The organism is Mesorhizobium sp. Cs1321R2N1, assembly GCF_037179725.1.
Classification (GTDB): Bacteria; Pseudomonadota; Alphaproteobacteria; order Rhizobiales; family Rhizobiaceae; genus Mesorhizobium; species Mesorhizobium salmacidum.
This window is the reverse complement of sequence record NZ_JAPYKP010000034.1, coordinates 1-47,086: the sequence shown is the minus strand read 5'-3', so window position 1 is coordinate 47,086 and position 47,086 is coordinate 1. Positions and strand designations below refer to the sequence as shown.

Here is a 47,086-nt window from a genome sequence, read left to right as displayed (position 1 = left end):
TCATGATGCGGACATCGGGCATGGCGGCAAGCTCACTGAGCGTTCGCGCAATCCATTCGGCGGCAGGCAATCCATCGATCATGCCGCCATCGGCAAGCAGGCGGCCGCCGAGGACAAAATCCTCTTCGCACAGGATGACGCGGGCGCCGCTGCGGCCGGCTGCGAGGGCGGCCGCGAGGCCAGTCGGGCCGGAGCCGGCGATCAGCACGTCGCAATGCGCCCAGGCCTTGTCGTAATGGTCGGGATCGGCGATGCCAGCAGCGCGGCCGAGGCCGGCGGCGCGGCGGATCGCCGGTTCGTAGATCGCTTCCCAGAATTTCGCCGGCCACATGAAGGTCTTGTAGTAGAAGCCGGCGACGAAGATCGGCGCGAACAGCTGGTTGACCGACATCACGTCGAAGTCGAGTGACGGCCAGCGGTTCTGGCTGGCGGCGTCGAGCCCTTCATAGAGCTCCGCCGTCGTCGCCTTGGTGTTCGGCTCGCGCCGTGCACCGCTGCGCAATTCGACCAGCGCGTTGGGCTCTTCCGACCCAGCGGTCAGGATGCCGCGCGGGCGGTGATACTTGAACGAGCGGCCAACCAGCTTGACGCCGTTGGCAACCAATGCCGAGGCAAGCGTGTCGCCTTTGAAACCGGAGAAGCTCTTGCCGTCGAAACTGAAATTCAGCGGCGCCGAACGCTCGACGAGACCGCCGTCGGCGAGGCGATTGGATTGAAAGGAAGTCACGATGCAAGCCTCACAATCGGAAAGTCGGCGCCGCCCCTCATCGCCCTGCCGGGCACTTCGCCCCGTATAATGACGGGGAGAAGGGGGCTGGCCGCGATGCTGGCTCTCTTCCTGCAACGCTGGCGATTGGCGAAACCGGCGACGGCAGCGCCCCTCTCCCCGTCGCTATACGGGGAGAGGATGCCGGCCGGCAGGTGAGGGGCAGCGCCGAGTTCGATAGGAAACCTCATTTCGCGACCTGCCTAGCGCCGGCGCCTGCCGCTGGTTCGACCGCCGAAATCTCGTGCGTCAGCGTGTTGCGGGTGACTTTCAGCCAGGCCCGGCAACCGCCGCCGTGATACCAGTTCTCGTCCATCACGCCGGCGATGTTGTCGCGCAGATAGACGTAATCGTAGACCTCATCTTCCGATGCTCCAGGTGCCGGCCGCATCGGCTTGGCATCGCCGAGATAGGTGAATTCGCCGAGTTCGCGTTCGCCGCAGAAGGGACAGGGGATGCGCATGGTTCCAGCCGCCTTCAGTGCAGGTTCGGTTGGGCGCCCTGGCCCTTTTCGTCGATGACAGCGCCAGACCGGAACCGGTCGAGACGGAAGCGGGCGGCCTCCTCATGCGACTCATCGCGGGCAAGCAGATGGGCGAAGACGAAGCCTGAGCCAGGTGTCGCCTTGAAGCCGCCATAGCACCAGCCGGCGTTGAGGTAGAGCCCGTCGACCGGTGTCTTGTCGATGATCGGCGAACCATCCATCGACATGTCCATGATGCCGCCCCATTGGCGCAGCAGGCGCACGCGGCCGATCATCGGCATCAGCGCCATGCCGCCCTCGCAGACATCTTCCATGACAGGCATGTTGCCGCGCTGGGCGTAGGAATTGTAGCCGTCGATGTCGCCGCCGAAGACCAGCCCGCCCTTGTCGGACTGGCTGACATAGAAATGGCCGGCGCCGAAGGTCATGACACCGGGAATGAGAGGCTTGATCGCCTCCGAGACGAAGGCCTGCAGCACATGGCTTTCGATCGGCAGCCGCAGGCCGGTCATTGCAGCGACCCGCGACGAAGAGCCGGCCACCGCCATGCCGACCTTGCCGGCGCCGATCCTGCCGCGCGACGTCTCGACGCCGGTCACCTTGCCGTTGGCGTCCCTGACAAAGCCGGTGACTTCGCAGTTCTGGATGATGTCGACGCCGAGTTCGCTGGCAGCGTGGGCGTAGCCCCAGGCCACGGCGTCGTGCCGCGCCGTGCCGCCGCGCCGTTGCAGCAGCCCGCCCTGCACGGGAAAGCGCGCATTGTCGAAATTCAGGAACGGGATCATCTTCCTGACCGCCGCCAGGTCGAGCAGTTCGGCGTCGATACCGTTGATGCGCATGGTGTTGCCGCGCCGCGCATAGGCGTCGCGCTGCGCGTCGGAATGATAGAGGTTGATGACGCCGCGCTGGCTGACCATCGCGTTGTAGTTGAGGTCCTGCTCCATCCGCTCCCACAGCTTCATCGACAATTCGTAGAAGCCGGTATTGCCGGGCAGGCCGTAATTGGAGCGAATGATGGTGGTGTTGCGGCCGGCATTGCCGGAGCCGATCCAGCCCTTTTCCAGCACCGCGACATTTTTGATGCCGAACTCGCTGGCCAGGAACCAGGCGGTGGCCAGCCCATGGCCGCCACCGCCGATGATCACGACGTCATAGCGATCCTTCGGCGCGGCGTCGCGCCAGGTGCGTTGCCAGTTCTTGTGGCCGGAAAGAGCGGCGCTGGCGAGCGAGAAGATCGAGTATTTCATAAAATCATTCCAAGGCCGCTCGCCCTACGCGTTGGAGGTCAGATATCCAGCGTGTGGTCGCGCTCCCACTGCGTGAAGTGCGAAGCATAGGAATTCCATTCCTGGTGCTTGAGCTTTAGGTATGCCGACGAAAATTCCTCACCCAGCGCCGCCTTGAGCGATTTGTCGTGGTCGAACTCGCGCAGCGCGTCGAGCAGGTTGAGCGGCAGTTTCGGCGCATCCGTGACGGTATGGCCGAGCTGGTACATGTCGATGTCGTAGCGCTTGCCGGGATCGGCCTTGGAGCGGATGCCGTCGAGCCCGGCGGCGATGATGACCGCCTGCAGAAGATAGGGGTTGGCGGCACCATCGGGCAGGCGCAGCTCGAAGCGGCCCGGCCCCGGCACGCGCACCATGTGGGTGCGGTTGTTGCCGGTCCAGGTCACCGTGTTCGGCGCCCAGGTCGCGCCCGAAATGGTGCGCGGCGCGTTGATGCGCTTATAGGAATTGACCGTCGGATTGGTGATCGCGGCCAGCGCCGAAGCATGCTTCATGATGCCGCCGAGGAAGTTCTTGCCCTTGGCCGAGAGGCCGAGTTCCATCGAGTTGTCGGCAAACACATTGGTTTTGCCGGTCTCGTCCCACACCGAGATATGGGCATGGCAGCCATTGCCGGTCAGGCCCTGGAACGGCTTGGGCATGAAGGTGGCGCGCAGCCCATGCTTTTCAGCGATCGACTTGACCATGAACTTGAAGAAGGAGTGCTTGTCGGCGGTGGGCAGCGCATCGTCGAAGGCCCAGTTCATCTCGAACTGGCCGTTGGCGTCCTCGTGGTCGTTCTGGTAGGCGCCCCAGCCGAGCGCCAGCATGTGGTCGCAGATCTCGGCGATGACATCGTAACGGCGCATCACCGCCTGCTGGTCGTAGCAAGGCTTCGAAGCCGTGTCGTATTCGTCGGAGATCGCCTTGCCGTCGGGCGAGATCAGGAAGAACTCGGCCTCGACGCCGGTCTTGACATGCATGCCGTCGGCGGCTGCCTCGGCGATCAGCCGCTTCAGCGTGTTGCGCGGCGCCTGGCCGACCTCCTTGTCGTCCATGATGCAGTTGGCGGCGACCCAGGCGACTTCCGGTTTCCATGGCAGCTGGATCACCGAGTCCGGATCCGGCACCGCCAGCATGTCGGGATGCGCCGGCGTCAGATCGAGCCAGGTGGCAAATCCGGCGAAGCCGGCACCGTCCTTCTGCATGTCGGCGATCGCCTGCGCCGGCACCAGCTTGGCGCGCTGGCCACTGAACAGGTCAGTGTAGGAAATCATGAAATATTTGACGCCGTTCTCTTTGGCGAATGCGGCGAGATCGTTCCCCATTATAGTTCCTCGCTTATGTCTTTGGATGTGTTCTAGAAGCCGTTCTTTCCCGGTATCCAGTTGGTGCCGGCCAGCGGCACGCCGGCCATGGCGGCGGCCTCGATCGTCAATGCGACGAGGTCCTCGGGTTCGAGATTGTGCAGGCTGTTCTTGCCGCAGGCGCGGGCGATGGTCTGCGCCTCGAGCGTCATCACCTTCAAATAGTTCGCCAGCCGGCGCCCGGCGGCCACGGGGTCGACCCGCTTCATCAGTTCCGGATCCTGCGTGGTGATGCCGGCAGGGTCTTTGCCCTCATGCCAGTCGTCATAGGCGCCTGAGGTGGTGCCGAGTTCGTTGTACTCCGCCTCCCAGCGGGGATCATTGTCGCCGAGCGCCACGAGTGCCGCCGTGCCGATCGACACCGCGTCGACGCCGAGCGCCAGCGCCTTGGCGACATCGGCGCCGTTGCGGATGCCGCCGGAGACGATCAGCTGCACCTTGCGGTGCATGCCGAGATCCTGCAGCGCCTGCACGGCCGGCCTGATACAGGCGAGCGTCGGCTGGCCGACATTTTCGATGAACACTTCCTGCGTCGCCGCCGTGCCGCCCTGCATGCCGTCGACCACCACGACATCGGCGCCGGCCTTCACCGCGAGTGCCGTATCATAGTAGGGGCGGGCGCCACCGACCTTGACGTAGATCGGCTTTTCCCAGTCGGTGATTTCACGCAATTCGAGGATCTTGATCTCAAGGTCGTCCGGGCCGGTCCAGTCGGGGTGGCGCGAGGCCGAGCGCTGGTCGATGCCTTTCGGCAGCGTCCGCATCTCGGCGACGCGATCGGAAATTTTCTGGCCAAGCAGCATGCCGCCGCCGCCAGGCTTGGCGCCCTGGCCGACGACGACTTCGATGGCATCGGCGCGGCGCAGGTCGCGCAGGTTCATGCCATAGCGCGACGGCAGGTATTGATAGACCAGTTGCTTGGAATGACCGCGCTCTTCCTCGGTCATGCCGCCATCGCCGGTCGTGGTCGATGTGCCCGACAGCGTCGCGCCGCGCCCGAGCGCTTCCTTGGCCGGGCCGGATAGCGAGCCGAAGCTCATGCCGGCGATGGTGATCGGGATATTTAGTTCGATCGGCTTCTTCGCATGCCGCGACCCCAGCACCACTGAGGTGTCGCAGCGCTCGCGGTAGCCTTCCAGCGGATAGCGCGAGATCGAGGCGCCGAGAAACAGAAGATCGTCGAAATGCGGCAGCTTGCGTTTGGCGCCGGCACCTCTGATATCGTAGATGCCGGTCGCCGCGGCGCGGCGGATTTCGGAAAGCGTGTAGTCGTCGAAGGTCGCGGATTTGCGCGGCGTCGTCGGCGGGTTGCGATAGGTCATGCTGCCTCAATACGCGTCGGCGTTGTCGATATTGAAATTGTAGAGCGTGCGCGCCGAGCCGTAGCGCTTGAACTCCGACGGCTTGACGCCGGTCACGCCGGCGCGATCGAGCAGACCCTGCAGCAACTCCAGATGCTCGGGCCGTAACTCCTTGGCAATGCAGTCAGCGCCCAGACTGTCGACCTTGCCGCGCACGAAGAGCCGCGCCTCGTAGATGGAATCGCCCAGCGCGTCGCCGGCATCGCCCAGAACCACGAGATTGCCGGACTGCGCCATGAAGGCCGACATGTGGCCGATATTGCCGTGCACGACGATGTCGATGCCCTTCATTGAGATGCCGCAGCGCGACGAGGCATTGCCTTCGATGACCAGCAGCCCGCCCTTGCCGGTGGCGCCGGCATATTGGCTGGCGTCGCCCTTGATGACGATGGAACCCGACATCATGTTCTCGCCAACGCCCGGGCCGGCCGAACCATGCACGGTGATCGTGCTGCCCGAATTCATGCCGCCGCAGTAATAGCCGACGCTGCCGCGCACATCGATGCTGACGGGCTGGTCGACGCCGACGGCGACCGAATGGCTGCCTTTCGGGTTGAGCACTTCCCACGCCGTCTCGTTCGAGCCGGGAGCCAGATTGTGCAGCGCCTGGTTGAGTTCGCGCAGCGACAGGACGTCGAGGTCGAAGACGCGCGCATGGCTGTCGCGCATTGCCTTGGAGGTTGCCGGCATGAACTCAATGCTCCCAGAAATAGACGGTTGCGGGCTCCGGTTCCCAGACCTTCGCATTGTCTATGCCGGGCAGTTTGGTCAGCGCGCGATATTCCGAGCCGAAGGCGACATACTGGTCGGTCTCGGCCATCACGGCGGGCTTGCAGGCGATCGGATCGCGCACCACGCCAAAACCGTTCTTGGTGCCGACGACGAAGGTGAAGAAGCCGTCGAGGTCGGAGAGCGTGCCTTCCAGTGCCTCGCCGAGGTTCTTGCCATGGGCCATTTGCGAGGAAAGGTAGGCGGCCGCCACCTCGGTATCGTTCTCTGTCTCGAATTTCATGCCTTCGCGCACCAGTTCGCGGCGGACATTGTTGTGGTTGGACAAAGAACCATTGTGCACCAGGCACTGGTCGGCACCCGTCGAGAAGGGATGCGCGCCCATCGTCGTCACCGCCGATTCCGTCGCCATGCGGGTGTGGCCGATGCCATGCGTGCCGGTCATCTTGCGGACATCGAAGCGATCGACGACAGCTTCGGGCAGGCCGACTTCCTTGTAGATCTCCACCGCTTCGCCGGCGCCCATGATGCGGATGTCGGGCCTGAGCGACTGGAGGGCTTCACGCGCCGCGTCGACCTTGTCGGGCGTGGTCCTGACCACCGCGTGTGTCGATTTGACCGCAATGCTCACCGGCGCTCCGAGAGCCTTGGCGAGTTCGGCGTCCAGGCCGCGGAAATCGCGTTCCGGCTTCGGCGACTGGATGGTGATCTTGGCCTCGTTGCCTGATGTCGCGCCATAGATGGCGATGCCGGCGCTGTCAGGGCCGCGATCGCTGAGCGATACCAGCATCTCCGACAGCATAGCGCCGAGCTTCGGCTCCAGCGCCTTGTCCTTCAGGAAAAGTCCAACGATTCCGCACATGTCAGCCTCCCGACGTTTGTGACTAGAGATGATGTACCGAATGAAATCCTGGAATTCAATGGGATGAAAAAAATTTTCCTCTGATTACGTATGCGGCTCAATGCCACTCTGCGTATCGCCCTGCGGTCGGGCATTATGAGCCCACTTGGCGGTACGGATGCGGGCGATTTTGTAGGCGTCGAGGATCGACAGCGCATAGATCAGAAAGCCGCCCGCATGACGGCCGACGAAGCTCGCATCCGGCGGCGAAATCTTGGCGGTCACCCAGGCCAGGATGACCATGAAGAAAAGGAACTGCAGTCCGCGCACGGGTACGCCAAGAATGACATGACCGCTTGCCGGCAGCACGATTGCGGCGCCCAGGACGAGATAAGGGCTCACGGGTGCCGGCGATGTGTTTGAAGTGCTCATGCCACCTGCCGTTCGCTTTGGTTGATGGCGTCCCGCAGCTTCGAGAGAGAGACGAGCAGCCGCTCGATCAGCGTCGCATCGATCCGCGTGTCACTGAACGCTGCTTGCCGGAAGACGCCGTAGCGTGCCCGCTCGGCCTCGGCCAGCAGCCACACGATGCGCACTCCGTTTGGCGTGATCAGCAGCTCCTTGGCGCGGCCATCCGCAAAGGTTTCAAGATGACCGGCGATGATGCCTTGCGGAAAACGCGTGCCTCTGCGGTCCGTCCGCAGCACCGCTTCGGCTGGAAATCCCGGAGCTTTCGGCAGCGTATGGTCCAGATGATCGAAATTGGAGAAGGTCGTCGGTGAGCCCGGCCGCATCATCATATCGAAAATGGCTGACACCGCGACCTTCTCGGTGATCGAAACACTGAGCCAGCGCGCCGGCAGTTTCCGCGTCGCCAGCGTGTCGACGATGGTGCGCAACTGGACGCGTTGGCCGTTCCACGATCCTTCCCAGGTGATGACGCCGGCGGTGCCGTCCGAGACATTGGCCGCGTCCGCGACGACGGTGCGAATGCTGGCCTCGCCGGTGGCGAGCGCTGCCGAGGCCTTGTCGCGGCTGCGGCGTGCCAGCCACGCAAAATGAAGGACGAGAGCCAGGACAATTGCCCCGGCAAGCAGTGCTGATGTCACTTCGGACATTTTTTTCGTGCAAGGCCCGTCCAGATCCTGGGCGGGCCTACTCCCATCAATAGCCCTGCGGCTTCGGCCACGGCATGGTGAACTGGTCGCCCCGCCGCACGAATTTGTAGCGGTAGAAATGGAACCACAGCGAGATCAGGAAATAGAAGGCGACCATGGCGATCAACTGCGAGCCGAAGCCGAGGAAGATGGCGAAGAAGGTCACCACGCACAGGCAGAACAGGACGATTGCCGGCAGCGGATGGAAGGGGTGCGTGTAGCCGCGGCGGATCGAGCCCAGCGGCCACTTCTTCCTGAACATCATGATGTTGATGCTCATGAAAGTGTATTGCAGCACGCCCGACAGGATCGAGAAGGTGATCGCCTGGTTGAGATCGGCGATGAAGGCGAAGGCCAGTGCGATCGGCAGCAGGAACAGGATCGACCGGTAGGGCGTGCGGTATTTCGGATGGACCGCCGAAAACCAGCTCGGCAGATAGCGGTCGCGGCCGAGCGAGAACCAAGCGCGCGCCGCGTCGTTGATGCAGCCATTGGCGGAGGCAAGCGCGGCGAGCAGCGTCGCGATGAACAGAAGGTTCTCCAGCAGCGGGCTTCCGGTCAGCTTGCCGGCGTCCCACAGCGGATAATAGGTGATGCCGAGATATTCCCAAGGCATCAGCGAGGCGCAGACATACCAGGTCATGGCGGCGGCGATCAGAAGCGTGATCATGCCGGCCATGGTGCCGTAGGGCAGGGAACGTGCCGGCGAGCGCACTTCCTCGGCCGCCTGCGTGGTGCCTTCGATGCCGAGATAATACCAGATGCCGAACTGGAAGGCGGCAATGACGCCGATCCAGCCATAGGGCAGCGCGTTGCCTGGAGTGACCAGTTCGTTGAGCTTCAGCACCGTGCCTTGCGTCCAAGGGCTGACCGAGAAGAACAGGACGACGATCGAGACATAGGCGATGGCCGTGATGACGAAGTTGACGTTGAGCGTCATCAGCACGCCGCGATAGTTGAGCCAGGCCAGAACCACGATGGTGGCGGCGATGAAGGAATTGTGGGTTAGCCCTTCGACTCCCGCCTTGGCGACGATGGTGTCGCCGAGCAGGATGGCGTCGGACACTTCCAGCATCGTATAGGCAAAAACCAGGAACAGCGCGACGTTGAAGGCCATCAGCGGGCCGACGATGTGCTTGGCCTGCGCATATTGGCCGCCGGCGGCGGCCACCGTCGACGTCACCTCGGAATCGATCATGGCCACCGAGGTGTAGAGCAGCCCGACGACCCAGCACACGATCAGGGCCGCCAGCGCGCCGCCCTTGTCGGCCGAGAAATTCCAGCCGGTGAACTCGCCGACCAGAACGATGCCGACACCGAGCGCCCAGACATGGGCCGGGCCAAGCACCCGAAGCAGCGATACCCGGTCGCCGTGAATTGTGGTGGTGGTGTTTTCAAGCGCGACCGTCATCGATCAATCCCCACTCAGATCCGGTGTTTTTCGGAAACGGCTTCAAGCTCGCCTTCGCGCGACGAGGTCAGAACGTCCTCGGAGTAGTTCGTATCAACCTTGAACCAGTCGTAGAGCATCCAAAGCGCGAGCACGATCGAGATGCCCCAGCATGCGTAAGAGAGTGCCACCCACATGACCGTGTCTCCAAATTCTTCGTCGTCAAACTCTATTTGTCGTCGAACTTTTCGTTGATGACATCGCGATATTCGCGGTCGGATGCCCGGAACAGGAACACGAAATAACCGATCAGCACGGCCGCCATGATGATCAGCGTCGGCCAGTCGATGATGTAGTGGAACCGGTTCTGGATGATGTCGTGCGCGGTTTCCGGCGTATAGCCGAGCTTTTCCCAGATCGACGCCATGGTCGGATTCTGTCCGAGCGCTTCCCAGGTCTTGGCATCGAGCGCATCGATGGATTTCGCGGCACCGGCAAGACCAAGCTTCAGCGGGAGCCACAGCGCCACGAAGATGGCGACCACCACAACGGCGATGTCGAAGACTTGCCCGGCCTTGCTCTGTTCCGGCGGCATATAGCGGGACATTGTTTCTCCCCTCAGGACTTGCGGTTGCGGGACGCGTCGGCGTTCTTGATGTCGAGCCCGTAGATGAACTCCTTGTCTTCCTTGTAGTGTTTGACCATCGCCAGGATGGCTGCCGTGTTGAAGATGAGCACCGCGGCGGCGGCCAGGGCGACGACGGCCTTGATGCCGCTCTGCGGAATGTATGGCCATGTCATGAAGAGGACGAAGAGGATCGTCGCCCACAGGCAGACGATCAGGAGCGCGGATCCGCGCAAGTCGGAGCGGTACAGCGCCTCGATGCGCTGCTGCAGGTCTGACATCGGTTTTCCCCTTCTTTGCCGACGTCCGGTTCCGAATCCACCGCCCGCCGCTCTCTTTCAAGAGAGTGAAATTTTTTTCATAAGTTCCGCCGGAATCTCCGACTTGTCAAGACGAATTTACGCGGCGTTAACCGCTCGTTTCGAGTGAACAATTTTGCCTGACAATGAAATTATTTGCTTCAAGGGGATTGCAGGCTTCCCGCGTTTGCGGTCAATATTCCATCCAAAGCTCCGGCCTCGGGCAATGGAGCAGGGAACAGCAGGATTTTCGAACGGAGGACGAGCGGATGACGGCATCCTGGAGATTTTCAACCCTGGCGGATCGCCATCGCGCTCTGGGGTCGAAACTCGAAGACTGGAGCGGTATGGGCACCGCCTGGACCTACGACAAGGATGCCGATGAGGAATATATCGCCATCCGCACCAAGGCCGGGCTCATGGATGTTTCCGGCCTGAAGAAGGTGCACATCACAGGGCCGCACGCCTCGCATCTCATCGACCTCGCCACAACGCGTGACGTCGATAAAATCTATCCCGGCAAGTCGGCCTATGCCTGCATGCTGAACGAAGCGGGAAAGTTCACCGACGACTGCATCCTCTACCGCACGGGACCGAATTCCTGGATGGTCGTGCACGGCTCGGGCACCGGCCACGAGGAACTGCAGCGGGCGGCGATGGGCCGCGACGTGTCGCTGCGCTTCGACGACAATCTGCATGATTTGTCGCTGCAGGGGCCGGCGGCGGTCGACTATCTGGCCAAGCACGTGCCCGGCATCCGCGACCTCAACTATTTCCATCACATGCAGACGCAGCTGTTCGGCTTCCCCGTCATGATCTCGCGCACCGGCTATACCGGCGAGCGGGGCTACGAGATCTTCTGCCGTGGCCAGGATGCCGGCACGATCTGGGACAGGATCCTCGACGAGGGCAAGGGCGCCGGCATTATTCCGTGCCGCTTCACCACCCTCGATATGCTGCGCGTCGAGAGCTACCTCTTGTTCTACCCCTATGACAATTCGCAGAAGTACCCGTTCCAGAACGAAGGCCCCGGCGACACGCTTTGGGAACTCGGCCTCGACTTCACCGTCAGCCCCGGCAAGACCGGGTTCCGCGGCGCCGAAGAGCACTATCGCCTGAAAGGCAAGGAGCGCTTCAAGATCTACGGCGTCCTGCTCGACGGCAAGGAACCGGCCGATGAAGGCGCTCCGATCTATCGCGACGGCAAAAAGGTCGGCGTGGTCACCTGCGCCATGTATTCGCCGCTGGTCGAGAAATCGATGGGCATCGCCCGGCTCGACGTCGACTGCGCGGTCAAGGACACCAAGCTCGAAATCCGTAACAAGAGCGGTTCCATCAAGGCGACGGCGCAGCCCTTGCCGTTCGACGATCCCAAGAAGACCAAGCGCACGGCGAAAGGCTGAGGCATAATCGACGAGGGGTTTCGAGGCACAAAGACAGAATGGCAGCCAAGACCATCATCAGCCGGCCGATTTACGGGACCCTGTCTCCGCAGCCCGGCACGCATCATCTTTTCCTAGCGGATGCGAAAGGCGCGCTCGCGATAACGGACATGGCCGCCAGGGCTCCGGGCGGGTTCTTCGACGGGGCCGAAATCGTCTTCATTCCCGGTCCTGACGGCCAATACGTTGCCGCTCTCGAAGCGTTGAAGCCGGCGCAACTGCACATCGCGCCGTCCTTCGCCAGTCTGCTGCCGCGTCTGAAGCAGACGCTGACCAACGCGCATATGGGTCTGCGCCTCTATCTCGCCGGCACCGAAGGGCTGATCGGCCAGGCCATGCAGGTGGCGCTCGAAGCCGGCATCGATCATACCTCCATGCAGACCGAGCATCGCGGCTCGCTGGCAAGGCGCATGCAGTGCGTGCACTGCAAGGGCATCACCGAGAATGTCACGACGCAGCCGGCGACCTGTTCGCATTGTGGCCTGCTTCTGTTGGTACGCGATCACTATTCAAGGCGCCTCGCCGCGTTCCAGGGCGTCTGCATCAATGCCGAAGATCGCAGTGAAATTCCTCCCATGGAGGAGATCTTTCGATGAGCACCGGAACCACCAAGCTCGACGTCGTCGTCAGCGATGTCGTCCCGGTCAACGACCTGGTCACCCGTTTCCATTTTCGCCGGCGTGATGGTGAGCTGTTGCCGACCTTTTCCGGCGGCGCCCATGTCGTGGTCGAGATGCGCGATGGCGAGCGCACAAGGCTCAATCCCTATTCGCTGATGGGCTCGCCGCTCGACACGCGCGAATACACCATCTCGGTGCGCCGCGACGATGTCGGTCGTGGCGGCTCGCTGTTCATGCACAGGTCGGTCAAGCCGGGCCTGGAGATGGTGATCAGCTATCCCGTCAATCTGTTCTCACTCGATCTCAGGGCCAAAAAGCACCTGATGCTGGCCGGCGGCATCGGCATCACGCCGTTCATGGCCCAGACCGCGCAACTGGCGGGCGAAGGCGGCAATTTCGAACTGCACTACACCTGCCGCACCGCCTCGCTCGGCACCTATGCCGACGTGCTGCGGGAGCGCTACGGCCGTCGAGTCAGGCTCTATCACGATGACCGCGAGGAACGCATAGAGCTCGACCGGATGCTGTCCTCGCAGCCGCTCGGCACGCATCTCTATGTCTGCGGCCCCGCCGGCATGATCAACTGGGTGCGCGACCGTGCTGCCGCGCTCGGCTGGCCGCCGGAGACCGTGCACTACGAGCACTTCGCGGCGCCCCAGCCCGGTCTGCCGTTCGACGTGACCCTTGCCGTCAGCGGCAAGACCATCCGCGTCGGCGAGCAGCAGAGCCTGCTCGAAGCCATCGAAGCCGCCGGTGTCGATCCGCCCTATCTTTGCCGTGGCGGCGTCTGCGGCCAATGCGAGACCAATGTCATCTCGTGTGACGGCAAGTTCATCCACAACGACCATTGGCTGAGCGAGGAAGACCACCGTTCCGGCAGGAAGATCATGCCGTGCGTGTCGCGCTTCGAAGGCCGGTCGCTGGTGCTGGAGCGATAGAGCATTTGCAGCCAAGCTAATACACTTGGCGTCGCAGAAATGCGGCTAAAACAAAGAGATAGAGCCGGCATCCCGCTCTAGGAGGAAAACATGGGCATCACCTTTCGCAAGGAAACGTTCCGCGACGACTTCACCTTCAGGAACAGCCCGGAGCACATCAGGCGGTTTCCGTTCCCGTTCCACGAGGACAGCTACATGTACGCGGTCAACATCGAGCCGCATGTCGTCGGCCCGAAAGGCTCGGTGCTGGAGAACCTGATCGACGTCGACGAGCACTATGTCGCCGAGATGCAGGACCGCGCGCTGGTGCTGGCCGAGGATCCGTTGCGCTGCCAGTCGCTGCCGCACATGACGCTCGCCGGCTGGGACCTGCTGGAACTTTTGATGGAGCAGCATGCGCTGGGCTATCCCGAGCATTTCACGCTGACGCGCGATGGCGACCGCTGGCGCTGGATCAACCGGCCGCTCGGCATCGACGACACCTTCACCTTCGGCGACACCTCGACCTTGCCTTACGGGCCGATGGAATACATCACCCGCCAGAGCCAGGGCGATTTCTGCATACTCGACCAGCGCGACGGCAATCTGTGGATGGATGCCGGCATGGTCACCACCCAGGCCGACTGGTCGCTCGATTTCGACATCGGCATGAATTTCTTCGAGTGGCACGCGCCGGTGCCGCTGGCGCATGAGAAGGGGATTTTCGTCAGGGCGCTAAAATTCCTCACCAACATCCAGCAAGGCAAACCGGCCAGGCGTCTGAACTGGACGATGACCATCAATCCGCGCCTCGATACCAGCCCCGAAAATTATCACAAATGGGGACCGGACCGCACGACCGTGACGCCCGAAAATGTCGGCGACAAGGTGCATCTGCGGGTCGAATTGCAAAGCTTCTGGCGGCTGCCGCGCTCCAACGGCATCGTCTTCCCGATCCGCTGCTACCTGATCAAGATGGACGAGCTGGTCACGCAGCCGAAATGGGCACGGCGCCTGCACCGCGTGATCCGCGATCTGCCCGAGGAACTGGCCAATTACAAAGGCCTGACCCGGTATCGGTCGACGCTGGTCGAGTGGCTGTCGAAGCTGGATGACGGCAGCCCGACGAGCCCGGGTTTTGGGCCGGATTAAAGGGGAGATCGGCCACTTACCCCGCACTATTCTGCGGATAGCAGATAATCGACAAATAGCGCATCGGCAGTTTCGTCAGTTGTTCGGGTCCGTGCGGTGCGTCGGCGTCGAAGAACAGGCTGTCGCCGGGCTTCATCGGGTAGAGATTGCTGCCGTGCCGGTAAACGACCTCGCCCTCGAGCATGTAGAGGAACTCCATGCCCTCGTGCTGGAAGGTCGGGAACACGTCGGAATCCTCGGTCAGCGTGATCAGATAGGGTTCGACGACGACGCCGCTGGTGTTCGAGCCGATATGGCCGAGCAGATTGTATTGGTGGCCGGCGCGCGTGCCTCGGCGCTCGACATCCAGGCCTTGTCCGGCCTTGACGAAGACAGCACTTCGCTCCTCCTCGAAGCGGCGGAAGAAGGCGGTGACGGGAACGCCGAGCGCCCGCGACAGCGCCTGCAAGGTGGTGAGCGACGGCGAGGTGATGCCATTCTCGATCTTCGACAGCATGCCCAGCGAAATGTCGGTGGCGACCGCGAGATCCGCGACGGTGATGCCGAGCTTCTTGCGGAACGCCCGCACCTCGCGGCCGATCGCGACCTCCAGCACTTTTTCGCGGGTGTCGCGAATGGCGTGCGGGTTTTGCGTCAGCGGCGCGCGGATGGTCCTGCCGTCCGCCGACACTTTCGGTGACGGTTTTGCCTTTGCGCTCGCGGGAGCCTTGGTATCCGAAATTGCCTTTGCCATGTCGCCCCCGATCATAAGGATTTATTTCACTCAAGGTGAACATGTCAGGTGCCGATACAGAGCGCAACCGCAACGGCAAGTCATCTTATGTCGCACACGGCAGTGCGGCCATCGCGGCTGCCGCAGGTTTTTCGCCAGGAATTCGCTGTGCTCAAATGCCGTTCCCGCAGATGTCTGTTGACAGCACCAAGCGGCCAATTACTGTCACTGCCAGTGAAATTTGTTTCGCTGGGGAAATCAAAAAGAGGAGGCCCGGAATGAACACTCGCGTTGCCGTTATCGGAGCCGGACCGTCCGGTCTGGCCCAGCTCAGGGCCTTCAAGTCGGCCGCAGACAAGGGCGCCGACATTCCCGAGATCGTCTGCTTTGAAAAGCAGTCCGACTGGGGCGGCCTGTGGAACTACACCTGGCGCACCGGCCTCGACGAACATGGCGACCCCGTCCACGGCTCGATGTACCGCTACCTCTGGTCGAACGGTCCGAAGGAATGCCTGGAATTCGCCGATTACACGTTCGAGGAGCATTTCGGCCGGCCGATCGGCTCCTATCCGCCGCGCGCCGTGCTGTGGGATTACATCAAGGGCCGCGTCGAGAAGTCGGGCCTGCGCAAATGGGTGCGCTTCAACAGCCCGGTGCGCATGGTCACCTTCTCCGACGAGACGAAGAAATTCACGGTCACCGCGCATGACCGCACCAATGACGTGACTTACTCCGAGGAGTTCGACAATGTCGTCGTCGCTTCGGGGCATTTCTCCGTGCCCAACGTGCCCTATTTCGAAGGCTTCTCGACCTTCAACGGCCGCATCCTGCACAGCCACGATTTCCGCGACGCGATGGAGTTCAAGGGCAAGGACATCCTGATCATCGGCCGTTCCTATTCGGCCGAGGACATCGGCTCGCAATGCTACAAATATGGCGCGAAATCGATCACCTCCAGCTACCGCTCGAAGCCGATGGGCTTCAAATGGCCCGAGAATTGGAAAGAGGTGCCGCTGCTGCAGAAGGTCGTCGGCAAGACAGCGCATTTCAAGGACGGCACCACCAAGGATGTCGACGCCATCATCCTGTGCACCGGCTACCTCCATTCCTTCCCCTTCCTCACCGACGACCTCAAGCTCAAGACCGCCAACCGCATGTGGCCGCTGGACCTCTATGAGGGTGTCGTCTGGGAGAAGAACCCGAAGCTTTCGTACATCGGCATGCAGGACCAGTTCTATACCTTCAACATGTTTGACGCGCAGGCCTGGTTCGCGCGCGACGTCATTATGGGCCGCATTAAGTTGCCCTCGGCGGAGGCGATGGCGGCGCATGGCGCGAAATGGCGCGCCCGCGAGGAAATGCTCGAGGACGCCGAGCAGATGATCTGGTTCCAGGGTGACTACACCAGGGAGTTGATGGACCAGACCGACTATCCCGGCTTCGACGTCGAGGCGGTCAACCAGACCTTCATGGAGTGGGAGCACCACAAGGCGGAAGACATTATGAGCTTCCGCGACCACGCCTACCGCTCGCTGATGACCGGGACCATGGCGCCGCTGCACCACACGCCCTGGCTGCAGGCGCTGGACGATTCCATGGAGAGTTACCTTGAGGTGAAGGGCGTCGCGGCGGAGTAGCCGCGGCGCATCTTCCTGACTATCCGAGCCTTGCCCGCGCCTTCGCCGTCCAGGCATTGAACAGCCGGTCGGCGACGATGCCGATGAAGGCGATGGCCAGGCCCGCGACGATGCCGCGGCCGGAATCGGCCTTCGACAATGCGATGAACACTTCCTGGCCGAGGTCACGCGTGCCGACCATGGCGCAGATGATGATCATCGCCAGCGCCATCAGGATGGTCTGGTTGACGCCGAGCATGATCTCCGGCAGCGCCAGCGGCAGTTGCACCCGAAAGAAGGTCTGGCGCGGCGTGCAGCCCGAAACTTTCGCGGCCTCGATCAGCGCCGGCGGCACCTGCCTGATGCCGTGGTTGGTGTAGCGGATTGCCGGCACCACGGCGAAGGCAACCGTGGCGATCATCGCGGTGACGTCGCCGACACGGAACAGCATCACCACCGGAATGATGAAGCAGAAGGACGGCAGCACCTGCAGCGTGTCGATGATGGGCGTGACGATCTTTTCGAAACGGTCGCTGCGCGCCGCCGCAAGCCCGATTGGAATGCCGATCAGGCAGGCGATGAAGGCCGATATGCCGCAGAGATAGACCGTCGCCATGGTTTTTTCCCAAAGGCCTGTGATGGCGCAGAAGGCGGTGAGTGCCGCGACAAGTGCGGCCAGCCGCAAACCTGAGAGCTGGTAGCCGGCAAGGCCGAGCAGGAACACCGCACCCAGCCACGGGAACCCTTCGCAGAAGGCGCGCAGCGGATTGAGCACATTGAGGATCAGCGCCACCCGAAACGCTTCGATGACGTCGAAGAAGTTGATCGTCACCCAGTTCACAGCCGCTTTCCACAATGGCGCGGTGGTGAAGGTGATCGCCTTCGGCACGGACGCGAAGGCCGGCACGAACAGGCCGAGCAGCGTCGTGACGACAAGGACAGCGATGGCCAGCGTCAGATTGGGGTAGCGCCGCCAGAAACGCGGGTTCGCGGACGACCGGTGGACATTGCCTGTTGCCTGCTTGTGGGCGATGGCCTGGCTCAGCCGGTCGAGCGCGATGGCGAGCGCGACGATCGCGAGTCCGGCTTCCATCGCTTCGCCGACCTTGAGCGCGCGCAGGCCGAGCAACACGTCGTAGCCAAGCCCGCCGGCGCCGATCATCGAGGCGATGATCACCATGTTCAGCGCCAGCATGATCACCTGGTTGACGCCCACCATCAGCGTCGGCCGTGCCGAGGGGAGCAGCACGCGCCACAGTTTCTGCCGCGCCGTGCAGCCGGCCATTTCGCTGAAATCGTCGATCTCGGACGGCACCCGCGATAGGCCCAGCATCGTTGCCCGCACCATCGGCGGCGTGGCGAAGATGGCGGTGGCGATCATCGCCGAGACCGGGCTGTTGCCGAACAGCAGCAGCATCGGGATGAGATAGGCGAAGGTCGGGATGGTTTGCATCAGGTCGAGGGCAGGGGAGACGACGAACCGCTCCGCCCACGGCTTGCGCCACGCCCAGATGCCGGCGAATAGCCCGGTGACGATGCAGAACGGCACGGCGATCGAGATCAGCGCCAGGGTCAGCATGGCGCTGGTCCACTGGCCGAACAGCGCGATGTAGAGGAAACAGCCGCCAACCAGCAGGCCGAGTTTTCTGGCGCCGGCCGCATAGCCGGCAAGGAACGCCGCCGCGCAGACGCCAACCCAGGACAAACGCGGCAACACGAAAGCGTCGGCGCCATGGCCGAACTTGAAATTCTTGGCCAAGAGATTGAGCGCGAAGTCGAGCGGCACGCCGAGCACCGCGGTGACCGAGCGGGTCAGCCAGGACAGGTTCGACTTGATCCAGCCCATCAGCGTGCTGACCCAGTCGGCGACGGGGACGACCGCCTCGACCGGGTAGTTGACGGCCCATGGCAGTTTGTCCTGAAGCAGGAACACCACCAGCACGGCGGCAAGCGCGAGCACCCAGATCACCAGCCAGCGTTGAACCGGCGGTCTTGTCTGGCTGGCGCTTGCCGTTACCGTCATGCGCCGGCTCGCTCGATGCCGGCCAGCAGATCGATCACCGCTTGCGGCGTCACTTCGCCGATCGGCGTGCCGGTGCCGTCGATCACCGCGAACGGTTTGCCGACGGCAACGATGCTGGCGGAAAAACTCGCTATCTTGGCCCCCGGCGCCACGGTGCCGCCATGCTCGGCGCCGTCGCAAGCGCGCATCAGGCTGCGCGCCGAGATCACCTTGGCGCGGTCGACGTCGCGGGTGAACTCGGCGACATAGTCGGTCGCCGGATTGACCACCAGTTCTTCCGGCGTGCCGATCTGGATCACCTCGCCGTCCTTCATGATGGCGATGCGGTCGGCGAGCCTGATCGCCTCGTCGAAATCATGGGTGATGAACACAATGGTCTTGTGCAGCATGGTCTGCAGCCGCATCAACTCATCCTGCATTTCGCGGCGGATGAGCGGATCCAACGCAGAGAACGGCTCGTCGAGAAACCATATCTCGGGCTTGGTTGCGAGGCTGCGGGCGATGCCGACGCGCTGCTGCTGGCCGCCCGACAATTCGCGCGGGTAGAAATGTTCGCGCCCGCGCAGACCGACGAGGTCGATGACTTCGCGGGCGCGCGCCTCGCGTGTCGAACGATCCTGCCCCTGGATGCTGAGCGGGAAGGCGATGTTGTCGAGCACGTTGAGATGCGGCAGCAGGGCGAAGTTCTGGAACACCATGCCCATGCGGTGGCGCCTGAGTTCGATCAGCGCGGCATCGGAAATCTTGAGCAGGTCCTTGCCTTCGAATTCGACCTTGCCATGTGTCGGCTCGACCAGCCGCGACATGCAGCGCACCAGCGTCGATTTGCCGGAGCCCGACAGCCCCATGATGATGAAGATCTCGCCCTGCCGGATCTCCAGATCGACGGCGCGAACCGCACCCACCAGCCCGGCCGCCGAGACGTCCGCCATGCTGGCCTTGCCGTCGCGCTCGCGGATGAAATCGGCGGCATTCGAGCCGAACAGTTTCCAGACATTACGGCAGGCAAGTTTTATCGGGCGGGGATTCTTTCCCGCATTCGATGCCTGTTCAATCGCTTCCGTCATTCAGTCGTCCTTCTGGAGCATCAGGAATTGAGACCCGGCTGCTCAACAGCCGGGTCTCCCTTTTCCAGTCGGAGCGATCACTGCGCCCAGGCTTTCCAGTCTGCCTCGTGGGCGGCGATCCAGGCGGCGGCGACGTCTTCCGGCGTCTTGCCGTCGAGGTCGATCTCGCCGCTCATCTTGTTCAACTCGTCGGTATCGACCGTGTAGGCCTTGGCCACCTTGTAAGCGACCGGCCATTTGTCCTTCATGCCGTTCCAGGAGTATTTCCAGATCTCGCCATGCGGCTTGCCGCAGTCATATTTGGCGTCCGGGTTCACGCCCCATTTCGGGTCGTTGTAGCATTCGGGCGTGTATTCCGGGAATTGCACCCATTCGCCCTTGTATTTTGCCGGCGCCCAATGCGGCGAATAAATCCACAGCATGATCGGCGCCTTGCGCTGATAGGCGGAATCGAGTTCGGCGAACATCGCCGCATCGGTGCCGGCATGGATGACCGTGAAGGGCAGTTTCAGTGCCGCGACGCGTTCGTCGTCAAAACCTTCCCAGGTCACCGGGCCGCCGAGGTAGCGCCCCTTCGGCGCCGTTTCGGCGGTCGAGAACGATGCCGCGCAGGTGGCGTCGAGCAGCGCGTGCCAATCCGGCAAGGTCGGGCACTTTTCCTTCATGTATTCGGGAAACCACCACTCTTCCTTGGCCTTGGGCCCGAGCTTGCCCAGCCTTTCGGTCTGCCCCGTGGCGTCGGAAGCCTTCATGGCTTCGCCGGCGGTGGTGTCCCAGAACTCCAGGCCGACATCGATATCGCCATTGGTGAGGCCGGTTGTCAGGCTGGAGAGATAGTCGGCGGTCGGGTATTCGACGGTATAGCCGAGCTTTTCCAGGATGCCGCCGAGGATCTTGGCGTTGAGGTTGACGCTGGTCCAGTCGAACAAGGCAATCTTGATCGGGTCGTTGGATTCCGGTGCCGCTGCCTGCGCTGTTGGCGTCAGCACACTTGCCGCGGCAAGTGCAAAAGCTCCCATTGAGAATTTCGAAATCACACTGCGAATTGGCATTGCTTGGTTCTCCTTCAAGCTGTGACGATTGTTGGTCGTTCCCTTTTTGCGTCTTTCCTTGATTGTGTTGGAAAGGCCGGCTGTTGCGCAAGGCCGTTATCGCCAGCGCAGGCGCGGCGATGCTCGATTTCGGTGATCACGGACGCTGCCGAGGCGGGCAGTCTCATGGCCGATCGATCGCCGCGACGGCGATCCGCGGATCAATTGCCAGTCCTGCGGCGCCCTGCAAGGTGCGAGCCATCAAGGTCCCATGATCCCGAGCATTTCCGCGGAATTGCTCTCGGCCATAGCCCTGGCAAGCCCCGTCTCGCCAGCGCTGTTTCATAGGATGAAATTATATATACCAACGTTCATGCCGCGCAACGACTAACGCCACGCTCGCGCCGGAATTTCAGACCGCAGGCGAAGCCGGCGGGACATGGCTCGCATGTCCCGTTACCAGCAGACGTAGCCCCCATCGACGATCAGGTCGAGGCCGGTGACGAAGCTCGACGCCCGGCTGGCCAGGAACACCGTCGGCCCGACCATTTCCTCGGGCGCCGCCATGCGTCCCATTGGCGTGTCGCGTTTGAAGATCTTTACCTGTTCGGCCACCTCCGGCCGTTTGTTCATCGGCGTCAGCGTGTAGCCCGGGCTGACGACGTTGACGCGCAGCCCACGATCGGCCCACTCCATGGCGAGGCTCTTCGACAGATGAATGACGGCGGCCTTCGAGGAATTGTAGTGCGCCTGCGTCAGCCCGCGATTGACGATGGTGCCCGACATCGAGGCGATGTTGATGATCGAGCCCTTGCCCCGCGCCAGCATCTTGCGCGCTTCGGCCTGGCAGGACAGGAACACACCGGCGACGTTGACTTCGTGCACTTTCCGCCACTTTTCCAGCGGCAGTGTCTCCGCTGGTTCCGAGCCGGCAATGCCGGCATTGTTGACAGCGACCGTCAACGCACCGAGTTCGGCTTCCACGCGATCGATAGCCGCCGCGAGATCGCTATCCGAGGTCACGGTGCCGGTCAGCACCAGCGCCCGGCGGCCGAGCGCGGTGATCCGGTGAGCGGTTTCGTCCAGCCCGCCCTTCGACGTATGGCCGAAACAGGCGACATCGGCGCCTGCCTCGGCCAGCCCGATCGCGATTGCCTGGCCAATGCCGCTGCCGGCACCAGTGACCAGCGCGACATCGCCCTCCAGTTTGAAAAGATCCATTGCCTTGCCTCCCTTGTCGAGGAAGGTTATGCGCATTGCCGTCCTTTGATCAATCTCATCAGAAGTCGCAAGCCTTTGGGCGCCGGTCACTGGACCAGGCCTTGAGCGGCACGGGCTTGAACTTGCCCTTGATCGGCTTGCCGTCTTCAAGGTCCTTGGAGACGATGCCTACGCCTGTGAGATAGTTGATGTCGCAGCCCGCCGAGCGTCGTCTTGACGCCATCCGACGTCTGCTGGTTCCAGTTCCAACTGCGGTTGTAGCCACCGACCAGGAATTGGCCCCGGCGATAGACGATCGTCATGGTTTCTTCTGTCGACTTGCTGGCGCCGCATCCGAAGCAGGACGTTATCGCCAGCGATCCCTTGCCCTTGGTTTCAAGGTCGAGGACCCGATCTTCCGTCAGTCCTTTCCCGGCGAAATCGGGGCGACGCGAGGAATCGAGCTTCTCCTCGCCGGTTGTCAGGTAAATATAGAGATCGGCCGGCGCACCAAGCTCCTGCGTTACCCTCGCCCGATCCATCTTGCCGTCCTGGTCGATATCGAGCTTGAGCTCGAACGCTGGCGGACTTTCGGCAAATCCCACTGCGGGCAGCGCGACGAGGCCAACGAGCCAGGCAAGGGCCGCATCATGAAATGCCGTCATGAGCAGTCGTCCGCCGTGAGTGTTCAGCCTAACACCGACCGGGACGGAGGAAATACGAAACCCAGGCAGACCTCGAGTGCAATCGACTACGTGACGGCCTCAGAAATATCCGTCCGAGGCGGGTGCGGTCGTTGATCGACTGCACCCCGGTCCAGAAGGGCAGGCACACAAGTTCGGCACCGGCAATGTCGATGGCGTCGCGGCCGGCCAGCCGGTGGGAGAGCACATCATTGATGATGACGGCCGCCGCCGGCGTCGGCGGCGTGGCCTTGATGCTGCGGATCTTCATCGGCCGATCTCGAAGAACGGCTTGCCGAGCAGGTCGGGAACGACGTCGATGCCAAGGCCCGGCCCAGCGGGAATGCCCATGCGGCTGCCGGTGACCGGCGGCGCGTTCGACGCGGTGCGCACCGTCACCCATTCATGAAAGGCAATCGCGTGCAGCCGGCGCTCCTCCGGCGTCGACAGCGACAGATGCGCCATGGCGGATGTATCGATCTCGGCGCCGCCGGTATCCTCGACCGTGATCATGAAGCCGAGGTCGACGGCGACGTCCCGGATCAGGCGGGTCTTGGTGACGCCGCCGAGCCGCGAGATCTTCAGCGTCAGTCCGTCGGCCGCGCCGAGGCGATGGATTTCCAGCATCGCCTCGAGCGAAGTGACGGATTCGTCGAGCACCATCGGTTTGTCGAGCATGCGGCGCACCGACATGTTCTCGTCGATGGTCGTGCAGGGCTGCTCGAACGTATAGTCGATCGCCCGCGTCGCATCGGCGAACTGCCGCGCCTGGTAAGGTGTCCAACCGGCATTGGCGTCGCAGAAAATGACAGTGCCTTTCGGCACCGAGGCGGCGACCGCGGTGACGCGTTCGATGTCGTCATGGACATTGCCGCCGACCTTGACCTGCAGCCGGCTGAAACCGTCCTCGACGATGCGCCCGGCAAGTGCGGCCATTTGATTGACCGTGCCATGGGTAACGACCTTGTAGAGTTCCGCCGTGTCGCTTTCCTTGCCGCCAAGCAGCGTCACCAGCGGCACGCCGGCGGCGCGCGCCGCCAGATCCCAGCAGGCCATGTCGAGCGCTGATTTGATGTAGGGATGGCCCTTGAACACGGTGTCCATCAGCCGGCCGATGCTGGCCAGCCCGCACGGGTCCTGGCCGACAAGATGCGGTGCGATCTCCGGCACGCCGGCCCTTGTGCCGGCGGGGAAGGCGGCCGAGTAGAAATTGCCGAGCGGCGCCATCTCACCCCATCCGGTGATGCCGCTGTCGGAGGTGATGGAGACGATCACGGCGTCGAAGCAGTCGGCCACGCGTCCCTTGGACATGTGATAGGGGCCGTCCACGAAGGGCTGCACGACGTGAAAGGCTTTGATGGTTTCGATCTGCACGTGGGGTATCCATTATCCGCGATGAGGGAAGGGGTCAGGCGCCTTTCGACGGACGCCTTTCGAGGTCGCGCGCATGGGCAAGAAGCTCTTCGAAATCGAGATCGATATGCTCGCGGGCATGGCGCTGGGCGGCACGCATGTCGTCGCCCTTGAGCAGCGCCACATAGGTTTCGTGGATATCTTCGGCCGGCACGGGTTCCTTTCGCGCCTGCTGGTGCAGGGCGAAGTACATCTGCAAACGGCTGGTCAGCCTTTGCCAGGTTTCCAGGAGCACCGAATTGTCGGCCCATTCATGGATCAGACCATGCAGTTGCAGCGCGGTTTCGATCTGCCTTGTGGTGTCGCGATCGCGGGTCGCCTGTTTCACCGCCTCATGCCGCCGGTCAAGCTCTTCGAAGAAACGCTGGTCGCGCTGCTTCCACGTCCGTTCGATGGCGAACTCGTCCAGCACCTTGTTGAGCGAATAGGCGTCGTCGATGTCCTTGGCGGTGACATTGATGACGAAGGTGCCGGCATAGGGGATGCTGGTCAGAATGCCTTCCTGCACCAGCTCGCGCATCGCCTCGCGCAGCGGCGCACGGCTGACCCGCATCTGTTCGGAAATCCTGAGTTCGTTGAGCTTCTGGCCGGGCTCGAGCTGACCAGTCAGGATCGCGCGCCGCAGCAGTGCCAGATTTCGGCGCGGCGCGTCGTGTCGGCAATCGGGCTGAACTCCGTCTTCACCGTCCGGTCCACTCCAGCGGGAACAGAACACAAGACAATCAGATTGTCGACAATCTAACAAGAGTTCGTGGTCTTGATTTTTCGGTTTCCGACGGCGCCGACGTCGCCGCCCAGGTCGGTCTGCTCATGAAAACGGCGCCCGCGACCCGGGGAAAAGGTCGAGGGCGCCGCGGAAACCGGGCCTGCGGGGGAGTCAGGTAGCCGGTTTCTGTGGGAGGGGCGAAATCGGCATTCCGGGGCCGATCTTCTGCAGGTTGCCTGTGATCACCTGGTCGCCTTCGGCGACGCCGCTGAGGATGGCGACCATATCGCCGCTGGTCGGCCCGAGCGAAACCAGCCGCTGGTCAACCGTATTGCCCTTGCCGACGACGTAGAGATATTTGCCGAGCTGGCTTGATCCCAGCGCGACCTGCGGCACCAGCAGCGCATCGGGCTGTTGTTTGACGTGCAGCCGCACGCGAACATACTGGCCAGGCAAAAGCGTGAACTTGGCGTTGCCGATGGTGGCGCGTGCGGTGATCGTGCCGGTCGAGTGATCGATCGTGTTGTCGATAAAGGTGAGCTCGCCCTTCTGGTGGGCTTCGGTCTCACCCGGAAGCAGGACCTCGACCTCGATCGGGCCGGCAGCGCGCGCTTCCTCGATCTGCGCCAGATCCGTCTCGCTCGGATTGAAGGTGACGTAGATCGGATCGAGCTGCACCAGCGTGTTGAGCACGGTGCCGGCAACGCTGACCAGCGTTCCCACGGAAGCCTGGTTGCGGCCCAGGCGTCCGGGGAACGGCGCGTGGATTTCAGCATAGCTCAGATTGAGCTCGGCCGTGCGCACGGCAGCCTGGTTGAGCGCCAGCGAAGCCTGCGCCCCGCGCAAGGTGCTGGTGCGCTGGTCGAAGCTGTCCTTGTCCAGGTAACCGCTCTTGGCGAGCTCGGTACCGCGGCCGAGATTGGAACGCGCATAATCGAGCGTCGCCGTATCGCGCTGTACCTGTGCCTTCGCCTGGTCGAGCGCGGCCTGGAAATCGTCAGGCGAGATCTTGTAGAGCAGGTCGCCCTGCCGCACGTCGGCGCCGTCTTGCGCCGTCTGTTCCTGCAGGTAGCCGGGGACGCGCGCCTGCAGCGTGATGCTGCGGATCGGCTCGGTCCGCGCGGCATAGTCGAGATAGATCGGGATCGTCTTCTTGACCACGTTCGCCACCGGCACCGGCATGACGAACGCTGCTGGGGCCGGCGCCGCCCCGGCCGTGCCGGCATTCAGGCTGATATTGCCCATGTCCAGCAGGTGGACGCTGGCAACCGAGATCGCACCCAGCGCGACAGCCGTTCCCAACGCGATTTTCCATTTACGCATGATCATTCTCCAATCTTATTCGGCCGCTTCCGCCAGGGGAGGGAAGGCGGGTTTGGCCGTTGGTTCAGTGTGTTGAGAGGCGGGCTCGTCGCCGCCGCGCCGTTCGCGCAGCTGTTCGATGACCGCGTAGAAGACCGGCACGAACACCAGCGACAGGATGGTCGCCGCGACCATGCCGCCGAACACGGTGGTGCCGATCGACTGACGGCTGGCGGCACCCGCGCCGGTGGCGATCATCAGCGGCACTACGCCGAGAATGAAGGCAAACGCGGTCATCAGGATCGGCCGCAATCTCAGCCGAGCGGCCTCCATCGATGCCTCGATGATGCTGAGGCCTTCCTCGCGCCGCCGTCTTGCGAACTCGACGATCAGGATGGCGTTCTTGGCCGCCAAGCCGATCAGCATGACGAAGCCGATCTGCGAATAGACGTCGATCTGCATGCCGCGCACCCAAAGTGCGGCGAACGCGCCGAACAGGGCGAGCGGCACCGCCAGCAGCACCATGAACGGCATCGCCCAGCTCTCGTACTGCGCCGCCAGGATCAGGAAGACGAAGACGATGGCGAGAGCAAACACAACCGACGCGATCGATCCCGCCTTGAGCTCCTGGAAGGTGATGCCGGTCCATTCGAAACCGAAATCCCTGGGCAGCGCGGTGGCCGCGGCCCGCTCCATGGCGGCGACCGCCTGGCCCGACGAATAGCCGGGCGCCGCGCCGCCATTGATGGTGGCCGAGGCGTTGTTGTTGTAGTGCGGCACGGTTTCCGGGCCGACGAACGGCACCAGCTTGCCCAGCGTGCTGAGCGGCACCATGCCGCCGGAAGCATTGCGCACATAGAGCCGTGAAATATCTGCGGCACCGGCACGTGAATCCTTGTCGGCCTGGATCGTCACCCGGAAGGTGCGGCCGAACAGGTTGAAGTCGTTCACGTAGAGCGAGCCGAGATAGATCTGCAGCGTGTTGAAGACGTCCGGCAGGTTGAGGCCGAGCAGCTTCGCCTTGGCGCGGTCGAGGTCGTAGTTGAACTGCGGCGTCGAGGTCGAGAACGGCGAGAACAGCTGCTGCGGATTGATTTCCGGCTGCTTGCGCGCCTCGGCGATCACCGCTTGCGTGGCGTCGTTGAGGGCCGTGCTGCCGCGGCCGGTGAGGTCCTCGACGACGAATTCGAAGCCGCCCGTGGTGCCGATGCCGGGGATGGAGGGCGGATCGAAGGAGAGCGCGAAAGCCTCCGGGATCTGCATCAGCTTGCCGCGCACGTCGGCGACGAGCTTGGAGGCGCTCTGGTCGGGGCCACGCTCTTCCCATGGCTTGAGGATGGCGAACTCGACCGCCGAGTTCGACTGCGCCGCGCTGGTCAGGAAGTTCAGGCCGCTGATCGAGCCGACGATGTCGACGCCGGGCGTCGCCTGCAGGATGTCGCGTGCCTTTTGTGCCACCGCATCGGTGCGCTCCAGAGAAGCCCCGTCGGGCAGTTGGATGACGACGAAGAAATAGCCCTGGTCCTCGACCGGAAGGAAGGTCGAGGGCAGCTTCTGCCAGACGAAATAGGTGGCGACCAGACCGGCCGCGAACAAGCCGAGCATGATCCAGCGCAGGCGGATCAGGAAGCGCACGCCATGGGCGTAGGCATGCGACAGTTTGTCGAAACCCGTATTAAACCAGCGGAACAGAACAAACTGCGTCTCGCCGCGATGCCGTAGGAAGGCAGCGCTGAGCGCGGGACTGAGCGTCAGCGAGTTGAAGGCGGAGATGCCGACAGAGATAGCCACCGTCAGCGCGAACTGGTTGTAGAGCTTTCCGGAGACGCCGGGAATGAAGGCAACCGGCACGAACACGGCCATCAGCACGGCGGTTGTCGCGATGATCGGACCCGTGACCTCGGCCATGGCGGCTTTTGTCGCCGCCAGTGGTTTCAGTCCGGCCTCGAGCTGTCGCTCGACATTCTCGACCACGACGATGGCGTCGTCGACGACGAGGCCGATCGCCAGCACCATGCCGAGCAGCGAGAGCATGTTGAGCGAGAAACCCATCATCTCCATGATGACGAGTGTCGCCACCAGCGACACCGGAATGGCGATGGTCGGAATGATCGTCGTGCGCCAGCTCTGCAGGAAGATGAACACCACCGCCACGACGAGCACCAGGGCTTCGCCAAGCGTGATCAGCACGTCATGCATCGAGGCCGAGACGAAGCGCGTCGTATCGTAGTGCATCGCATAGTCGACGCCCTTGGGGAAACGGGCCGACAGTTCCTGCATCTTGTCCTTGACGCGCTGCTGTAGATCGAGCGCGTTGGAGCCGGGCATCTGATAGACGGCGAGCACCACGGTCGGGTCCTTGCCGAAGAAGGCCGAGGACGAATATTGCAGGGCGCCAAGCTCGATACGGGCGACGTCGCGCAGCCGCACCAGCGAACCCGTATCCGTGTTGGCACGCACGACGATGTCGCCGAATTCCTTGGGGTCGCTCAACCGGCCGACGGCGTTGACCTGCATCTCGAAGGCGGTGCCGGCGGGCGCCGGCGACTGGCCGATCTTGCCTGCCGCCACCTGGACGTTTTGTTCGGCGATGGCGTTCTGGACGTCGACGGCGGTGATGCCGAGATTGGCGAGCTTGTCCGGGTCGAGCCAGACGCGCATCGAATAGCGCCGTTCGCCGAAGATCTGCACGTCGCCGACACCCGGCAGCCGCTTCAGCGGATCCACCACCTGCAGATAGGCAAGGTTGGAGAGCGCCACCGGGTCGACGGAATGGTCGGGCGAGGTCAGGTTGACGATCAGGACGAAGTTCGGGTTCTGCTTCTTGATCGTCACGCCGCCCTGGTTGACGATCGCCGGCAGCGACGAGGCCGCCTGGGAAACGCGGTTCTGCACGTCGACGGCGGCAGTGCTCAAGGAATAGCCGACATCGAAGGTGATGGTGATGGTCGACGAGCCGTCATTGGAACTCGTCGACGACATGTAGGTCATGCCTTGCACGCCGTTGATCTGCTGCTCCAGCGGCGTCGTCACCGTGTCTGCCACCACTTGCGCGCTGGCGCCCGGATAGTGGGCGCTGACCACGACCTGAGGCGGTGTGATGTCGGGAAACTGCGAAACGGGCAGCAGGAAATAACAAATCGTCCCGGCGAGCACCATGATAATGGCGATGGCCGAGGCGAAGATCGGACGATGGATGAAGAAGTTTACCACGACACACACGCCTCTCCGGCCGCTCTTGCCCGCCCGAAGGCGCTGGCGACCCTGGACAATTGGCCGTGCCCGTTACGGGACCCTTCCCGTGAACGCAGCAACGGCACCTCGCGACGCTGCCCATCGGCGAGCGAGCGCAACATGTTCTCGAAGGCGCGGGGGTCGACCCCATCTGCTTTCATCACCAGCCGGATCATCGGATCCCGGACGGCCTCATCTATGGTAAGATCGCGGCGCTGTGGCATTGGCCGGCTCCTTGTCTGTCGATTCGCAGCCTATGCTCGCGAACCGTTTTTCATCTCTTCACCGGCCGAAGCCGCATGATTGGCAGTCTTCGTCCATCTCGATCTGGTAGGACCAGTTCACGACCTTGTTATTGACGACGGACGTTATAGGTGTTACCAGTAAGTAACATTCTGGAAGTTACAGACCGGTAACACCCCAGTCAAGAGGTGGCCGAGGATTTTTTGGAAACGAAAAGGAGATCATGATGACAGACGGCGTCGTGGAGCGCTCTCGTCCCCGGGATCGGATCCTGGAGACGGCGCGTGACATGTTCCACAAGCACGGCATCAAAGGCGTCGGCGTCGACGCCATCACCGAGGCTGCCGGCACGAACAAGATGACGCTCTATCGTCACTTCGAATCCAAGGACGAACTGATCGTCGAATGCCTGCGCGCCAATGCGTTGAAAGCCGGCGCGATGTGGGAAACGTTCGAGGCCGAGCATCCGGGCGACAAACTCGCCCAGCTTCATGCCTGGGTCCGCAAGGCCGCTGCCATGCTCAACACCGACGGCCGCGGCTGCGATATGGCCAACGCCGCCGCCGAACTGACCGAACCCGATCACCCGGCAAGGCGCGTGATCAAGGAACTCAAGGAAGCCCAGCGCGAACGCCTGGTCGGGCTCTGCCGGGATGCCGGAATCGGTCAGGCCGAACTTCTCGCCGATACGCTGTCGCTGCTGTTTGAAGGTGCGCGCGTCAGCGTGCAGACCGTCGGTGCCGAGGGCCCGAGCACGCAGTTCGTGCGTATGGCCGAAGGGTTGATCGTTTCCTTCAGGGCCCCTGCGGCAGGCTGACGTCTGCCGGACTGCCAACGTCTATGCGATTGCGTGACCCGGACGGACCGGACCGCACGCTTTTGGCGCGGCGGCGTCGTAATTGCTGCGGATCAGAACGAAAAAAGCCCGCTGCCGGGAGGAGGTGGCAGCGGGCTCGATTTCGAATGTGGTGCGGGAGGAGGTGCACCCCATTCAGGGTCGGCATCGCATCTGGGAGGAGTAGATGGCCGACAACCAGAAACTACGAATTGCCCAATGATTCGGCAACAATGAATTGTGCATAGCTGCTGTGCAGATTTGCCGTGGCGCCGCGTGAATTCGGTAAATGCGACCTCACTGCACCGGCACGTTTTCCCTGAAAATCAGTCGCGGCTCGATGAATTTGCGCGTGAGATAAGGCGCCGACGATGCGATCGAGCCGAGCAGTTGGATCACCGACTGCTCCGCGATCAGCCTGGCGTTCTGATCGATGACGACGTCGGCGAGGTCGTCGACGAGATAGCCGCGTGTCTCCCTTGTCAGGTCGTGGCAGATGAACACCGGCTTGCGGTTGGGCCTGGCTTCGCGGATCGCCTTGGCAATGCCGGAGCGCCCGGCGCCGACGCAATAGATGCCGAGCAGTTCCGGTTCGTTGCGCAACGCCTTCATGGTTTCCGCATAGCTGGCATCGGGCTCGTCGTTGATCTCGACGGCGCTGCTGACAGTGAGATTGGGAAACTCCTCGCCAAGCACGGAGCGGAAGCCCATCTCGCGCTCTTCATGGCCGCGATAGGAGCGCGAGCCGACGACCATCGCCAGCTGCCCCTCGCGGTCGCCCAGCAAGCGTCCCATCAAAAGTGCCGCCGTCCGTCCGGCTACCCGGTTGTCGATTCCGACATAGGCCGAGCGGGGTGCGGCCGGAATATCGGACACCAGCGTCACCAGGCGGATGCCGGCCTCGACCATGTCGCGCAGGATATTGCGTGTCCTGGGGTGATCGACCGCGATGACACCGACGCCGTTGGCGCGCAGCGACAGCTTTTCGACCGCTGCCTGCAGGGCATTGGGCGAGATGCCGGCAAGATTGTGGATCCGGCAGGACGCCACAAGCGGCAGGCGCGATGCGTAGTCCTCGATATGCTTTGCCAGGTCCTGCATGAAGGCGTTGCTGCCGATCGGCAGGAAGAATTCGAGGTTTGCGGGTTTCGAGGGAAGCGTCACCTGGTCCGCGACCGGCAGATAGCCGAGCTGCTTGGCGGCCTCCATGACGCGTTGCCGGTTGGCGGCACTCGCTCCGGGCCGATTGTTGAGCACCCTGTCGACCGTTGCGGTCGACAGCCCGCAGTTCCTGGCGATGTCGGAGACGGTGGCCTTCATACCGCGACCCTATGCGTCGATGCCCCTCAGTGCCCCGGCTTGCCGTCGGCGAGAGCGTCGCGAATGTCCTTGTCCGACATGCCGGTGATGATGCGCTCGACTTCAGTCACGGTCGTCGTCTTCGGATCGATGTCGTCGGCGACCACCTTGCCCCTGCGCATGACGACGATGCGGTCGACCACCTGGAAGACATGGTGGATGTTGTGCGCGATGAAGATGCAGGAGTGGCCGGAATCGCGGGCGTTGCGCACGAAGCTCAGCACGCCTTGCGTCTCCGCGACGCCGAGATTGTTGGTCGGCTCGTCGAGAATGATCAGGTCGCTGTCGAAATGCATGGCGCGCGCGATCGCGACCGCCTGGCGCTCGCCGCCGGAGAGCGAGCCGATCGGCGTCGTCGGCGGGATGTTCTTGGAGATGCCGACCTGTTTGAGCAGGTCGCGGGCGACCGTGTTCATGGCCTCCTGGTCCATGCGGTTGAGGAAGCGCGGCGGCTTGATCGGTTCACGCCCCAGGAACAGGTTGCGCGCGATCGACAATTGCGTGACCAGGGCGGAGTCCTGGTAGATGGTCTCGATGCCCTGGGCGATGGCGTCGCTGGTGCTGCGCAAGGTGACCTTCTTGCCGCGGATGAAGATGTCGCCGCTGGTCAGCGGCACCGCGCCGGAGAGAACCTTGATCAGCGTCGATTTGCCGGCGCCATTGTCGCCCAGCAGGCCGACGATCTCACGCTCGTTGACATGGAAATTGGCGTCCACCAGCGCCTGCACGCGGCCATAGGATTTGCGGATGTTCTGCATGCGGATCAGTGGCTCGGCCATGATTCAAGTCCCCGCCTGGTGCCGGCGTTCCAGCCATGAATGCAACGCCATCATGCCAAGGATGATCGCGCCGATGAAGATGTTGTAGGCAAGGCCGGGCACGCCGATCAGCACGATGCCGTTGCGCATCACGCGCAGGATCAGGATGCCGAGCACGGTGCCGATGATGGTGCCGCGCCCGCCGGTCAGCGCCGTTCCGCCGATCACCACCATGGCGATCACCTCGAGCTCATAGCCGGTGCCGCTGTTGGGGTTGGCGGCGGATGTGCGCAGCGAGGAGATGACGCCGGCAAGCGAGGCCATGAGCGACGACAGGACGAACAGACCGACCTTGACGCCGTTGACATTGACGCCGCGGGCGCGCGCCGCGTTGGGATTGCCGCCCGCCGCCTGGATCCAGTTGCCGGTCCGGCTTTGCGTCAAGACATAGCCGAGCGCGATCGCCGCGGCGATGAACCAGAAGAGCGACATGTAGATGCGGAACGGCCCGATGAAGAAGTCGCCGACCAGCGCCTCCGCCAGCCAGCTGCCCTCGGCGCTCCAGGTGCGCTGCGGAAACCCGTCGGTGATGAAAAGCGCGCTGCCGCGCACCACCAGGAGCATGCCGAGCGTCACCAGGAAGGACGGGATCTTGAGCTGCGTGACGAACCAGCCATTGACCAGGCCGATCAAGGCGGCAACCACCAGCGCGACGACGAAGCCCATCTCCAGCGAGGTGACGCCGGCATTGAACAGCGTCCACATCAGCACAGGCGAGAAGCCGAACAGGGATCCGACGGAAAGGTCGAATTCGCCCGACGTCATCAGCAGCGTCATCGCCAGCGCGATCAGGCCGAGTTCGACTGTGAAGGCCAGCGTGTTGGAGATGTTCTGCGGTGACAGGAAGTCGTGGTTGAAACCCCAGAAAACGGCGATCTCGACGATGAGCAGAACGAAGGGTCCGAATTCCGGCCGCGCGATCAGGCGTTGAGTGAGCGAATGATTTTCCACTGGGAACCCGCGACATGGTTGGAACGGGCCGCGACCACCACCGCATCGGGTGGACATACCGCGGCCATGAAGGTATCTGGCGCCGCACGAGATGCGCGGCGCCAGCAATCGCGGATTATTTGCCGGACAGGATCTTGTCGTAGACCGCCGCGGTGTCCTTCTCGTAGAGCGCGCCGGTGATGACGTTGAAGCCCGGAGGAATGCCGCTGGCCGCCATGTTGGCGAGCGACAGCGCCACATAGCTGGTCGCCTGCGGGTCCTGCCACTGGCCGGCATTGACATAGCCGTTCAGCACTTCCTGGGTGGTGTCGAGCGAGTTGCCCCAGCCGACGACCGGGATTTCGCCCGGCTTGACACCGACCTGGTCGAACACGCGCTTGATCGAACCGGTGACCAGGTCGCCCAGGCCGATGATGGCTTTGACCTTGCCCTTATGGGCGGTGAGGTAGTCGACCATGCGGTTGATCACCTCGGCCTGGTCGAGCGTCGCTTCGGTCACTTCATAAGTGATGCCGAGCGGTCCGAAGACGCTCTTGATGCCTTCCTCTTCCTGCACGCCGTAGGTGGCGCCGGGAATCTCGACCGGCATCCAGACGAAGTCGCCCTTCTTCACCAGGCCCTTGTCGACCAGGTACTGCGCCCAATGCTTGCCGAAGGTGACGTTGTCGCCGCCGACATAGGCGTTGAAATTGGCCTTGGGATCGGGCGTGTTGAAGTTGATGATCGGGACGTTGGCCGCGCGCGCTTCCTTGACGATCTCGACAAGGCTGCCCGGGTCGGGGCTGGTGGTGACGATGCCGTCGGCCTTGGCCGAAAGGGCGGCGCGCACCGCTTCCTGCTGCGAGGCGACGTCTCCATTGTGGAACGAGGTGTTGACGGTGTTGCCGGTGTCCTTGGCCCATTGCTTGGCGCCGGCGAGGAAGTAGGTCCAGACTGGGTCGGCCGGTCCGCCATGTGAAATCCAGTAGAACGTCTTGGCCTGCGCGGCTGCCGGAATGACCGTCAGCGCGATCAGCAGGCCGTAGAGCACAAGTCTTAATCTCGTCAGCATTTGATTTCCTCCCGGTTGAAGATGATCCGTCCCTTGTTCCGGCTTCAGCCGGATTGCGTCTTTTGCCAGCGCCGCTCGGATGCCTAAGAGCATTCCCTTTTTCGACGGATGGCAAGCCTCCATCTGCAGATGTAGTTGGCGCCTGACGGGGCGCCATCAACGACCCCATCAGATCGCATCAGTTGGGATGATTTTTTCCAGGCAGCCGAATGATTGTCGCCGAGGCTCAGCCGGGCGGACTGTCCTGGCCAGTTTGGGCGGTCACTTGGGGCGAAAGCCCCCGAAGAGCCGGTTAGAGCAGGCCGGCCTTGGCGAGGTCACGCATCAAATGGCTGGCGCCGTAGGTCCAGTGCGGGCAATCGGGCGACAGCCGCACGCGGTTGACCAGCGCGCCGAATTTTTCCGACGAGATGGTGACGATGTCGCCGACCTTGTGCGTGAACCCTTTGCCCTTTTCGCCGCGATCCTTCGACGGCACGAACATCGTGCCGAGATAGAGCGCCAGCCCGTCCGGATACTGGTGGTGCGGCCCCATGGCCGCCGCAACCAGCTCCTCCGGCGAACGGCTGATCTCGGCCATCGAGCTTGCGCCCTCCAGCGAAAATCCGTCCTCGCCCTCGACCTTCAGGCGCACGACGGCCTGCTTCACATCGGCGATGGAGAACGTGTCGTCGAACAACCGGATGAAAGGGCCAAGCGAGGCCGAGGCGTTGTTGTCCTTGGCCTTGCCGAGCAGCAGCGCCGAGCGCCCTTCGACGTCGCGCAGATTGACATCGTTGCCGATGGTAGCGCCGACGATCCTGCCGCTTGAGGCGGCGATCATGGCGATCTCCGGCTCCGGATTGTTCCAGGTCGACACCGGGTGGAGGCCGACATCGGCGCCGAAGCCGACCGAGGCCATGGGCTGGCACTTGGTGAAGATCTCGGCATCGGGCCCAATGCCCACTTCCAGATATTGCGACCAGGCGCCGCGCGAAATCAGCTTGGCCTTGATTTCCATCGCCTCGGGCGAACCGGGCTTGAGCTTCGACAAGTCATGGCCGATCAGGCCGGCAATGTCGGCGCGGATAGCGTCGGCCTTTTCCGCCGAGCCGCGCGCCTGTTCCTCGATCACCCGTTCGAGCAGGCTAACGACGAAAGTGACGCCGGATGCCTTGATCGCCTGCAGGTCGACCGGAGACAGCAGAAAGGGTTTTGCCGGATCGCGCGTGGCTTCGAAACTGTTGGCCGCGATGTCGTCGAGCAGGCCGACCGGCGTGCCCTTGGCCGAACGCACATGGCCGGCCGGATCAGCCAATTCGCAAACGTCGCGCACCGTGGGCGCCGCGCTCGACGTGATGTCGAAGACGGTCCCGTCACGCACGACAACCACCATGGGATGCGAGACATCGCCGCTCCTGGCGCGCCCGACAAACAGGCCTTCTGCGGGCAGATGTGTCGGGTTGGTCATGCGGGCGGTCCTCGGTCATCGCTGCGGTTTGCCGGATTGGCGCGGCACTTTCACCGGATTCCTGCCAAAGGTCTATCCCCCTTTGGGTGGTCCACTTGCCGCGTTGTCTGTGAGAGACCGATTTGCGACTGCGGCGACGACGCTTCGACCTACGGCATTCCATACTTGAATTTGTTCCTGTTTTGTTCTAGATTGGGCGATCGGATACAAGTGCCGGACGAGATCAGTTGTGAGTGGGCAGCCTGCATTCGGGACAGCAAGGAACGGCCAGACCTTTTTCCGATGGGAGGAGGCCGAGCGACATTTTCATAATCGAATATTCTTCGCTATCCTTGCTGAGAGTGCGACCGCGGCCATGGTCGCGCGAAAGGCTGTCGCCTTAAGTGGAGAGTTCGAACTACAGGGTCGGTTCGTTCCGGAAAAGCACATCCATATCTCGCTCGTCGGTCTCGGCGACCATCATGAATTTCCAGAAGAGCTGGTTGAAATCGCGCGGCATATAGGCTCGATGATCGTTGCAAAACCTTTCGAGGTTTCCTTCAATCGGTTGGCGGCTTTTGGTGGTGGTGCTCTGGTTCTGCGTAGCAGCGACGGCAATCCGGCGCTGCAGACGTTCTGGCGTGATCTCACCGCGGTGATTTCCGACAGTCCGCTGAAGCCTTTCGTTACGAAATCCATCGAACCGCACCTCACATTGCTTCGCGACGAAGTGCGTGTTCCCAGGATACGCGAACGATCAATCGATCCGGTCGGCTGGACTGTACGGGATTTTGTGCTGGTCCACAGTCTTATTCGGAAGCGTGCCTACAGAGTGCACGGGCGTTGGGAACTGAACGGCAAGGACGATGCCCGGCCCGCGATCTAGGGGTTGGTCATCGTGCCCGCGCGCACCCATCCTGACAGCGCCATGTCAGCTATCGAACGGTCCGGCAATGGTCGGCCAGCAGGCGGTTCCCTATTTTGCAATGGGTCTGAACAGGAGGAACACAAATGACCACAGCGGAAATTGCCAAGGATTTCACCGAGCTTCTCAAGCAGGGCGACAATGAAGGCGCTGCCGAGAAGTACAATGCCGACGATATCGCCAGCTACGAAGCCATGGAGGGGCCGATGGCCGTCAGCCACGGCAAAGCGGCTCTCAAGGAGAAGAGCCGGTGGTGGCAAGAGAACAACGAAGTCCATGGCGGCTCGGTCGAGGGTCCCTATGTCAATGGTGACCAGTTCGCGGTGCGCTTCACGTTTGACATAACGCCCAAGGCCACGGGCCAGCGTGTCACCATGGATGAGGTCGGCCTTTACACGGTCAAGAACGGCAAGATCACCGAAGAGCGATTCTACTATTGAGCTACCGGGCCGGAACGATCGGTTCCGGCCCACTTCGCGCCTACGATTTGCTGGCAAAGCGGGAAGGGCGGTTTTAGGCTGTGGGCGGATTCGACTGTCAGCCAGAGGACCACGCTTTGACGATCACCATGTACGGCATCACCACCTGCGACACGATCAGGAAGGCGCGCGTCTGGCTGGAGAGCCATGACGTTGCCTATCGGTTCCACGACTATCGCGCGGAAGGGATCGAGGCAGACAGGTTGAATGGCTGGGTCGGCAAGGTCGGTTGGGAAAAGCTGCTCAACAAGGGCAGCACGACATTTCGCGAACTGCCGGAGGCGGACAGGCAAGGCCTCGACGAGAAGAAGGCGAAAGCGCTGATGCTGGCCAGGCCGACGATGATCAAGCGTCCGGTGCTGGAAGTCGGCGACAGTATCCTCGTCGGGTTCAAGCCGGATGTTTATGAAGGGGCGGTGGGCGGGAAGTAGAACCGACTCTCACCCCCGCCGCGATCCTTCGCGCCCCCTCTGTCCCGCCGGCGCCTCGATGTTATGCGTGGGCTCGCAAATACCCCGCCAGCGCCACGGCGTTGTTATGCGCTTCGTCGTGGGCGCCATAGAGCAGCGTCACCTTGCCGTCGCCGAGCAGGGCGCGCAATTGCGCCACCGCCTTTTCATTCCCATCCAGCTCGCCACGATACCGCTTCTGGAATTCCGCCCAGCGCGCCGGCTCATGCCCGAACCATTTGCGCAGTTCGTCGCTCGGCGCGATCTCCTTGAGCCACAGCGCCAGCGCCGCATCCTTCTTGGCGACGCCGCGCGGCCATATCCGATCCACCAGCACCCGCTGGCCATCGTCCTTCCCGGGTGCTTCATAGACGCGCTTGACCGCGATGTCGAAGGCCATCACACCTCCGCTGGCTACAGCCCTTGGGCCCACTCGCCCTTGCGCATCACCGGCACGCGGCTGCCATCCCTGGCGACGCCGTCAATGTCGATCTTGTCCGACCCGATCATCCAGTCGATGTGGATGAAGCTCTTGTTGCCGCCGCGCGCCGCGATTTCGTCCTGGCTGAGCGAGGCGCCGTCGACGAAGCACTTCGAATAGCACTGGCCGAGCGCGATATGGCAGGCGGCGTTTTCATCGAACAGCGTGTTGAAGAACAACAGGCCGCTGGCCGAGATCGGCGAGGAATGCGGCACCAGTGCCACCTCGCCGAGGCGGCGCGCGCCTTCGTCGGTGTCGAGCACTTTCTTCAGCACGTCCTCGCCTTTCGAAGCCTTGGCGTCGACGATCCTGCCTTCCTCGAAGCGCACCGAGATGTCGTCGATCAGCGTGCCCTGGTAGGACAGCGGCTTGGTCGAAGAGACATGGCCCTCGACCCGCCTCGCATGCGGCGTGGTGAAGACCTCCTCGGTCGGGATGTTGGGATTGCAGGTGATGCCGTTCTTGGCGGTCGAGGCGCCGCCCATCCACTCATGGCCATCCGCCAGCCCGACCGTCAGGTCGGTGCCCGGTCCGGCAAAATGCAGCGAATGGAAGTTATGCTCGTTCAGCCATTTGGTGCGCTCGGCTAACGCTGCGTTATGCGCCTTCCAGTTGCCGATCGGATCCTCGACGTCGACGCGCGAAGCGGAGAAGATGGCGTCCGCCAGCTTCGCCACGGCGACATCGTCGGGCTCGCCCGGAAACACCTGTTTTGCCCAGGCCAGATCCGGATAGGCGACGATGTTCCAGTTGATGTCGAAGCCGGTGATCTTCTCCAGCGCCGGCTGGTAGGCCATCGAATTGGCCTTGTTGGCGCGCGCCACCTTCGCCGGGTCCTGCGCCGACAGCAGCGACGGATCCTCGCCGCGTACGGCAAGCCTGGCCGCATTGTTGGAAAAGGCCTTCGCCATGCCTTCATAGAGCCAGCCGGCGGCGCGGTCGAAGCCGGCGTCGGCGCCAAAACGGTAGCGCGCCAGCGTCATCTCGTCATCGTTGAAGATCGGCGTCACCAGCCCCGCGCCGGCCTTGTAGGCATGCTCGACGATGCGCCTGGTTAGCGGTAGTGCCGCGATCGACGATGTCAGCACCAAATCCTGTCCGGGCTGCAATTGCAGCCCGACCTTGATGGCGACCTCCGCCAGCCTGTCGAGCTTCACCGGGTCGATCGTTGCGGAAACGCCGCGCGAATGTGTGGTCATGATCCTGCCTGTCGTAGTGGGATGTCTGATTGAACATAGACCGGTGCCGCGTTGCTTTCCACCACGATCGCGCCGCTGGGCCCCCCGACCGACGATCCGAACTGCGCCATCGTCGCCGCGATCTCTTCCTTGATCCAGATTTTGAAGTCCCGGACCTTGCGGCTCTCGGCCTTGGTGGTGGAGGTCACCAGCCAGTAGCCGAGTCCGCTCTGGGCGCGGATTCCGAACGGTGCCACCAGCCGCCCGTCGGCCAGCGCATCGGCCGTCAGCAATTGCCAGCCCAGCATCACGCCATGGCCGGCGATTGCTGATTCCAGGCACAGCATCGGGTCGGTGAAGCGCGCGCCTTTCTGGAAGGTGACGGGTTGAACGCCGGCGGCCGCGAACCAGCTTTCCCAGTTGATCATCGCCCGCTCGTCGGTGATGGCGCAGGTCTGCGCCAGGTCGCCGATCGACTTCAGTTTTCTTGCAATGCCAGGCGCGCAGACCGGGAAGACTTCCTGCGCCAAAAGCAGCTCCGCCTTTCCGCCCGGCCATTTGCCGTCGCCAAGACGGATGGCGATGTCGACGTCCGAGCGATCGAGATTGGCCAGCCGCACCGAGGCATCGATGCGCAACAATACGTTGGGATGCCGGTCGAAGTGCCGCGACAGCCGTGGCAACAGCCATTTGGAGGCGAAGGCCGGTGCCGCCGAAACGACCAATGTGCATTGGGTCGCCTCGTCGGCCAGTGCCACGGCCTGGGCAAGCTCGCGAAATCCAGCGCCAAGGCGGGCCGCGAGGACGGCGCCGAATTCGGTCAGCACGAGACCGCTCGTCGTGCGCTCGAACAGTGCCTGGCCGAGCTGTTTTTCGGTGCGGCTGATCTGCTGGCTGACGGCACTGACGGAAACATTGAGTTCGCCGGCGGCGCTCGCGAGCGAACCGAGACGGGCGACGGTTTCCACGGCGCGAAGGCCGTTGAGATGAACGCGGTTGAGCATGACCATTTGAGATTTTCTAAACCGATCCGGCCGAAATCTCAATTGAAAGACTCGCCGAAACGGCTGACTTTATCGATGGGAGAACCTCCCGGGAGCCGGAAATGTTGAGGATATTGTCGTCGCTGAAGGTCCTGTTCGCCGCCACTTCTTCCGACGATACGCGCTGCGACATCGATACGCTGAGGTGGTTGACCGACCCGCTTGCGCATCCGGCGCTTGACGCTATGTCGGAGCGCGAGCTCGGTGATGTGCCGTTCCGCTTGACCGCGCGCCGGACCGTGCATGAGACCGTTTCACTGAGCGCCGGTTTCGGCGGGCGCTGCTGAGCGTGCGATCAGGGCCCTGGCCCAACATAAGGCGGATTGTTTCACCCGCCCGCACATTTATTGTGCACTGCAATGACTTCGCCCCAATCGACAGCGCTGCGTTACGCCTTCGCCGGCATGATCGCCATGGCCGTCGCCATGGGCATCGGCCGCTTCGTCTACACGCCGATCCTGCCCGGCATGATGGAGGAACTGCATCTGTCGCCGGCCGATGCCGGCTGGATCGCCTCGGCCAACTATCTCGGCTACCTCGTCGGCGCGTTGGCGGCGGCGGGCAACTGGGCGCATGGACGCGAGCGTTTGCTGATGCTCGTCGCCCTCGGTGCCAGCGCCATGCTGGCCGCCCTGATGGGGTTGACCGACACCATGGTCGCCTTTCTCGCCATCCGTTTTCTGGCCGGTCTGGCGAGCGCCTTCGTCATGGTGTTCATGGCCAGCATCGTTTTCAGCCATATCGCTGCGGCCGGGCGCGGCGACCTGCAGGCCTGGCATTTCGGCGGCGTTGGCCTCGGCATCGCGATATCGGCGGCGATGATGGCCGTACTGGTCACGGATCACGCCGGCTGGGCGCAGGGCTGGCTGTGGTCAGGTGCGATTTCGGCTTGCGGCTTCGTCGCCGTGGCGCTGCTGGCGAACCAGGGTCCGCTCACCAATGGCGAAGCCCTCCCTGAACCGGCGCTGCCAAAAGACCGGTCGCTGATCAAGGTGATCGTCGCCTATGGCCTGTTCGGTTTCGGCTATGTGGTGACGGCGACCTTCCTCGTCGCCATTGTCCGGCAAGGCGGCGGCAGCCGCGTCTTCGAGGCCGTGGTGTGGATGGTTGCCGGCCTTGCCGGTTTCCCTTCGGTCTGGCTGTGGCAGAAGATAGCGGCGCGGATCGGGCTCTATGCCGCCTATGCCTTGGGATGCTTCGTCGAAGTTGTCGGCGTTACCGCGAGCGTCGCCGCCGGCGGGCGCACGGGGCCGCTGCTTGGGGGCGTGCTGCTCGGCGGCACCTTCATTGCCATCACGGCACTTGGTCTGCAGGCGGCGCGGCAGCAGGCGTCAGGGTCGCCCCGGCGCGTCTTTGCCCTGATGACCGCCTCCTTCGGTCTTGGCCAGATCATCGGCCCGATCGCGGCCGGGCTTCTGGCGCAAGCGTCGGGCGATTTCTTCCTCGCCTCCATCGTCGCCGCGGCCGTCCTGGTCGTCTCCGGCGCCGTCACATGGTCGGCTGCGCCAAAATCGCCATGATTTGCCGTCTTGCTCCGCGCCTGAGATCGGGCAGGCATTTTCTTTCCCCCTAATGTGTGACTTTATGCCCGCCGAACCCACCTGATTTGCGCATAGATCGAGGAATTCGCCACAGTGTTCGTATCCTTCTTCCCGCAGCCGAAGCTCTTCTTCTCTTCGGCCGCCATCTGGAGCCTTGCGGCAATCCTGTTCTGGTTTTTCGGCGGGGAGCAATTGGGGGGGCTTGTGGGTCTTCCGCCGGCAGCCGCCGATGCGGCGCCCATCATCGGTATCGCCGTGCTGGCGTCGAAACCGTTCATCTGGTTTTATTTCTATTTCGCGCTGTGCGTGGCCATCTTCTATGCGTTCTGGAGCTGGTATTCGCCGCATCCATGGCAGCGCTGGTCGATCCTGATGACGGCGGTCATCCTGTTCTTCATCTATTTCAATGTGCAGGTCAGCGTGGCCGTCAACGCCTGGTACGGTCCGTTCTTTGACTATGTACAGGGGTTGATGTCGGGGACCGGAAAGTCGACGAACGCGGAGTTTTATATCGGATTGGCCGACTTCTCATGGTTGGCGCTGGTCGGCATGAACGTGCAGGTGGTCAACGCCTTCATCGTCAGCCACTGGATCTTCCGCTGGCGCACGGCCATGAACAATTACTTTATCGAGAACTGGAGCAGGCTGCGCCATATCGAGGGCGCCTCGCAGCGTATCCAGGAAGATACGATGCGGTTCTCTCAGATCATGGAGGATCTCGGTTCCAGCTTCGTTCAGTCGATCATGACCCTGATCGCCTTCCTGCCGGTCATGATCCAGTTGCAGGCCCATATCAGCGAACTGCCGATCGTCGGCGCGATCCCGCAGCCATTGGTGGTCGCGGCACTTGCCTGGTGTCTGTTCGGCACGATCTCGGTGATGATTGCCGGCATGAAGCTTCCGGGGCTGCAATTCCGCAACCAGCGCGTCGAAGCCGCTTACCGCAAGGAACTGGTCTATGGCGAGGATCATGCGGACAGGGCGCAACCTGCTACCACCGCCGAGCTGTTCGCGAATGTCCGGCACAATTATTTCAGGCTCTATTTCCACTACATCTATTTCAACGTCGTCCGGTACACCTACCTGCAGGCCGACAATATTTTCTCGCTGTTGATCCTGGGTCCGTCGCTGGTCGCGCACAAGATAACATTCGGTGCGCTGAACCAGATCTCCAATGCCTTCGGCAAGGTGACGGGTTCGCTGCAATTCCTGCTCACCTCCTGGTCGACCATCGTCGAACTGCAGTCCGTGCACAAACGCCTGCGCGCCTTCGAGGCGACGCTGCTGGGTGAGCCGCTGCCGGATATCGATCAGCGCTACCTGGCAAGGCACGGCGCCGAAGATCCGGCTTGAGGATGCTCTGACGACAGACGGGTTGGCGGTTCAATCGCCAACCGAGGCCTGCTTTTGGACGCCATCCTGCCGCGAAACATAGTCGCGAAAACTGATGCATTCGACATCTGATTTGACGCAGACCTCGCCGGCAAAGCGTTCCAGCGCGTTCCAGTAGGCGCCGTCATTCATCAGCGTGAAGTGGAAGCCGAGTTCCAGCGGAATGCGCTTGCCCTGATATTGTGCGTCGAACGCAGCGCGAAACGCCTGATAGGTCCGGTCGGCGAACTCGCCGGCCTTGCTCGGCCGCTCGAAGCCGCCGGAATGCCGGATATAGAGATTGTAGTCCATGGCGATCACCGGCCGCGATGTCGGTCCCTCCGGGATTAGCGGTAGGGAAAAACGGGTGATGCCGCCGACGGTCGGCGGCAGGGCAGGGCCCTTTGAAACGCCGCTGGCGTCGAATTGATAGCCGGCCGCCGGCAGTGCCTCGTAAAGCGCTTTGCCTGTCGACAGATACGGGGCCCGGAAACCCACCACCGCATGCCGCGCGAAATCACGCCAGCCCTCGGGTTCGGGCGCAATGCCGTTGATCGCATAGGCGTTCTCGAGAATGTGCTCGAAGGAGCCGAACTCTTTCAGCCAGTCGGCCTTGGTCCAGTCCTTGCCGTCGAAATGGCCGCAGACGTGGCTGGCGATGTCGTGGCCCTCGTGGGCAGCGAGGCCGATCTGTTCCAGCCGCTCGGCCACTTCCTGCCTGGAGACGGCAAAGCCGATGTTGGATTTGCCCGCGCTCTTGCCCGGCGCGGTATATTGGCCGCGTGTCTCGGGCGACAGGAGGAAGACGCAGGACAGGAAATAAGTAAAATGCGCGCCGGTGCGCTGGGCCAGCGCCCTGCTGCGCTTCCACTGCGAGATGTCGCGCGCGCTGTCGAAGGAGATGATGACGACCTGCTTCGGCCTTGCCGGTGCTGGTGGCGCGGGCGGATCGGCCAGGGCCGCGCCGGCGGTGACGAACGAGGCAAGCGAGAACGCAACAATGCGGGACAAACAAGGGATCGGCAAATTTACGGGCTCCGGATGGTCGGCAAGCCGGCTATCGCGCAAATGTGGCGCCGGTGCGATTGGGGTTTTCGTGGGTTTGCCCCGGCAATAGCCGATTTTCCGCTCGAACCCCTTCCATGCCGACAAAATTTCGCTAAAACGCGGGCTCATGAACCGCCCCGGCCCGGGGCAGGAATGGTTTGATTGATGTCCGACGACAGTTTTATCCGCGAAGTCAATGACGAGATGCGTCGCGAACAGGCGCAGAAGCTGTGGGACCGTTTCGGCCCGGCCTTGCTTGTGATTGCCATCCTGGTGGTGCTCGGTACCGCCGCCTTCGTCGGCTATCGCTATTGGGACGAGACTCGTGCCAACCGCTCCGGCGATGCCTTCTCGCAGGCGCTGAAGCTTGCCAATGACGGCAAGAACGATGACGCGCTGGCCGCGCTCGTTCAGCTGGAGAAGGATGGCTACGGCGCCTATCCGCTGCTCGCCCGCATGCGCGCCGCGACCGTCAAGGCCAACAAGGGCGACGTCGATGCCGCCGTCAAGGATTTCGACGATGTCGCCGCCGACACCGCTATTCCCCAGGGTCTGCGCGACATGGCGCGGCTGAGGGCGGCGCTCCTGCTCGTCGATCACGGCTCCTTCGCCGACGTGTCGAGCCGCGTCGAGGCGCTGACATCGGACACCAACACGCTGCGCCACAGCGCGCGCGAGGCGCTCGGGCTTGCCGCCTGGAAGGAAGGCAAAACCCAGGACGCCCTGAAGCTGTTCGACCAGATCGCCTCCGATGACGGCGCCCCGCGCAACACGCGAGAGCGGGCGACCTTGATGTCCGAGTTGATCCGCGGGTCGGGCAGTGCATCGTGACCTTCAAAGTCGCCATCATAGGCAGACCTAACGTCGGCAAATCGACGCTTTTCAATCGGCTGGTGGGCAGGAAGCTGGCGCTTGTCGACGACACGCCGGGCGTTACCCGTGACCGCCGTGTCCATGCCGCCAAGCTTTACGATCTGCATTTCGATGTCATCGACACAGCGGGCTTCGAGGATGCCGGCGCTTCGACCTTGCCGGGACGCATGCGCGCGCAGACCGAAATCGCCATCCGCGAGGCGGATCTGATCTTCTTCACCATCGACGCCAAGTCCGGCCTGTTGCCGGATGACAGGACCTTTGCCGAGATCGTGCGCAAATCCGGCAAACCGGTCGTCCTCGTTGCCAACAAGGCCGAGGCGCGCGGCGCGCAAGGCGGCATGCTGGAAGCCTGGGAGCTCGGGCTTGGCGAGCCGATCCCGGTTTCGGCCGAGCACGGCCAGGGCATGCCCGACCTGCGCGACGCCGTGATCGAGGCGCTTGGCCAGGCGCGCACCTTCGGTGAAGACGAGGACGGCGAAGACGAAGAAGCCGCCGCCAACGAAGTGCTGATCGGCGAGGACATCGCCGATCCGGATGCTGAGCCGGCCTATGACGACACCAAGCCGATGCGCATCGCCGTCGTTGGCCGTCCTAACGCCGGCAAGTCGACGCTGATCAATGCACTGATCGGCGAGGAGCGGCTGCTGACCGGACCGGAAGCCGGCATCACCCGCGATTCCATCTCCGTCGACTGGGACTGGCGCGGCCGCCGCATAAAACTGTTCGACACGGCCGGCATGCGCCGCAAGGCCAGGATCCACGAGAAGCTGGAAGTGATGTCGGTGCAGGATGGCTTGCGCGCGATCCGTTTCGCCGAGATCGTCATCATCGTGCTCGACGCCACCATTCCCTTCGAGAAGCAGGATCTGCAGATCGCCGACCTGATCATCCGCGAGGGCCGGGCACCGGTGATCGCCTTCAACAAATGGGACCTCATCGACAACCCGCAGGAGCTGTTGGCCGAACTGCGCGAGAAGACCGAGCGGCTGCTGCCGCAGGCGCGCGGCATCCAGGCCGTGCCGGTCTCGGCCGAGACCGGACGCGGCCTCGACAAGCTGATGGATGCGGTGCTGAAGACGCACAAGGTCTGGAACAGCCGTGTTTCGACCGGCAAGCTCAACCGCTGGCTCGAAGCCATCCTGACACATCATCCGCCGCCCGCCGTTGCCGGGCGCCGGCTGAAGGTCAAATACGTCACCCAGGCCAAGACGCGGCCGCCGGGCTTCGTGGTCCAGTGCTCGCGGCCGGACGCGATGCCGCAAAGCTATGTCCGCTATCTATCCAACAGCCTGCGCGAAGCCTTCGACATGCCGGGCGTGCCGATCCGCATCGCGCTGCGCACTTCGGACAACCCCTTCGCTGGCAGGGCGAAGAAGCGCTGAAGCTCGGCTCGGCAACGCTTAAGCGACTTTCAGCAGGTTCTCTTTCGTCTCGGCGCCCTCAGGCAGCGCCTCGAACGCCGATTGCAGCAGGATGTCGGCCAGCCGGGCCGCGACCGGATCGAGCTCGGCATCCTTCTGATGCAGGTGCAGCGCCATCTTCGGCAGCGGCGGCAACCCGAGCACTCCGGGCGCGAGCGCCCTGACATTCGCCGGCAGGCCGATGTCG

At 62.9% G+C, this 47,086-nt stretch carries 47 protein-coding genes and 2 pseudogenes; 14 read left to right on the top strand and 35 right to left on the bottom strand.

Going from position 1 to position 47,086, the window contains the following annotated elements; translation table 11 throughout:
* The 13 genes from O7A61_RS12070 to O7A61_RS12010 all read right to left on the bottom strand — a co-directional run.
* Positions 1-727, bottom strand: a 727-nt coding sequence (locus O7A61_RS12070) for a 2Fe-2S iron-sulfur cluster-binding protein (RefSeq protein WP_337129968.1), incomplete at its 3' end; no start/stop codon positions are given.
* 226 nt (positions 728-953) lie between these two features.
* The gene (locus O7A61_RS12065) at positions 954-1,229 is read right to left on the bottom strand and encodes a sarcosine oxidase subunit delta (RefSeq protein ID WP_337129967.1); all 276 of its coding nucleotides are present in this window, start codon (positions 1,227-1,229) and stop codon (positions 954-956) included.
* Between the two features lie 14 nt (positions 1,230-1,243).
* Positions 1,244-2,497 carry a sarcosine oxidase subunit beta family protein gene (locus O7A61_RS12060; RefSeq protein ID WP_337129966.1) on the bottom strand — a complete coding sequence of 418 codons (1,254 nt, stop codon included), beginning with the start codon at positions 2,495-2,497 and terminating at the stop codon, positions 1,244-1,246.
* Between the two features lie 38 nt (positions 2,498-2,535).
* Positions 2,536-3,843, bottom strand: coding sequence for a type III glutamate--ammonia ligase (glnT, locus tag O7A61_RS12055; RefSeq protein ID WP_027142255.1), 1,308 nt, complete (start codon positions 3,841-3,843; stop codon positions 2,536-2,538).
* A gap of 32 nt (positions 3,844-3,875) precedes the next feature.
* Positions 3,876-5,204 (bottom strand): FMN-binding glutamate synthase family protein, encoded by a 1,329-nt coding sequence (locus O7A61_RS12050; RefSeq protein WP_337129965.1) that lies wholly within the window; start codon positions 5,202-5,204, stop codon positions 3,876-3,878.
* 6 nt (positions 5,205-5,210) lie between these two features.
* The gene (locus O7A61_RS12045; RefSeq protein WP_027142256.1) at positions 5,211-5,933 is read right to left on the bottom strand and encodes a GXGXG domain-containing protein; all 723 of its coding nucleotides are present in this window, start codon (positions 5,931-5,933) and stop codon (positions 5,211-5,213) included.
* Positions 5,934-5,937: 4 nt separating this feature from the next.
* Positions 5,938-6,834, bottom strand: coding sequence for a class II glutamine amidotransferase (locus O7A61_RS12040; RefSeq protein WP_337129964.1), 897 nt, complete (start codon positions 6,832-6,834; stop codon positions 5,938-5,940).
* 84 nt (positions 6,835-6,918) lie between these two features.
* Positions 6,919-7,245, bottom strand: a complete 327-nt coding sequence (locus O7A61_RS12035; protein ID WP_337129962.1) for a hypothetical protein — start codon at positions 7,243-7,245, stop codon at positions 6,919-6,921.
* Complete coding sequence (locus O7A61_RS12030; protein WP_337129961.1) at positions 7,242-7,931, bottom strand: hypothetical protein; 690 nt, start codon at positions 7,929-7,931, stop codon at positions 7,242-7,244. Before O7A61_RS12030 ends, O7A61_RS12035 begins: the two co-directional genes overlap by 4 nt.
* A 46-nt stretch (positions 7,932-7,977) precedes the next feature.
* Positions 7,978-9,381 (bottom strand): APC family permease, encoded by a 1,404-nt coding sequence (locus O7A61_RS12025; protein ID WP_337129959.1) that lies wholly within the window; start codon positions 9,379-9,381, stop codon positions 7,978-7,980.
* Positions 9,382-9,395: 14 nt separating this feature from the next.
* Positions 9,396-9,557, bottom strand: coding sequence for a hypothetical protein (locus O7A61_RS12020; protein WP_027142261.1), 162 nt, complete (start codon positions 9,555-9,557; stop codon positions 9,396-9,398).
* Between the two features lie 32 nt (positions 9,558-9,589).
* The gene (locus tag O7A61_RS12015; RefSeq protein WP_337129958.1) at positions 9,590-9,967 is read right to left on the bottom strand and encodes a hypothetical protein; all 378 of its coding nucleotides are present in this window, start codon (positions 9,965-9,967) and stop codon (positions 9,590-9,592) included.
* An 11-nt stretch (positions 9,968-9,978) separates the two neighbouring features.
* Positions 9,979-10,266 (bottom strand): hypothetical protein, encoded by a 288-nt coding sequence (locus O7A61_RS12010; RefSeq protein WP_337129957.1) that lies wholly within the window; start codon positions 10,264-10,266, stop codon positions 9,979-9,981.
* Between the two features lie 287 nt (positions 10,267-10,553).
* Here O7A61_RS12010 and O7A61_RS12005 point away from each other — a divergent pair, with 287 nt between their 5' ends.
* The 4 genes from O7A61_RS12005 to O7A61_RS11990 all read left to right on the top strand — a co-directional run bounded on the left by O7A61_RS12005 (position 10,554) and on the right by O7A61_RS11990 (position 14,415).
* Positions 10,554-11,687 carry an aminomethyltransferase family protein gene (locus tag O7A61_RS12005; RefSeq protein ID WP_337129956.1) on the top strand — a complete coding sequence of 378 codons (1,134 nt, stop codon included), beginning with the start codon at positions 10,554-10,556 and terminating at the stop codon, positions 11,685-11,687.
* A gap of 38 nt (positions 11,688-11,725) precedes the next feature.
* Entirely contained in the window at positions 11,726-12,322 is a 597-nt protein-coding gene (locus O7A61_RS12000; protein WP_337129955.1) for a dimethylamine monooxygenase subunit DmmA family protein, read from the top strand.
* Positions 12,319-13,284 (top strand): PDR/VanB family oxidoreductase, encoded by a 966-nt coding sequence (locus O7A61_RS11995; protein WP_337129954.1) that lies wholly within the window; start codon positions 12,319-12,321, stop codon positions 13,282-13,284. Before O7A61_RS12000 ends, O7A61_RS11995 begins: the two co-directional genes overlap by 4 nt.
* Positions 13,285-13,374: 90 nt before the next feature.
* Entirely contained in the window at positions 13,375-14,415 is a 1,041-nt protein-coding gene (locus O7A61_RS11990) for a heme-dependent oxidative N-demethylase family protein (protein WP_337129953.1), read from the top strand.
* Positions 14,416-14,431: 16 nt separating this feature from the next.
* Here the strand turns inward: O7A61_RS11990 and O7A61_RS11985 are convergent, their stop codons facing one another.
* Positions 14,432-15,148 carry a helix-turn-helix domain-containing protein gene (locus O7A61_RS11985; protein WP_140507935.1) on the bottom strand — a complete coding sequence of 239 codons (717 nt, stop codon included), beginning with the start codon at positions 15,146-15,148 and terminating at the stop codon, positions 14,432-14,434.
* 257 nt (positions 15,149-15,405) lie between these two features.
* Here O7A61_RS11985 and O7A61_RS11980 point away from each other — a divergent pair, with 257 nt between their 5' ends.
* Positions 15,406-16,764 (top strand): NAD(P)/FAD-dependent oxidoreductase, encoded by a 1,359-nt coding sequence (locus O7A61_RS11980; protein WP_337129952.1) that lies wholly within the window; start codon positions 15,406-15,408, stop codon positions 16,762-16,764.
* 19 nt (positions 16,765-16,783) lie between these two features.
* On the opposite strand, the gene O7A61_RS11975 is transcribed toward O7A61_RS11980, so the two are convergent.
* The 11 genes and pseudogenes from O7A61_RS11975 to O7A61_RS11925 all read right to left on the bottom strand — a co-directional run bounded on the left by O7A61_RS11975 (position 16,784) and on the right by O7A61_RS11925 (position 29,626).
* Positions 16,784-18,766 (bottom strand): ABC transporter permease, encoded by a 1,983-nt coding sequence (locus tag O7A61_RS11975; protein ID WP_337129951.1) that lies wholly within the window; start codon positions 18,764-18,766, stop codon positions 16,784-16,786.
* Positions 18,763-19,833 carry a quaternary amine ABC transporter ATP-binding protein gene (locus tag O7A61_RS11970; protein WP_337129950.1) on the bottom strand — a complete coding sequence of 357 codons (1,071 nt, stop codon included), beginning with the start codon at positions 19,831-19,833 and terminating at the stop codon, positions 18,763-18,765. Before O7A61_RS11970 ends, O7A61_RS11975 begins: the two co-directional genes overlap by 4 nt.
* 77 nt (positions 19,834-19,910) lie before the next feature.
* Entirely contained in the window at positions 19,911-20,885 is a 975-nt protein-coding gene (locus O7A61_RS11965; RefSeq protein ID WP_027142272.1) for an ABC transporter substrate-binding protein, read from the bottom strand.
* A gap of 435 nt (positions 20,886-21,320) precedes the next feature.
* Positions 21,321-22,085: an SDR family oxidoreductase gene (locus O7A61_RS11960; RefSeq protein WP_337129949.1), complete on the bottom strand. Its 765-nt coding sequence runs from the start codon at positions 22,083-22,085 to the stop codon at positions 21,321-21,323.
* 146 nt (positions 22,086-22,231) lie between these two features.
* Positions 22,232-22,729: a hypothetical protein gene (locus O7A61_RS11955; protein WP_337129948.1), complete on the bottom strand. Its 498-nt coding sequence runs from the start codon at positions 22,727-22,729 to the stop codon at positions 22,232-22,234.
* A gap of 28 nt (positions 22,730-22,757) precedes the next feature.
* Positions 22,758-23,018, bottom strand: coding sequence for a hypothetical protein (locus O7A61_RS11950; protein ID WP_337129947.1), 261 nt, complete (start codon positions 23,016-23,018; stop codon positions 22,758-22,760).
* Entirely contained in the window at positions 23,015-24,121 is a 1,107-nt protein-coding gene (locus tag O7A61_RS11945; RefSeq protein WP_337129946.1) for a mandelate racemase/muconate lactonizing enzyme family protein, read from the bottom strand. Before O7A61_RS11945 ends, O7A61_RS11950 begins: the two co-directional genes overlap by 4 nt.
* Before the next feature lie 34 nt (positions 24,122-24,155).
* Positions 24,156-24,844, bottom strand: a pseudogene (locus O7A61_RS11940) (GntR family transcriptional regulator).
* A 193-nt stretch (positions 24,845-25,037) separates the two neighbouring features.
* Entirely contained in the window at positions 25,038-26,189 is a 1,152-nt protein-coding gene (locus O7A61_RS11935; RefSeq protein WP_027142277.1) for an efflux RND transporter periplasmic adaptor subunit, read from the bottom strand.
* A 15-nt stretch (positions 26,190-26,204) separates the two neighbouring features.
* Complete coding sequence (locus tag O7A61_RS11930) at positions 26,205-29,381, bottom strand: efflux RND transporter permease subunit (RefSeq protein WP_027142278.1); 3,177 nt, start codon at positions 29,379-29,381, stop codon at positions 26,205-26,207.
* Entirely contained in the window at positions 29,375-29,626 is a 252-nt protein-coding gene (locus O7A61_RS11925; protein WP_027142279.1) for a hypothetical protein, read from the bottom strand. The genes O7A61_RS11930 and O7A61_RS11925 overlap by 7 nt, the downstream gene beginning before the upstream one ends.
* A gap of 245 nt (positions 29,627-29,871) precedes the next feature.
* Here O7A61_RS11925 and O7A61_RS11920 point away from each other — a divergent pair, with 245 nt between their 5' ends.
* Complete coding sequence (locus O7A61_RS11920; RefSeq protein ID WP_337129945.1) at positions 29,872-30,462, top strand: TetR/AcrR family transcriptional regulator; 591 nt, start codon at positions 29,872-29,874, stop codon at positions 30,460-30,462.
* A 315-nt stretch (positions 30,463-30,777) separates the two neighbouring features.
* Here the strand turns inward: O7A61_RS11920 and O7A61_RS11915 are convergent, their stop codons facing one another.
* The 5 genes from O7A61_RS11915 to O7A61_RS11895 all read right to left on the bottom strand — a co-directional run bounded on the left by O7A61_RS11915 (position 30,778) and on the right by O7A61_RS11895 (position 36,109).
* Positions 30,778-31,800 (bottom strand): LacI family DNA-binding transcriptional regulator, encoded by a 1,023-nt coding sequence (locus O7A61_RS11915; protein ID WP_337129944.1) that lies wholly within the window; start codon positions 31,798-31,800, stop codon positions 30,778-30,780.
* A 26-nt stretch (positions 31,801-31,826) separates the two neighbouring features.
* Positions 31,827-32,618, bottom strand: a complete 792-nt coding sequence (locus O7A61_RS11910) for an ATP-binding cassette domain-containing protein (RefSeq protein WP_337129943.1) — start codon at positions 32,616-32,618, stop codon at positions 31,827-31,829.
* Between the two features lie 3 nt (positions 32,619-32,621).
* Entirely contained in the window at positions 32,622-33,608 is a 987-nt protein-coding gene (locus O7A61_RS11905; RefSeq protein WP_337129942.1) for an ABC transporter permease, read from the bottom strand.
* A 115-nt stretch (positions 33,609-33,723) separates the two neighbouring features.
* Positions 33,724-34,659 (bottom strand): substrate-binding domain-containing protein, encoded by a 936-nt coding sequence (locus O7A61_RS11900; RefSeq protein WP_023794606.1) that lies wholly within the window; start codon positions 34,657-34,659, stop codon positions 33,724-33,726.
* Between the two features lie 292 nt (positions 34,660-34,951).
* Positions 34,952-36,109: a fumarylacetoacetate hydrolase family protein gene (locus O7A61_RS11895; protein WP_337129941.1), complete on the bottom strand. Its 1,158-nt coding sequence runs from the start codon at positions 36,107-36,109 to the stop codon at positions 34,952-34,954.
* Positions 36,110-36,338: 229 nt separating this feature from the next.
* On the opposite strand from O7A61_RS11895, the gene O7A61_RS11890 reads away from it, so the two are divergent.
* The 3 genes from O7A61_RS11890 (at position 36,339) to O7A61_RS11880 (ending at position 37,923) form a co-directional block, all read left to right on the top strand.
* Positions 36,339-36,974, top strand: a complete 636-nt coding sequence (locus tag O7A61_RS11890) for a 2'-5' RNA ligase family protein (RefSeq protein ID WP_337129940.1) — start codon at positions 36,339-36,341, stop codon at positions 36,972-36,974.
* Between the two features lie 125 nt (positions 36,975-37,099).
* Complete coding sequence (locus tag O7A61_RS11885) at positions 37,100-37,453, top strand: nuclear transport factor 2 family protein (protein ID WP_140507905.1); 354 nt, start codon at positions 37,100-37,102, stop codon at positions 37,451-37,453.
* 116 nt (positions 37,454-37,569) lie between these two features.
* On the top strand, positions 37,570-37,923 hold the full coding sequence (locus O7A61_RS11880; protein WP_140771670.1) for an ArsC family reductase: 354 nt from the start codon (positions 37,570-37,572) through the stop codon (positions 37,921-37,923).
* Between the two features lie 61 nt (positions 37,924-37,984).
* Here the strand turns inward: O7A61_RS11880 and O7A61_RS11875 are convergent, their stop codons facing one another.
* The 3 genes from O7A61_RS11875 to O7A61_RS11865 are packed head-to-tail and all read right to left on the bottom strand — an operon-like array spanning position 37,985 to position 40,610.
* Complete coding sequence (locus O7A61_RS11875; RefSeq protein ID WP_140771668.1) at positions 37,985-38,341, bottom strand: DUF488 domain-containing protein; 357 nt, start codon at positions 38,339-38,341, stop codon at positions 37,985-37,987.
* A gap of 14 nt (positions 38,342-38,355) precedes the next feature.
* Positions 38,356-39,621: an aminopeptidase gene (locus tag O7A61_RS11870; RefSeq protein ID WP_337129939.1), complete on the bottom strand. Its 1,266-nt coding sequence runs from the start codon at positions 39,619-39,621 to the stop codon at positions 38,356-38,358.
* The gene (locus tag O7A61_RS11865) at positions 39,618-40,610 is read right to left on the bottom strand and encodes a LysR substrate-binding domain-containing protein (protein ID WP_337129938.1); all 993 of its coding nucleotides are present in this window, start codon (positions 40,608-40,610) and stop codon (positions 39,618-39,620) included. Before O7A61_RS11865 ends, O7A61_RS11870 begins: the two co-directional genes overlap by 4 nt.
* A 95-nt stretch (positions 40,611-40,705) precedes the next feature.
* Between O7A61_RS11865 and O7A61_RS11860 the strand changes: the two genes are divergently transcribed.
* The 3 genes from O7A61_RS11860 (at position 40,706) to sbmA (ending at position 43,537) form a co-directional block, all read left to right on the top strand.
* Positions 40,706-40,930 carry a hypothetical protein gene (locus O7A61_RS11860; protein ID WP_337107871.1) on the top strand — a complete coding sequence of 75 codons (225 nt, stop codon included), beginning with the start codon at positions 40,706-40,708 and terminating at the stop codon, positions 40,928-40,930.
* Between the two features lie 72 nt (positions 40,931-41,002).
* A complete protein-coding gene (locus tag O7A61_RS11855) occupies positions 41,003-42,163 on the top strand; it encodes a YbfB/YjiJ family MFS transporter (protein WP_337129937.1) in 1,161 nt (386 codons plus the stop codon).
* Positions 42,164-42,277: 114 nt separating this feature from the next.
* A complete protein-coding gene (gene sbmA / locus O7A61_RS11850) occupies positions 42,278-43,537 on the top strand; it encodes a peptide antibiotic transporter SbmA (protein ID WP_337129936.1) in 1,260 nt (419 codons plus the stop codon).
* A 30-nt stretch (positions 43,538-43,567) separates the two neighbouring features.
* On the opposite strand, the gene O7A61_RS11845 is transcribed toward sbmA, so the two are convergent.
* Positions 43,568-44,575, bottom strand: a complete 1,008-nt coding sequence (locus tag O7A61_RS11845; RefSeq protein WP_337129969.1) for a polysaccharide deacetylase family protein — start codon at positions 44,573-44,575, stop codon at positions 43,568-43,570.
* A 192-nt stretch (positions 44,576-44,767) separates the two neighbouring features.
* Between O7A61_RS11845 and O7A61_RS11840 the strand changes: the two genes are divergently transcribed.
* Both O7A61_RS11840 and der read left to right on the top strand, forming a co-directional pair.
* Positions 44,768-45,433, top strand: a complete 666-nt coding sequence (locus O7A61_RS11840) for a tetratricopeptide repeat protein (RefSeq protein WP_027142295.1) — start codon at positions 44,768-44,770, stop codon at positions 45,431-45,433.
* Positions 45,430-46,860 carry a ribosome biogenesis GTPase Der gene (gene der, locus O7A61_RS11835; protein WP_337129935.1) on the top strand — a complete coding sequence of 477 codons (1,431 nt, stop codon included), beginning with the start codon at positions 45,430-45,432 and terminating at the stop codon, positions 46,858-46,860. Before O7A61_RS11840 ends, der begins: the two co-directional genes overlap by 4 nt.
* Positions 46,861-46,878: 18 nt before the next feature.
* Here the strand turns inward: der and O7A61_RS11830 are convergent.
* Positions 46,879-47,086: pseudogene (locus O7A61_RS11830) on the bottom strand (LysR substrate-binding domain-containing protein); the annotation flags it as partial.

Excerpts from the sequence above, each read along its gene's own strand:
- O7A61_RS11920 (WP_337129945.1), top strand. The coding sequence starts at position 29,872 with ATGACAGACGGCGTCGTGGAGCGCTCTCGTCCCCGGGATCGGATCCTG.
- O7A61_RS12030 (WP_337129961.1), bottom strand. The coding sequence starts at position 7,931 with ATGTCCGAAGTGACATCAGCACTGCTTGCCGGGGCAATTGTCCTGGCT.
- O7A61_RS11875 (WP_140771668.1), bottom strand. The coding sequence starts at position 38,341 with ATGGCCTTCGACATCGCGGTCAAGCGCGTCTATGAAGCACCCGGGAAG.
- O7A61_RS11965 (WP_027142272.1), bottom strand. The coding sequence starts at position 20,885 with ATGCCAATTCGCAGTGTGATTTCGAAATTCTCAATGGGAGCTTTTGCA.
- O7A61_RS11860 (WP_337107871.1), top strand. The coding sequence starts at position 40,706 with ATGTTGAGGATATTGTCGTCGCTGAAGGTCCTGTTCGCCGCCACTTCT.
- O7A61_RS12025 (WP_337129959.1), bottom strand. The coding sequence starts at position 9,381 with ATGACGGTCGCGCTTGAAAACACCACCACCACAATTCACGGCGACCGG.
- O7A61_RS11840 (WP_027142295.1), top strand. The coding sequence starts at position 44,768 with ATGTCCGACGACAGTTTTATCCGCGAAGTCAATGACGAGATGCGTCGC.
- O7A61_RS11960 (WP_337129949.1), bottom strand. The coding sequence starts at position 22,085 with ATGGATCTTTTCAAACTGGAGGGCGATGTCGCGCTGGTCACTGGTGCC.
- O7A61_RS12000 (WP_337129955.1), top strand. The coding sequence starts at position 11,726 with ATGGCAGCCAAGACCATCATCAGCCGGCCGATTTACGGGACCCTGTCT.
- O7A61_RS12050 (WP_337129965.1), bottom strand. The coding sequence starts at position 5,204 with ATGACCTATCGCAACCCGCCGACGACGCCGCGCAAATCCGCGACCTTC.
- O7A61_RS11995 (WP_337129954.1), top strand. The coding sequence starts at position 12,319 with ATGAGCACCGGAACCACCAAGCTCGACGTCGTCGTCAGCGATGTCGTC.
- O7A61_RS12015 (WP_337129958.1), bottom strand. The coding sequence starts at position 9,967 with ATGTCCCGCTATATGCCGCCGGAACAGAGCAAGGCCGGGCAAGTCTTC.
- O7A61_RS11915 (WP_337129944.1), bottom strand. The coding sequence starts at position 31,800 with ATGAAGGCCACCGTCTCCGACATCGCCAGGAACTGCGGGCTGTCGACC.
- O7A61_RS11885 (WP_140507905.1), top strand. The coding sequence starts at position 37,100 with ATGACCACAGCGGAAATTGCCAAGGATTTCACCGAGCTTCTCAAGCAG.
- O7A61_RS11975 (WP_337129951.1), bottom strand. The coding sequence starts at position 18,766 with ATGACGGTAACGGCAAGCGCCAGCCAGACAAGACCGCCGGTTCAACGC.
- glnT (WP_027142255.1), bottom strand. The coding sequence starts at position 3,843 with ATGGGGAACGATCTCGCCGCATTCGCCAAAGAGAACGGCGTCAAATAT.
- O7A61_RS12065 (WP_337129967.1), bottom strand. The coding sequence starts at position 1,229 with ATGCGCATCCCCTGTCCCTTCTGCGGCGAACGCGAACTCGGCGAATTC.
- O7A61_RS11955 (WP_337129948.1), bottom strand. The coding sequence starts at position 22,729 with ATGACGGCATTTCATGATGCGGCCCTTGCCTGGCTCGTTGGCCTCGTC.
- O7A61_RS12045 (WP_027142256.1), bottom strand. The coding sequence starts at position 5,933 with ATGCCGGCAACCTCCAAGGCAATGCGCGACAGCCATGCGCGCGTCTTC.
- O7A61_RS11970 (WP_337129950.1), bottom strand. The coding sequence starts at position 19,833 with ATGACGGAAGCGATTGAACAGGCATCGAATGCGGGAAAGAATCCCCGC.
- O7A61_RS11870 (WP_337129939.1), bottom strand. The coding sequence starts at position 39,621 with ATGACCACACATTCGCGCGGCGTTTCCGCAACGATCGACCCGGTGAAG.
- O7A61_RS11990 (WP_337129953.1), top strand. The coding sequence starts at position 13,375 with ATGGGCATCACCTTTCGCAAGGAAACGTTCCGCGACGACTTCACCTTC.
- O7A61_RS11865 (WP_337129938.1), bottom strand. The coding sequence starts at position 40,610 with ATGGTCATGCTCAACCGCGTTCATCTCAACGGCCTTCGCGCCGTGGAA.
- O7A61_RS11980 (WP_337129952.1), top strand. The coding sequence starts at position 15,406 with ATGAACACTCGCGTTGCCGTTATCGGAGCCGGACCGTCCGGTCTGGCC.
- O7A61_RS11900 (WP_023794606.1), bottom strand. The coding sequence starts at position 34,659 with ATGCTGACGAGATTAAGACTTGTGCTCTACGGCCTGCTGATCGCGCTG.
- O7A61_RS12040 (WP_337129964.1), bottom strand. The coding sequence starts at position 6,834 with ATGTGCGGAATCGTTGGACTTTTCCTGAAGGACAAGGCGCTGGAGCCG.
- O7A61_RS12010 (WP_337129957.1), bottom strand. The coding sequence starts at position 10,266 with ATGTCAGACCTGCAGCAGCGCATCGAGGCGCTGTACCGCTCCGACTTG.
- O7A61_RS11925 (WP_027142279.1), bottom strand. The coding sequence starts at position 29,626 with ATGCCACAGCGCCGCGATCTTACCATAGATGAGGCCGTCCGGGATCCG.
- O7A61_RS11910 (WP_337129943.1), bottom strand. The coding sequence starts at position 32,618 with ATGGCCGAGCCACTGATCCGCATGCAGAACATCCGCAAATCCTATGGC.
- O7A61_RS12060 (WP_337129966.1), bottom strand. The coding sequence starts at position 2,497 with ATGAAATACTCGATCTTCTCGCTCGCCAGCGCCGCTCTTTCCGGCCAC.
- O7A61_RS12035 (WP_337129962.1), bottom strand. The coding sequence starts at position 7,245 with ATGAGCACTTCAAACACATCGCCGGCACCCGTGAGCCCTTATCTCGTC.
- O7A61_RS11950 (WP_337129947.1), bottom strand. The coding sequence starts at position 23,018 with ATGAAGATCCGCAGCATCAAGGCCACGCCGCCGACGCCGGCGGCGGCC.
- O7A61_RS11985 (WP_140507935.1), bottom strand. The coding sequence starts at position 15,148 with ATGGCAAAGGCAATTTCGGATACCAAGGCTCCCGCGAGCGCAAAGGCA.
- O7A61_RS11855 (WP_337129937.1), top strand. The coding sequence starts at position 41,003 with ATGACTTCGCCCCAATCGACAGCGCTGCGTTACGCCTTCGCCGGCATG.
- O7A61_RS12020 (WP_027142261.1), bottom strand. The coding sequence starts at position 9,557 with ATGTGGGTGGCACTCTCTTACGCATGCTGGGGCATCTCGATCGTGCTC.
- O7A61_RS11895 (WP_337129941.1), bottom strand. The coding sequence starts at position 36,109 with ATGACCAACCCGACACATCTGCCCGCAGAAGGCCTGTTTGTCGGGCGC.
- O7A61_RS11935 (WP_027142277.1), bottom strand. The coding sequence starts at position 26,189 with ATGCGTAAATGGAAAATCGCGTTGGGAACGGCTGTCGCGCTGGGTGCG.
- O7A61_RS12005 (WP_337129956.1), top strand. The coding sequence starts at position 10,554 with ATGACGGCATCCTGGAGATTTTCAACCCTGGCGGATCGCCATCGCGCT.